The sequence below is a fragment of the Bradyrhizobium sp. Arg237L genome (assembly GCF_029990105.1).
In the GTDB taxonomy this organism is placed as follows: domain Bacteria; phylum Pseudomonadota; class Alphaproteobacteria; order Rhizobiales; family Xanthobacteraceae; genus Bradyrhizobium.
Map to the genome: position 1 here is coordinate 1 of NZ_JAQMIL010000079.1, position 48,400 is coordinate 48,400.

The window sequence follows — 48,400 nt, forward strand, 5'->3', positions numbered from 1 at the left end:
CAAGGGCAGCCGTTGCCGCCGCAGCTTCTGGCCGAAGTGAAGCGCGAGCATGCCCGGCTGATGCTGGTGCGTGACCAGCTCAAGGCGCTGGAGCAGGCCCAGGCCGCGGCGCAAGCCGCTGCGATGCCCGCACCGATGGCGAAGCGACGGGATCAGTTGCAGCAACTCAAGGCACTCGGCCCGGCGTTTGCCACCACGCTGGTGCACGAGGTGTTCTACAAGGACTTCCGCAACCGGCGCGAGGTCGCAAGCTATTGCGGCTTGGCGCCCAGTCCCTGGCAAAGCGGCGGCATCGACCGCGAGCAGGGGATTAGCAAGGCCGGCAACCGGCGCGCCCGCCACAAGACGATCGAACTGGCGTGGCTCTGGCTGCGCCATCAGCCGGACAGCGCGCTCAGCCGCTGGTTCCGCAGCCGCACGGAGAACGCCGGCAGGCGCGCCAAGCGCGTCGCCATCGTCGCCCTGGCGCGCAAGCTGATCGTGGCGCTGTGGCGCTATCTCACCAGCGGTCTTGTTCCGGAAGAGGCCGTGATGAAGGCATAGCACCAAACAAACCAACCAGGGCGAAGGCGGCCCGCGCCGCGCGCCCCGTACAGGATGGATGATGACCGTGCCACCCAGGGGCTTCACAAAGCCGTTTTGTAGATGGGTCTCATCCGCTCAGGCTTCCTCGCCGCAAGCATGCGGAAGGTGGGTACGGGTCAGCCGATCCGACCGGATATGAGGTGATGCAGTGAGCTGCAGAAATCTTCGGAAGCCAATCCTCGCCCGGGGCCCGGTCGTCGCGCTGCGCTACGCATGGCTCCGCGCGCCGCCCTCTCACCGCAAAAACCCAACCCAACCCTGTTCGTTGAGAGCCTTGACTCACAAAGCCCCATATGAGGGTGGGCAAAGGCGCGAAGCGCCGTGCCCACCATCGAGTGCTGTGCTCGCGATGGTGGGCACGCTGCGCTTTGCCCACCCTACGAAGTTAGCGTTTCTTCTTCGCGTTCAGCGCATTGGCGACGCGGCTCACCGGCGGGCGGCCGAGCAGGCGGCTGACTTCGTTCGTCGCGGCGAGCAACCTCTCCATGTCGACGCCGGTTTTGATGCCCATGCCTTCGAGCATGTAGACGACGTCCTCAGTTGCGACATTGCCGGTCGCGCCGGGGGCATAGGGGCAGCCGCCGAGACCGCCGGCGGCGGAATCGATGACGCGGACGCCCTCCTCCATGCCGGCGTAGAGGTTGGCGAGCGCCTGGCCGTAGGTGTCATGGAAATGCATCGCGAGATTTTGTGCCGGTACCTCGCCCGCGACCGCGCGCATCAGGTGCCGCGCCTTGACCGGCGTGCCGACGCCGATGGTGTCGCCTAGCGAGATCTCGTAGCAGCCGAGGTCCCACAACGTCCTGGCGACGTCGACAACCGCCTGCGGCTTGACCTCGCCGTCGAAGGGGCAGCCGAGCACGCAGGAGATATAGCCGCGCACCTTGATGCCATCGGCCTTCGCGCGCGCCAGCACCGGCTTGAACCGCTCGATCGATTCTGCGACCGAGCAATTGATGTTGGCGCGCGAGAAACCTTCGGAGGCCGAGGCAAACACCGCGATCACCTTGGCGCCGGCGGCTTGCGAGGCCTCATAGCCCTTCTCGTTCGGCACCAGCACGTGGAATTCGCCGGGAAGATGGCTCACGCCGCGCAGCACCTGGTCGGAGCCGACCATCTGCGGGACCGCCTTCGGCGACACGAAGGCGCCGACCTCGACGATCGGCAGGCCGGCACCGATCAGGCGCTCGATGAAAGCGATCCGATCGGCGACGCTGATCGGCGTCTTCTCATTCTGCAGCCCGTCGCGCGGACCGACCTCGACAATACGGACGCTGTCGCTCATCACGCGGCCACCGGTTCGACTTCGGCGAGCTCGACGCCCTCGCCGACGATATCGCCCACCTTGCACTTCAGCTTCTTCAGCACCCCGGCATACGGCGCGCGCAACGTCTGTTCCATCTTCATCACTTCCAGTGTCAGGATCGCCGCGCCCTTCTCCAACGTCGCGCCCTCCTCGGCGAGCAGGGCGACGACGGTGCCCGGCAGCGGCGCCACGATCTTGTCCTCGCCGACATGCTCCTCGGTCTCGCCGCCGAACGGATCGACCCAGTGCAGGTCGAAGCGGCCGTTGCGGGTGCGCAAGTAGAGCTCGTGACCTTCGATGACGGCGACGACACGGGATTTCGTGCCATCAAGCGTCAGGTCAAAGCCGCTGTCCGCCGCGGGCGCCAGTGCCAGCACGAACTCGCGATCGCCGACCAACACCGTCGACGGCCCGTTGCCATAGCGCAGCGTCACCTTCTGTTCCGCGCCCTGCCCCTGCCGGAACGAGAACACCCGCTGCCGTTGGCCAACCGGCATCCAGCCAAATGTCTGCCACGGCGAATGTGCTTCCTTCCGTGCAGCCTTCTGTTCCTCATTCAAGATCGCAGCGACTGCAGCGCACAGCTCGAACGCACCGGCGGCCCCACGTTCTTCCGTCAGGCTCTTCAGTTCGCGCTCGATGAAGCCGGTATCGATCGCGTTCGCGACCACGGCAGGATGCGTTACCAGCGCCGACAGGAACGGGATGTTGGTGACGATGCCGCGAACATCGGTCTCTTGGAGCCCGCGATTGAGCTTTTCGATCGCGACCTCGCGCGTCGGCGCCCACGCGATCACCTTGGCCAGCATCGCGTCATAGTATGGCGAGACGTTATCGCCGCTGCGATAGCCGGAGTCGATGCGCAAGCCGTCACCCTCTTGCGGCGTGCGCCAGGTCTTGATGCGTCCGACCGAGGGCATGAAATTCTTCTGCGGATTTTCCGCATAAACCCGCGCCTCGATGGCGTGACCGTTAAGTTTGATTTCGTTCTGGCTCAGCGGCAGCTTCTCGCCGAAAGCGACCCGGAGCTGCCATTCGACGAGATCGACACCGGTGATCAGTTCCGTGACGGGATGCTCGACCTGCAGGCGAGTGTTCATCTCGATGAAGAACACGTCCTTGCCATCGGAGACGAATTCGATGGTGCCGGCGCCGACGTAATTGACCGCCGCGGCCGCCTTCCGCGCGGCGGCGCAAACCGTCTCGCGCTGGGTCGCATTCAGCGTCGGCGACGGCGCTTCCTCGATCACCTTCTGGTGCCGCCGCTGCAGCGTGCATTCGCGCTCCCATAGCGAGAGCAGATTGCCATGGCTGTCGCCGATGATCTGCACCTCGATGTGGCGCGGGTTCTGGACGTATTTCTCGATCAGCATGCGGTCGTCGCCGAATGCCGCCTTGGCCTCGCGCTTGGCGCTGACGATCGCAGCCGACACCTCGGCCGCCGAATTCACCACGCGCATGCCGCGGCCGCCGCCGCCGGCGGAGGCCTTCACCAGCACGGGGAAACCGATGCGCTCGGCGGCGTTCGCCAGCGTCGCCTCGTCCTGGGCCTCGCCATGATAGCCCGGCACCAGCGGGACATCAGCCTTCTCCATCAGCGCCTTGGAGCCGGACTTCGAACCCATCGCATTCATCATCTCGGCGGTGGGGCCGACGAACACCAGCCCTGCCTCAAGGCAGGCCTGCGCGAATTCAGCGTTCTCGGACAAGAAGCCGTAGCCGGGATGAACAGCCTCGGCGCCGGTCTCGCGCGCCGCTTCGATCACGCGCTGGATGTTGAGATAGCTGTCGCGCGCCCGTGCCGGACCCAGCAGCACGGCCTCGTCGGCGAGCGCGACATGCAGAGCATCGCGGTCGGCTTCGGAATAGACCGCAACCGTGCGCAGGCCCATGGCCTTAGCGGTGCGGATCACGCGGGCTGCGATCTCGCCGCGGTTGGCGATCAGCAGGGTGCGAAAACGCCGGTACAGTTTTGAGCGGTCCATCGTCACATCCTGAACAGGCCGAATTTCGTCGGCTCGATCGGCGCATTGGCGGCGGCCGATAGCCCCAGGCCGAGCACAAGGCGCGTATCGGCGGGATCGATCACGCCGTCGTCCCAGAGCCGCGCGGTGGCGTAATAGGGATTGCCCTGGCTCTCATATTGCGCGCGGATGGGCGCCCGGAACTTCTCCTCTTCCTCCACCGACCAGGTGTCGCCCTTGGCCTCGATATTGTCGCGCCGGACCTGGCTCAGCACCATCGAGGCCTGCTCGCCGCCCATCACCGAGATGCGCGCATTCGGCCACAGCCAGAGGAAGCGCGGACTGTAGGCGCGCCCGCACATGCCGTAATTGCCGGCGCCATAGGAGCCACCGATCACGACGGTGAATTTCGGCACGCCGGCAGTCGCGACCGCAGTGACGAGCTTGGCGCCATCGCGCGCAATGCCGCCGGCCTCGTATTTCTTGCCGACCATGAATCCAGTGATGTTCTGCAGGAAGACCAGCGGGATGCCGCGCTGGCAGCACAGTTCGATGAAATGCGCGCCCTTGAGCGAGCTCTCGCTGAACAGGATGCCGTTATTGGCGATGATGCCGACCGGAAAGCCCCAGATATGGGCAAAGCCGCAGATCAGCGTCGTGCCATAGAGCCTCTTGAATTCGTCGAATTCGGAGCCGTCGACGATCCGCGCGATGATGTCGTGAACGTCGAACGGTTTGCGGCCGTCGGAGGACACCACGCCATAGATCTCCTCGGCCGGATAAAGCGGCTCCCGCGGCTCGCGCATATTGAGCGCGGCGCGCGCCGGCGGCTTCAACGTGGCGACGATACGCCGGGCAATGCCGATCGCGTGCGCATCGTTCTGCGCGTAATGGTCGGTGACGCCGGATTGCCGCGAATGCACGTCGGCGCCGCCGAGCTCCTCGGCGGTGACCACCTCGCCGGTGGCGGCCTTCACCAATGGCGGGCCGCCGAGGAAGATCGTGCCTTGATTGCGCACGATGATGCTCTCGTCCGACATTGCCGGCACATAGGCGCCGCCGGCGGTGCAGGAGCCCATGACGATCGCGACCTGCGGAATGCCCGCGGCCGACATCTGCGCCTGGTTGTAGAAGATGCGGCCGAAGTGGCGCTCGTCCGGGAATATCTCGTCCTGCATCGGCAGGAAGGCGCCGCCGGAATCGACCAGGTAGACGCAGGGCAGATTGTTCTGCCGCGCGATATCCTGGGCGCGCAGGTGCTTCTTCACCGTCATCGGATAATAGGTGCCGCCCTTGATGGTGGCATCATTGGCAACGATGATGCATTCGCGGCCCGCAATGCGCCCCACCCCGGTGATCACGCTCGCCGAATGCACGTCGCCGCCATAGAGGCCATTGGCCGCGAGCGGCGACAATTCCAGGAACGCGGTGCCGGGATCGACCAGGAGGTCGACACGGTCGCGCGCCAGCATCTTGCCGCGCGAGGTATGCCTGATACGGGACGCCTCGCCTCCCCCGCCCGCAACCTGGCTGAGCTTGTCGCGGAGCTCGGCCACCAGGCCGCGCATCACCTCGGCATTGCCGGAAAATTCCTGGGATTTGGGATCGATCGTGGAATGAAGCTGCATGTTGCGCTTTTCTGCCGCGTGTTTCGACAATCTTCAAACTAGAATATCGCGCTTTGTCGCGCGATAGGCTCCGCCGCCCAAGCCTGATGATCCCGTCTTGCGGAAATTGACCACCACCGCCGGGTTCGAGGCCATGAGTCCTCCCATCGTCTTGGGATTTTATAACGAACGATCATACGTTTTTTTATCGCCGTCTCAAGAGGCTCGATCTTGAGCAACCGCTTACGTTATACTACATTGTTTTCGCTTGGTTTTCCGACTATAAATATACGATCGTTCGCTTGTTTCCTGCACTTTTTCAACACCCCCTGCGAGGGTTCCGATGGCGCGCACGATCGGCTCACACGGCCCAACGACGCTGGAGGCGATCCGGAAAGCCGGAACGCGCCTGATCTTCGAGCATGGCTATGAGGCCATGAGCCTGCGTCAGCTCGCCGCCGAGGTCGGCATCCAGGCGGGATCGCTCTACAACCACATCAGCACCAAGCAGGAATTGCTGTTCGACCTGGTGCAGCACCATATCAACGAACTGCTGCGACAGCTCGATCTTGCGCTCGACGGCAAGACTGGGGCGGTGGAAAAACTCCGCGCCTTCGTCGCCTTCCACGTCAGCTATCACATGACGCGCAAGCGTGAGGTCTACATCGCCAATTCCGAGCTGCGCAGCCTGGAGCCGAAGAATTACGCGGCGGTGATCGCCTTGCGCGAGGCCTATGAGCGGCGCCTTGCCGACATCCTCGAAGAAGGCGTTGCGCAGGGCGTCTTCGACCTGGTGGACGTCCAGGTCGCGACCTTTGCGATCCTGGCGATGTTGACCGGGCCTTGCACCTGGTATCGTCCGGGCGGCCGGCTCTCGAAGGAAGCCATCATCGCCACCCATGAAAAGCTGGTGCTGTCGGGCATTGCGCCGCAGGCAGCCGCTCCCCCTGCCCGCCGCAAGGCCACCCGGCGCGTCGCCGCCGAATGACTCGCTCGTCAACGCACGAGGCATCCATGACAGAGCTCGACGAGATCGACCGGAAGATTTTGTCCGAGCTGCAGCGGGACGGCCGGCTGCGCTACAACGATTTGGCGCAACGGGTCGGCATCTCCGCGCCGGCCTGCCTGCGCCGCGTCCGCGCGCTGCGTAGCCGCGGCGTCATCAGGGACGTCCGCGCAAGCCTTGACGAGCGGACGCTCGGCTATGAGGTGGTGTCCTTTGTCTTGATTCAGTTGACCAGCCAGAACCAGGTTACGCTGGAGGCGTTCGAGGCATCGATCGCCCGCCTGCCGCTGGTGCAGCAGTGCTGGCGCATTTCGGGCGAAGCGGACTTCCTGCTCAAGTGCGTGGCAACCGGTGTGCAGGGCATGCACCAGCAGCTCCTGCAATTCTCGGCGATGGCTGAGGTGCGCACCATCAGGAGCTTTCCAGTGCTCGGCGTCTCCAAGGACGCACCGCTGCCGCTCCCCGACATTCCGACGGCGGCCGATCCGGCAGGGTCGCGCGACCGGTGACCGCGCCCTGGGCCGAGGCTGTCTGGGCTCCTTCCCCCTGAAAGGGGGAAGGCTGGGATGGGGGTCAGCCCCGGGCACCGGTGCCAATGGAGAGAGAATCCCCACCCGGTTTGCGCGTGTCACGCGCAAACCGACCTCCCCTTTTCAAGGGGAGGTGAAATGCAGCCAGAGCCCGCAGGACCCTGTTGCGGGCTTCAGTGCGTCCAGGGCTCGCCGCGCCGGAACGAGAAATTGTCGGCATAGGCGATCTGCCGGTGGAGGGATTCCTTCGGCTCGAGCACCTGGTAAGGGATGCCCTTGCGTTCGCAATAGGCGATCGCCTCTTCCTTGGTCTGGAAGCGCAGCGTGAGCTGCTGCTTCATGTCACCGGACGAGGTCCAGCCCATCAGGGGCTCGACCATCCGCGGCTGTTCCGGCTCGTAGTCGAGCTGCCATTCCCTGGTCTTGGCACGCCCCGATTGCATCGCGTTTTTGGCGGGCTTAAAAATGCGTGCTGTCGTCATGGATCGTCGAACCTTCGGGGATTGTGCGACATGGAGCGTGTGGAGGGAACGCCCGGGATAGTATAAAAACACCTTTCACGGATGTGATGGGTGATTCCTGAACCCGGATGTTACCTTTCCGTCTGGTATAGCCATTCTACCGCGCTGTGACAATCTGGCCGCGGATGGGCTCGAGTGCCTCGCGGCGCGGCCTTCTCGAAAGCATCACTTCGAAGCGGGACCCATGAAAATCAACGCCACCCTGCCCGAAAAGGGACGCGACCTCCGGCTCGACCTGTTTCGCGGGGTCGCGAACTGGGCGATCTATCTCGATCATATCCCCGACAATGTGGTGAATTGGATCACCACGCGGAACTACGGCTTCAGCGACGCCGCCGATCTCTTCGTCTTCATTTCCGGCTATACCGCCTCCTTCGTCTATGCCCGGATGATGCTGGAGCGCGGCTTCGTCGTCGGCGCGACCCGGCTGACCAAGCGCGTCTGGCAGCTCTACGTCGCCCATATCATCCTGTTCGTGATCTACATCGCCGCAATCAGCTACCTGGCGTTGCGCTTCGGCGATTCCAACCTCATCAACGAGTTCAACGTCGCCGGCCTCGTCGATAACGCGACCGAGACCCTGCGCCAGGGCCTGTTCCTCAAATTCAAGCCGGTCAACCTCGACGTGCTGCCGCTCTACATCGTGCTGATGGGCCTGTTCCCGCCGGTGCTCTGGTTCATGCTGCGGCAACCGAACCTGACCATGCTCGCCTCGATCGCGCTGTGGCTGGTATCGCGCCAGGTGGGATGGAACCTGCCGGCCTATCCGGCCGGCGTCTGGTATTTCAACCCGTTCTGCTGGCAGGTTCTGTTCGTGTTCGGCGCCTGGTGCGCGCTCGGCGGCGCGCGCAAGAATGCCGACATCATCAACTCGCCCTACACGCTCTGGTTCTGCATCGCCTATATGATCTTCGCGCTGATCATGACCATGGCCGGCCGCTTCCCGGATTTCGGCGCCATGTTCCCCGACTGGCTCTATTCGGCCTTCAACCCGAACGACAAGACCAACCTTGCGCCCTACCGCTTCATCCACTTCGCGGTCATCGTCATCCTCGTGATCCGCTTCATCCCGAAGGACTGGTCGGCGCTGGAGTGGAAGGTGTTCGATCCGCTGATCGTCTGCGGCCAGCAGTCGCTCGCGGTGTTCTGCGTCGGCGTGTTCCTGTCCTTTGTCGGGCATTTCGAGCTGTCGATGAGCTCGGGTTCGCTGCTCGCGCAGATCTTCGTCAGCGTCACCGGCATCGCGATCATGACGATCGTGGCCTACTACATCTCCTGGTCGAAACGGCAGGACAAGCCGCTGCCGAAAACGCCGCCGACGCCGGCGAAGGCAACGTAGCGCCATCCTCTCCCTCTCCCCGTTCTCCACGGGAAGAGGGTTGGGGTGAGGGGCCGCTTCCGCGAACACGGTAGCAGATGGATTCGCGGAGACTCCCCCTCACCCGGATTCAAGCTGCGCTTGAATTCCGACCTCTCGCCGCAAGCGGGGCGAGGTAGATCTCAGGCCGGCGGCGGGGCGGTCGAGGCGACGATGCTCGCGACATCGCCATAAGTCCTGACCAGCGGCGCGACGACCTTGTGCATCCGGCCCTTCGACACGATCGTGTCATGCAGGATCAGGTTGTCGACCCCGGTGGCGAGGAAGCAGTTCACGGCGTCCTCCGGCGTCTCGATGATCGGCTCACCCTTGACGTTGAAGGAGGTGTTGATCAGCACCGGCACCCCCGTCAGCGCCTCGAACTCCTTCAAGAGCCGGTAGAGCCTGGGATTGGTCGCCTCGCGCACGGTCTGCACGCGCGCCGTGCCGTCGACATGGACGATCGCCGGAATCTTGTCGCGCCACTCGGGACGGACGGGCTTGGCGATCAGCATGAACGGCGAATCCTCCTCGCCTTCGAAGATCTCCGTCATCCGCTCGGCCAGCACGAGCGGCGCAAACGGGCGGAACGCCTGCCGGTGTTTGACGCGGCTGTTGAGGATGTCCTTCATGTCAGCCCGGCGCGGATCGGCGATCAGACTCCGGTTGCCGAGCGCACGCGGCCCGAACTCGGACGGCCCCTGGAACCAGCCTATCACGCGCTGGTCGGCCAGCAGCTTGGCGGTATCGCGGCAGATATCGTCGCTGCGCCTGATGTCCACCTGCACGCGCACCAAAAACTTCTGCAGCGCGGCCGCGACCTCCGCCTCGCTATAGGGCCTGCCGACGTAAGCGTGCTCCATTACGAAGTTGCGCCGCTGCTTCAGGATCTCGAGCCAGCCGTAATAGGCGCAGCCGATCGCGGTGCCGTCGTCGCCGGCCGCGGGCTGGATCCACACATTTTCAAAACCGGCTTCCCGCGCAATCCGTCCGTTGGCCACGCAATTCAGTGCGACGCCGCCGGCGATACAAAGGTTCTTCGCGCCCGTGGTCTCGCGCAGCCAGCGCGCGCGGGCGAGCAGCACGTTCTCGGTGTCGTCCTGCACGCGCCAGGCGATGTCCTCCCAGTGACGCATCGCCGGGTTCTTCTCCCAACTGCCGCTGTCGAGCAGATAGGGTTCGTGGAATTCGCTCGTCCAGGGCGGCACATACAACTTGCCGTCGTTCATATCGAGGAGATGCTTGACCTGCTCGCGGCGGCCATAGGGCGCAAGGCCCATCAGTTCGCCGCACTTGTTCCAGTCACCGAATACGTAGGACGAGACGCGGCTGTAGAGCGCGCCGAGGCCCGGCATGTTGTAGAACTCGTCGCTGAGCATGCCGCGCGAAGGCTCCATGAAGACCTTCTTCAGGCATTCCAGCTTTTCGCCCGCGAAGTGGTAGTAGCTTTCGGATTCGCGCGCCAGCGGCGACGCCGCATCAGCATTCGGATATGTCTCCATGACGTCGGACTGATAGTTGCCGACGCCGTCGACCACCATCACCGCGCCCTCATCGAACGGCGACACCGCAAATGCGCTGTAGGCATGCGCCAGATGGTGGGAGACCGATCGCACCTTGCCCGAGGTCGAACGAAACAGCGGATGTTTGGACGCCTCCTGCCGCTCGGGATACGGAAGAAAGCCGGCCATGTCCTGATAGATCAGACGCTCTTCCAGCTCCGGCACCGGCAGGATGTAGCAATTGCTGACGACCAGATCGACGTCATCGAGCGTGATGCCCTCGGCCTTGAGGCAATAGTCGATCGCCTCCTTGTGGAATCCGGATGCGTGCTTCTCGCGCGTGATCCGCTCCTTGGCGATCGCAAAGGCGATCGCTCCGTCGCGCAACAGGCAGGCGCTGACGTCATGATCGTAGGTGTTGAGGCCGAGGACATAGGTGTGCTGCTTGGGCATGGGGACTCGTCAGGCGGGAATCATCGCGTGGCTTAGAAGCGCGATCGTGTCGACATCAAGTTCTCTGCGGGATTTTGTCGAAATCTTTTTCGTCTTGGTTCGGTAGCGCACAAATCACTGGGTACGACGAAGATGAACAAGATGAACGATGGATGAACAGCAGGACAAACGATGCATTTCTGCAAGCGGGACCATAACTTGACCTTACCCGACCCGCCCAATAGAGTTTTTGCGAAGCGCAAGAACGTTCGACAAAATTTTGTCTTAGTGCATCTGAACTAGTGGCTGTCTCAAACGTCTAAGCAAGACAGTTCGGATTGTTTGGATGTATGGAAGTGACCGGGAGATTACTGAATGGTTAAACGCTACAATTTCCTGACGCGCTGCCTTGCCGCGGTGGCATTGCTGTTCGTCTATGTCGCCAGCACGTCGGCGATTCTGGTCGGTGCGACCACCTCGTCGGCGCAGGCGCAGTGGCGCGGGCGCGGCGGAGGTTATCGTGGCGGATATCGAGGCGGCGGATGGGGTTATCGCGGCGGCGGCTATCGCCGTGGCTGGTATCCCCGTGGTGGCTACGGCTACTATGGTGGTCCACGCTGCTGGTGGACCCCGCGCGGCGTTCGCGTCTGCAGGTAGTACGTTAGTCCGACGTTACTGCACTGGATCGAAGGAAAAAATCAGGTGCGTCGGAAACGGCGCACCTGATTTTCTTTTGGCGAGGAAGCTCTGGATTCTTGTTTTGACGCGTTTTCTTCACGCGAACCGGTATCCACTTCGCTCGAAAACGCTTGCGCGCGGCTCAGCTATCGAGGATCGCGACCGCCCGCGTCCAGCCGGCCGAAGCGCGCTCGATCTTTACCGGGAAGCACGACACCATGAAGCCGGTCGAGGGCAACAGTTCGAGATTGTGCAGCTTCTCGAGGTGGCAATAGCCGATGTGGCGGCCGGCCTTGTGCCCTTCCCAGATCAGGCTGGCGTCCCTGGTCTCGGCATACTTCTTCGCGGTGTAGACGAACGGCGCGTCCCAGCTCCAGCCGTCGGTGCCGGTCAGCCGCACGCCGCGCTCCAACAGATACATCGTCGCCTCATAGCCCATGCCGCAGCCCGAGACGACGTAATCCGGCCGACCGAATTTCGCGCCGGCGCTGGTATTGACGACGACGATCTCGAGCGGCTGCAGCGTATGGTCGATCCGCTTGAGCTCCTCCTCGACGTCTTTGGCGGTCGCGACATAGCCGTCCGGCAGATGCCGGAAGTCCAGCTTGACGGCGGGCTGGAAGCACCATTCCAGCGGCACCTCGTCGATGGTCCAGGCGCGCTCGCCGCGATTCATCGTGGGATGGAAGTGCCAGGGCGCATCCAGATGCGTGCCGTTATGGGTGGAGAGGTTGACCTGCTCGACTGCCCAGCCCTGCCCGTCCGGCAGCTCTTCCGCTCGTAACCCCCGGAAGAATTCCAGCATGCGCGGCAGGCCCTGCTGGTGATCGATATACTGGATGGTCGGGTGGTTGCCCGGCGGATCGGCCGGCACGTCGTTCTGCAGGGGAACGGAGATGTCGATCAGTTTGCGTGCCATGGGGGCTCCTCGGTTTCTAGTGAGCAGTGAGTAGGGTGGGCAAAGCGACTTCTTGCACCGTCATTCAATCAAACACCGGCGGAAGCGTGCCCACCATCAACACTCCGCTCGTGATGGTGGGCACGCTTCGCTTTGCCCACCCTACGGCATTTACCAATGGTTAGCTTTACCGAAGCCGCCACAGGAACGTCATCGACCAGCCTTCATTGACGTGCACAGGACTGCGGATGAAGAACGAGTTCGACAAGATCGACCAGACGCTGGACGAAATGCTGGTGAACCTGGGCGCCATCGTGCTCAAGCTCGCTGCAGTGTCGAAGACAGCTCCGGAGCGGCGGGCGCTGGCGCAGTCCGTCCATCAATACACCGTGTGCGCCGAGCGATCGAGCGATCCCCGAGTCCAGCGCCTGCGGGTGGAACTCGAGGCGACCCTCCAGCCTCCGCTGAAACTGGTCTCCAGCCGGTAGCGCCGGCCGCACCGTACCGTTTGGCCGCACGCCCCCTGGTCAAAAGCGCGGCATCGCAGTTTCGTCAAACGCCGCCGCTATAATCTCACATTTCCTGCGCCGGAACGGCGCTGATCCGCGCCCGTTGTCATCGGACAGATGGCGCAGCAAGCGCATGCTCGAATGGCGCCGGGATCGAGGATGGCTTGGATGCGGTTGACCTGGGTCAATACCCGCACCGCTCGGGAATGGACAGTGGCGCGTCCGGCAAAGCCGTCACGATTGGCAACGTCGCCAAGAAACAACGAGGCGTTCAATGCAAGATGTAAGCAGCACGTCCGCCGTTCTCGATAGCGCCGAACTCGATCTGCTTGATCGGTACTGGCGCGCCGCCAACTACCTCTCGGTCGGCCAGATTTATCTGCTCGACAATCCCCTGCTCCGCGAGCCGCTTCACAAGGAACATATCAAGCCGCGCCTGCTCGGCCATTGGGGCACGACGCCCGGTTTGAATTTCGTCTATGCCCATCTCAATCGCGTGATCAAACACCGCGATCTCGACGTCATCTATGTCTGCGGCCCCGGCCATGGCGGGCCCGGCATGGTCGCCAATACCTATCTCGAAGGCACCTACACCGAGATCTATCCCAACATCACGCGGGACGTTGACGGTCTGCGCAAGCTGTTTCGGCAGTTCTCCTTTCCAGGAGGCATCCCGAGCCACGCCGCACCGGAGACACCGGGCTCGATCCATGAAGGCGGCGAACTCGGCTATGCGCTCGCCCATGCCTATGGCGCGGCATTCGACAATCCCGATCTCCTGGTTGCCTGCGTCATCGGCGACGGCGAAGCCGAGACCGGCCCGCTCGCCGCCTCCTGGCATTCGAACAAGTTTCTCAACCCCGCGCGCGACGGTGCGGTGCTCCCGATCCTGCATCTGAACGGCTACAAGATCGCCAACCCGACCGTGCTCGGACGGATGAGCGACGACGAAATCCGCCACCTGTTTCTGGGCTTTGGCCATGAGCCGATGTTCGTCGAGGGCGACGATCCCACGACGATGCACCGGCAGATGGCAGCCACCCTGGATGCGGCAACGGATCGTATTCGCGCCATCCAGCAGGCCGCGCGAGGCGCATCGCCGTCGCCGGAGCAGCCGCGATGGCCGATGATCGTGCTGCGCAGCCCAAAGGGCTGGACCGGCCCCAAGGAAGTCGACGGCCTCAAGGTCGAGGGATTCTGGCGCGCGCACCAGGTGCCGGTTGCCGAAGTCCGCAGCAATCCAAGCCATCTCGCGATACTGGAGCAATGGCTGCGCGGCTATCAGCCGGAGACGTTGTTCGACCAGCACGGCACGCTCGTTCCGGAGTTGCAGAAACTGGCGCCGGCAGGTGCGCGTCGGATGGGCGCCAATCCGCATGCCAATGGCGGGCTGTTGAAGCGTGAGCTGGAGCTGCCCGACTATCGCGCCTTCGCCATCGAGGTCGCCACGCCCGGCGGCGTGATGAATGAAGCGACGCGCACGATGGGAAAATTCCTGCGCGACGTCATGAGGCGCAACGAGAGCACCCGCAACTTCCGCATTATGGGTCCGGACGAGACCGCCTCAAACCGGCTCGATGCCGTGTTCGAAGTGACCGATCGCGTCTGGATGGAAGAGATCGAGCCGTACGACGTCCATTTGTCCCGGGACGGCCGGGTGATGGAGGTCCTGAGCGAGCATCTCTGCCAGGGATGGCTCGAGGGTTATCTGCTCACTGGGCGACATGGATTGTTCTCCTGTTACGAGGCATTCATCCACATCGTCGACTCCATGTTCAACCAGCACGCCAAATGGCTGAAGGTCTCCCGCGGCCTGCCCTGGCGGCGCCCGATCGCCTCGCTGAACTACCTGCTCACCTCTCACGTCTGGCGGCAGGATCACAACGGCTTCAGCCACCAGGATCCGGGCTTCGTCGATCTCGTTGCCAACAAGAAGGCGGACGTCGTCCGCGTCTATTTCCCGCCGGATGCCAACTCGCTGCTCTGGATCACCGACCACTGCCTGCGCACCTACGACCGCATCAACGTCATCGTGGCCGGCAAGCAGCCCGCGCCGCAATGGCTGACAATCAAGGAGGCCGCGGTTCATTGCGAGGCCGGGATCGGCGCGTGGTCATGGGCCGGAACGGAAACACCCGGCAGCGACGTCGACGTGGTGATGGCCTGCGCCGGCGACGTGCCGACGCTGGAGACGCTCGCCGCCGTCGACATGCTCCGGAAGCAGATCCCCAAGCTCAAGATCAGGGTCGTCAACGTCGTCGACCTCATGGCCCTGCAACCGCGCGAACAGCATCCGCATGGACTGACCGACCGCGAGTTCGACACCTTGTTCACCCGCGACAAGCCGGTGATCTTCGCCTATCACGGCTATCCCTATCTGATTCACCGCCTCACCTATGCACGCACCAACCACGCCGGCATGCATGTGCGCGGCTTCAAGGAAGAGGGAACGACGACGACGCCGTTCGACATGGTCGTGCTCAACGAGCTCGACCGCTTCCATCTGGCGATCGAGGTCATCAACCGCGTCCCGGGACTTGCGGCGTCCGCGGCCGCCGTCAAGCAGCACTGCCTGGACCGGCTGATCGAGCACGGCAAATATGTCCGCGCGCACGGCGAGGACATGCCCGATATCCGCGACTGGTCCTGGCCATATGGCACGGCCGCGAACGCCGGCGATTAATGCCCGATCACAAGCGTTGAGGCTGAAGAAGATGCCGAACGCCCTCCTCGTCCTCAACGCAGGATCGTCCTCGATCAAGCTGGCGCTGTTTGCGAGCGGCGGCTCAGGCGATCCCGCGCTGCTGTGCAAGGGCATGCTCGACCATCATCAGCATCAGCCGCAGATGGTCGTGAAGGACCTGCAGGGCAACGTGCTGTTCGAGCGGCACGCCGCGGCGGAAGCGGACGACGAGAGCTTCTTCTCGGATCTGTTGCACTGGATCGACGAATTCCTCACGGGTGGAACTCTCGTCGCGGTCGGCCACCGCGTCGTCCATGGCGGCCTGAAGTTCTTCGAACCGGTGAAGGTGACGCCGGCCATTCTCCAGGTGCTGCGCGAGCTCACGCCGCTCGCGCCATTGCATCAGCCAGCCAGCCTCGCGCCGATCGAGGCGATGCAGAAGCTGCGGCCGGACCTGCCGCAGGTCGCCTGCTTCGATACCGCCTTCCACCATAGCCTCGCGCCGCCCATGAGCCGCTTTGCGCTGCCGCGGCATTTCGAACAGGAGGGCGTGCGCCGCTACGGCTTTCACGGGCTGTCCTACGAGTTCATCGCCCGCCGCTTGCGAGAGATCGCGCCGGATCTGGCTTTGGGACGGATCGTGACGGCCCATCTCGGCAGCGGCGCCAGCCTGTGCGCGATGCGCAACGGGCGCAGCATCGACACGACGATGAGCTTCACCACGCTGGACGGGCTGATGATGGGCACGCGCTGCGGCGCGATCGATCCTGGCCTGCCGCTCTACCTGCAACAGCAGCGCGGGCTTTCGGCCGACGAGATCGAGCACGTGCTGTATTACGAATCCGGATTGCTCGGCGTGTCCGGGATCAGCGCCGACGTGCGCGTGCTCACCAACAGCAACGATCCCCGTGCCGCCGAGGCACTCGAACTGTTCGCCTTCCGCGCCGGCGCGGCGATCGCCGCGATGGTCCACAGCCTGGGCGGCCTGGACGCGATCGTCTTCACCGCCGGGATCGGCGAGAACAGCCCCGAGGTGCGGAAGCAGATCTGCACCGGCCTTGGCTGGCTCGGCGTGGAGATCGATGACCCCGCCAACAGCGCCAATGAACTCTGGATCGGCGCAAAGACAGCGCGTGTCGCAACCCTGGTGGTCCCCACCGATGAGGAAGCGGCCATCGCCGCCCACAGCCAGGCCTTGATTACAAATCGTTGAGAATAATGAACGGGATCGCCGTCACTCGCGCAGCCGCGATCCGGCAGCAAGCTTCGCGCCAAAGGATTTGATGGGCGGGACCGCATTGCGCGAGACCGCAATGCCTACATCCTGTTTGTGCTGGCGCCGGCCGAACGTCTGGCCCAGCCGTCTCGCGAAGACAGGAGTCTCGCCATGAAGAAACTATCCCTCCTCTGCCTCGCCCTCGCCGTCGGCCTTTCGACCACCGCAGCATTCGCACGCGGCGGCGGAGGCGGCATGGGGCACGGTATGGGAGCCATGGGAATGCACGGAGGCATGCCCATGAGCAGCGGCCTACCCACGAGCGGCGGCCTGCCGGTGACCGGCGGCGCTTTTGGAACCAACCCCGCCACACCAGGCACCAACTCGCTCGGAACCGCGCTTTCGTCCTCAGGCATTGCCAACGGTCCCCAGAAGGGGCCGCTGCTTGGCACCGATCCCTCGCTCGATCCCGAAGAGGCCAAGGTCGAGAAGATGATCGGATCGATCTGCCGCGGATGCTGAAGCGCCACGGAACGCTGCGATCGTCCTGAACCAGACGGCCGGCTCCGGCTTCGGCCGCCGCACGGACGTTAAGGTTGATCGGTTAGGTTAAGATCAGGCTTGTCTTGAGCACGGTGGCCGCGATGGTAAAGCGAGCTCACCGTACCAGATCTCCGGCCTATGACCCAACCGGGCTAAATAGAGCTTTCTTTCCAAAAGCCAGGATCGCAGGTGACATCATGTGGAACGGCCGCAAGAACGCAATCATCGGGCTCAGCGCGCTGTTCGCATTCATCCTGCTCGAATTGTGCGCGGCAATCGCTGCGATCGGTGCAGTGCTCGAATTGGCCATCGGCATCGACGTGCCAATTCTGCCGTTCCTCACATCGAACGACTAAGGTACCTGCGCGCTCGCCTGAAGGGAGTGCGCTGCACCCTCGGAGCTTCGCCGCCACCAGCATGCGGGCGCAAGCGCCCATCCGAAAAATTCCAACGGCCTTACGGTGGCGATATCATCGGGACCGATGATTTGACGTGCGATTTGGCAACCACAACCGTTGCTCGCAAACCCAGGCGCCACCTACTATGCTCCGACGCTGCAAGCCCCGCCGCGATTCCTAAATTCTTTTCTTTGGAGCCATGAATGTTCAGAACGTCCTTGATAATTCTGTCAGCCCTCGCCTCAATGATTGCTTCTGCGGCCGCCCAGCCTGCCTCCCTCACCTGCAGCGGCTCCCTGTTCGATCCAACTGGATCCGCGCCCTCGGCAAAAACCGCGACGCTTGCCCTCGGTCCGCCGGTTTCGATCGATACCGGGAATGGCCCGCAGCGCGCTTCGGTCGTCAGCAACAACAGGATTCAACTCAGATTCAGAACCAAGGACTTCACGGGTGAGTATTTCCACTACACCAGTGATCTTTTCCTGATCTACCGATCAGGACATCTCGCGCGGTTGATGTGTCAGCGTTGAGCAAGGAGCGTGGCCCCGGGTGTCATTGAAAGGACCTCATGCCCAGGATCGATTTCGCCGCCGTGCCGAAACGCAAGGGCTCCGGCTACCCGCCGCCATTCGACGCCCCCTGTGCCGAACGCGTGCGGCAGCGGTTGGGCAACGCCGGCGGCCTCACCGACTTCGGGGTCAATCTCATGCACCTGCCGCCGGGCAACTGGTCGAGCCAGCGCCACTGGCATTCGGCCGAAGACGAATTCGTCTATGTGCTCGAAGGCGAACTGACGCTGATTGAAGATGGCGGCGAGACGGTGCTGCGCGCAGGCGATTGCGCGGCGTTTCCGAAAGGCTCCGGCAACCGCCATCACCTCGTCAACAAATCCGACGCGATGGCGGTTTATCTCGAAGTCGGCTCGCGCTCACCAGCCGACGTCACCATCTGCTCGGACGTCGACATGATGAGCTCCAACGCCGACGGCCGGTTCGTGCACAGGGATGGCACGCCCTATCCCGAGCGGTAGAGTGCAATTGGGGTGGCCCCACCCCATAGCAATTTCAGAGTTTCGCTAGTCTCGTGCAGGGATCAGGCTTTGATCATCACACGGGAAAGACCAATGGCTCGCCCCAAATCCGCCGCTCACTTTCTTGAATGAAGCTATTGAGTTACCGAAGCCTCTCACAATTTGGAGACGTAGCGGACCGGCAAAATTGAATCCACCGGCTACATCCGAAAATTCGCCGTCAATTATGTCGCCACGTAGCGTGCCTCGAAAAACGTTGGCAAAATTCCGCTCTTTACTCTGTCCAAACCACCAAACAGTATTTCCGCGTTGCGCGACAAAGTAGGTACCTGTGTCGTTCCCCTTCCAGGTTCCCTTCATAGTCCTCGGCCCTGTGCACGATGCATGTGCGTTTACTGAGACCGACAACGTCAGGATAAATCCAACAATAGCAATGCTGATATCCGAGCGCATTTTTTTGCTTCCTACCTATTGACGCAGCAGTCGTTCGTATTCGACGTCGTAAGAGTAAGCCGCCTCCTCCGCGTGGATCGTCACCGATTCCGTACGCACTACAGAACGAACGAAGTTGTTTCATAGGTTGGGCAGTGGCGCATCGGACGTTCGTCCGACGTACAGACGCTTGCGACTGTGCAGCGCATCCACGAGGCAACCGCCTCCTCCCATAGCCCTGTACGAAGACATGGAGCGCGCTCGCCAGATCGCGTGTCATGGAAGCCCCTCGACCAGCTCTCTCTCCTGCTGACGCCGAGATTGTCGCCAAGGCAATCGTCGAGGGCATTCCGCGTGGGCGCAGGCACGGATGGGAGATGGGGCAGCAAATGCCCCCGAAGCATAAGCTTCTCAGCGGTGACCGATATACCCCCGACAGCCGACAGCGACCGGGACGCGACAGGCCTCTCAAATACCTGATTTCACTAATCTTTTGGTCGGGGCAGCTGGATTCGAACCAACGACCTGCAGTACCCAAAACTGCCGCGCTACCAGGCTGCGCTATACCCCGAGCAATCCGCAGGCGATGTCGATACACGGTTAGAGGGGCGCCAGCAAGGCGCTCGCGGGGGCGCCGGATGATGATCCGATCAGGCTGGCCGGATCATCATCCGCTCCTTAGTGGAGCATGATCTTTTCGGAAAACCGGTGCCCACTTTTCCGGATCATGCTCTATTTGCCGTTGAACAGCGGGTGCGCCACCCGGTCGCCGGGCTGGATGCCGTATTTCTGTGCCGTGCCCGCGACCACCTCCAGCACGCCCTTGGCAAGTCCGCCGGAGGAGATGATCTTGGTCGACATCGGCTCGGTATTCTCCGCGATCCGCAGGATGCGGCCGTCGGCGCGGATGAAGATCATGTCCAGCGAGACATAGGTGTTCTTCATCCACATCGACACCTGCTGCTCCGGCGAGAAGTCGAACAGCATGCCTTTGCCGTCGGGCAGTTCCTTCCGGTACATCAGCCCCGTCGTCTTCTCCTCCTCTGTCGTCGCGAGCTCGACGGAGAAGACGTGCACTCCGTTCTTGGTGACGATCTCGAGCGGCTGGACCGTCGCGGCCCTTGCGGCCGGGCCGGCGATCACTCCGAGCAGAAGGACGAACGACGCAAACAGGCCAACGAGCAGGCGATGCCCGGCGACACGATCGAAAATCATGGCAACAGCACTCACGGCAAGATCAAACCGCGGGGAACCTAACCCGGCGACGGCGGCAATGACCAGAGGGCAAAGACCCGCCACGCGCCACCCGGCTCACGTTTGCGTTAGAGATCGAATAGGAGATCAGTGCGACGACAGCGCCGACGGGCCGGTCTCCGGGTGAATCTCCGCGGCCATCATGCCCTTGGAGCCGGGCCCGAACCGCACCAGCACATATTGGCCGGGGCGCAGTTCGGTCATGCCGAAGCGGCGCAGCGTTTCCATGTGCACGAAGATGTCGGGCGTCCCTTCACCGCAGGTCAGGAAGCCGAAGCCGCGCAGCCGGTTGAACCACTTGACCTGCGCCCGCTCCAACCCGCTGGTCGGGGTGACCGTGACATGGGTCCTGGGCGGCAGCATCTGCGCCGGATGGATCGCCGTCGTTTCATCCATCGAGAGGATGCGGAACGCCTGATAGCCCTTCGCGCGCTGCACGCATTCAACCACTACGCGAGCGCCCTCGTAGGCCGTCTGGTAGCCGTCGCGCCTGAGCACGGTGACGTGCAGAAGCACGTCTGGCGAGCCATTGTCGGGGACGACGAAGCCGTAGCCTTTCGAGGCATCGAACCATTTGATGACGCCGGAAATCTCGACGAGGTTGGCGGCGGCATCGCCCAGGCCGGAGAATGCATCCGCGGCTGGATCGCGCGGTGCTCTCTCCGAGTATTCACCCGGCGCAAGCCTACCCTGCCCGGCGCCACCCGATGGCGGAGCGCCGAGCTTCTTGGACTCAAATCCGTCCGACCCCATGACCCCGGACCCCGCACATCATCTGCAACCCGTCTCTCTGCGACGGTACCTACCGGTGCGTTGTTGCACGACCGCTCATGAACAACGCACGCGAATCTCGAATCAAAAGATAACACTCCCGCTTGCGTCGCATAGACAAAAAACGAATCCAGCGGGAACTATGAACAGGCTTGCACAATCGCGAATCAATTGAGCATCAATTGCCTACAAACGGCCCAAGGGTCTCGCCGATGTCGTGGCGGATCACGAGATCCGCAATATCGTCCTGCTCGGTCGGCTCGTTGTTGATGATCACAAGCTTGGCACCACAGTTCTTGGCCATCATCGGAAATCCCGCCGCGGGCCACACCACCAGCGAAGATCCGATCGCAAGAAACAGATCGCAGTGCTGCGCAAGTTCCGTCGCCCGTCGCATCGCATCCTCCGGCATCGCCTGGCCGAACGAGATGGTTGCGGTCTTGATGGGATCGCCGCAGTCGGTGCAATCGGGCGCACTGCCGTTCTCGTCAAAGCGCTGCTTGACCCACATCAATTCGTACGCCCTGCCGCAACCGATGCAGCGCGCATAGGTTGTGTTGCCATGCAACTCGACCACATGATCCGATTTGAAGCCGCTCATCTGATGCAGATTGTCGATGTTCTGGGTAACGATCGACGGAATCTTCCCCGCGCGATAGAGCGAGGCGAGCGCGCGATGCCCGCGCCCGGGCTTCGCCGCCGCAAAGGTCGGCTCCATCGCAAAGCGCCGACGCCACGCTTCATCGCGCGCGTCGGCACTTGCAACGAATTCGTCGAAGGGAATTGGCCGGTTGCGCGTCCACAGCCCGCCGGGCGAGCGGAAGTCGGGAATCCCGCTCTCGGTTGAAATGCCGGCACCGGTGAAGGGAACGATGGTGGAGGCCTCGGCGATGAAATTGCCGAGGGCCTCGACGCCACTGCGCAGATCTTTTGCAATCACGTGAGAAACCCGAGTTGACCGCGCGCACTATAGCACGGCCAACTGGAGCGAGGGATCGCACCTGTCATGCGGCTCTCACGCCGCCGTGTTTGTCACGCCGCTTTGGCGACCAGCTCCTTCGCCTCATTCGGCTCCTTCACCTCGTCGCTCTTTTTCGCCTTCGCGACCGGCGCGGCATCGGCCTTCTTCACAGGCTTGCCGTATTGCGCAAGCTTCTCCAATTCCGCTTCGAGTTCGGCGCGGCGCGCCGCGACCTTTTCAAACAGCTTGTCGGTCGCGTGCTCGCGCAAGCTTGCGAGTTCTTCGATGCTCAGTGAATCCAGATCGATCTTTGCCATGAATTGGCCTCCCCAGTTTCCCTTTTTGGCTAGCGGGGCCGCGGAGAAGCGACAAGCAGCGTACGCGCCTTATCCACCGCCTTCGCTGCTCATCATCTCACCACAATCCTGCACCGGCTCCTCCCCATTGGCGCCCCATTGGGGAGGCGAATTCGGCCGGATGACATTACGATTACAGGGATGGGCCATGATCGAAGCCATGACCGAAGACGCCATGACCGAGAAGGAAGAGCGGCTCGCACGTGAACGCGAAGAGATCGCCGCTCGCATCGCCAACTTCAAGGCGACCCAGCAAAAGTTCGAACGCGAGCGTCAGGAGTATTACGCCAACACGCTCGGCAGCGCTTGGCACGGCTACCAGCGGGAGCCAGTTGAGACCGATTAGGTATTCGCACCATCGGCCGAGTCAAAAAGCCCGGGGCGCGTCGCCCCGGGCTTTCTGTTACCAATAAGAGCCCCAGTAGGCGCGCCGATAATAGGGGCCGCCCCCGTAGGCGTAAGGATCACCGCCGTAGTAGCGTCGATACCCGTAGCCGCCATAATAGGCCGGGTAGCCGCCGTAGTAGCCCGGGCCGTAAGCGTAGCCCGGGTAGCCGCCGTAATAGCCGCCGTAGCCGTAGCCCGGACCGTAGTAGTAGGGACTCGACGCTGCAGCGGCGCCCGCAATCAGCGCGCCCGCGGCCAACCCGAATGCCAGGCCCGGACCCGCGCCCCGCCAGCCCCAACCGCCGCCGCGCCAGTACGCCTCCGCCGGCGTGCTCATCGCGGTCGCGCCGACAGTGGCGACCATAGCCAAAACTGCGAGTGTCTTTTTCATCCTCGCCTCCTCACGGATTCATCCGCGGCTCCAACGCAGAAATTCCCGATTGGTTGCATCGGGAACCCGCAGGCATGTTGCCACAAAGGGCCGCCTTTGCAGCGCTTGGACGGGGCCCCTCTCCCTTCGAGCTATGCAACCCGGCCGGGCCACCCATGGATTGGGCGCAGGAACAAACCACGACCTCCGCGCGTATGAAGGGGTATGGCCATGCCGGTCTGGCTGGAAATTCTGATCAACATCATCGGCTATGGCGGGTTCATCGCCATCGCGATGTATCATCGCTCCTCCAGCGAGAAAATGCCGGGACAGGATCCGCGCTAGGATTCTTGTTTTGACGCGTTTCGTCGCGCGAACCGGTGCCTACCCTCGGATCAAGTCTGAGGGTATGCTTTGCTCGAAAACGCTCTAATTCGCCTTGTGCGGTTCGCCCGCGGTGCGCACCAGGCGGTCGGCCTTCACCAGCACGCGTCCATTGTCCACCTGCGGCCGCAGCGAAAAGCTGATGGCGACGAAGGCAAGACAAAACAATAGCCCCACCACCATCACGCGCCGGTGAGTTCGCCTGTCTGCATTGTGAAACGAAGGGATCATCATGGCTCGGGTTCCGCAACTGATCCCTATGCGCAACCTCCGGTGATCGCAACGCGATCCTGCCCTTAACCTAACTGAATAGCGTTATCGGCTGCCTCGAAAGGGATCGTTAGGAGACGGCGCCGCGCAGGCACCATCTGTATACCTCTCGTCCCCAGGTTATCCGCAGCAAATCCACAGGCCGCCGGATCGGCCTTTACCAAGCGATTTCGTGATCTTGCTGCGCAGCGATCCACATCCGCCCCCACCCTGCTCGCGATCGGAGCTCCCGGACGTTCGGACAACCGAATTCATCCGCATTAACCGCACCTCTTTAGAAAGCGTAAATGCGGACATGAGAATTTTGGGCAGGAGGTTGCCGTCATGGTCATCTACCCCGTCCCCGCCGCGGTGACGCAGGCGAAGGTTCAACTCGTCATCGACGAGACTGCCAAAGCGCCGCCGCACCAGATCAATGCCGACGTGCAGAACGTCATCGACGCCCAGGCCCAGGCCGAACGCGAGGCGCTGCTGGACCGCAAGGCGTGACACCGAGCGCCGCCGCGTTCTCCTGGCGTGAATGCCGAATGGCGCGCTCGCGCTCAGTCGTTGGATTTCGGCCCGCCATGATAGCGGTGGGCGTCGGCATCGCTCATTTGCGGTGCCACCTGCTGATCGAACGCGTTGAACGCATCGTACGCCCGCTGATCGACCGCCGTTTCCTGCCGCGCGATTGAGGCGCCTGAACGCGCGAACGCCTGTCCGGAAGCTGCGGCCAGTGCCACGACCGCCGTGGCCAGAATGATGCTTCTCATGAATTTACTCCTCGCTGAATGCGTCGCCTCGATCCCGACATGCGCTCGGCGGCATAGGAATGCGATGCAGGCTCAAACGCTTGTGTAAAAAGGTGAGATCAGAACATCAGGCCATTGCGGCATGCCGCGCGCGGCCTTGACCACCCGTGACAGCGCTTCGCGGGAACGCTTTTGATCGTCACGAATTGAATGAGCATCAGGAAGTGCCGGTAGGAACACTCCCCCTGCCGCCTACCGGCTAAGAAGCCCCGCGATGCCCCCGTCGCGGGGTTTTCTTTTGAACCTATTTGCACGCCGACAGACATAGTGGAACTGGGGATTTCAGGGCCCAGTATTTCGCGGCAGCGTCGCCTGGAGAACATACTCCTCTAGGCGGCGCTGTTGCTTTTTGAAAATTCAACCTTAAGTTAACGATTGAAGCTGGCGGCTCGCGCCCTGAATCCCCAGACCGTCAGCCCGAAAGCCCCGTGCCCCCACGCGCGGGGTTTTCTTTTTCTGACCAGCCACGCGACAAACGCGATGCGTTTGCGCGGAGGTAATTCACCGGCGCCGCTCACGACAGCGTGGCAACGATCGTCTGCACTTGGTCAGACGCTGACGCGACGAGGCCATCGAAGGACGTTTGGCCGTGGGCTGCCGCCTTCAGAATACGTTCGGCCACCGCCGCCTTGACGCCGAACACGGATTGATCGGCGGGAATTTTCGACATGACCGCCTCCAACGCGGCCCGCATGGTCTCGATGAGTTCAGGACTGTATGGCATCGCGTCCTCCCGCGCGGCAACATAATCGGAGCGCTGTTGCCTGCCACTCACAAGCCCGAGACTCACGACCATGTGTCGTTGCGAGGTTTTGATGACGTCGGCCGAGGTCGTGAGAGGGCTGCCCCCTCATACAATTTGCTGCTATTTTCTGCCCCGTCGTGCCGGAACGGGCGGAAATTCTCACAAGTCTGAGAGGGACAAGAAAATGCGTTATCTCCACACCATGCTGCGCGTGCGCAATCTCGACACCGCGATGAAATTCTACCAGGACGCGCTGGGGCTGAAGGAAGTGCGCCGGATCGACAACGAGAAGGGTCGCTTCACGCTGGTGTTCCTGTGCGCGCCCGAGGATGTCGACCAGTTGAAGAAGCTACCGAGCACGCGCGGCGCGCCGCTGGTCGAGCTCACCTACAACTGGGACGAGGAGAAATACGGCGAGGACCGCCATTTCGGCCATCTCGCCTATGAGGTCGACGACATCTACGCGACCTGCGATCGGCTGATGAAGCTCGGCATCACCATCAACCGCCCGCCGCGCGACGGCAACATGGCGTTCGTGCGCTCGCCGGATCTGCACTCGATCGAGCTGTTGCAGAAGGGCGATCCGAAGCCGCCGGCCGAGCCGTGGCTGTCGATGCCGAACACCGGCCACTGGTAGGCCTCGCACAGCGCGCACAGCATGAGCGCCGCGATCCATAACGGAACGAGCCGATGGATCGCGCGTTTCCTCACCGATACGAAATGGAGGAGGAAACGATGGCAAGAGGACTCTTGCTGTGGCTGCTTGGCGTGCCAATCCCGGTGATCATCCTGTTGTGGCTGTTCTTCGGACATTAGAGCTTGACGCGTTTTCTTTACGCGAACCGGTATCCACTTCGCTCGAAAACGCTCTGATCACACGCAACCTACGCAGCCCGTGACAACAAAATCAGGTGCCGCTCAGCGGGCCTGATTTTTGTTTGAAGCGGGATGATCGGGATCGCGGTTTCTGCTATTCCGCCGTCAACGCAAGCAGCAAGGGATGGGAGAGAGACGCGTGGCGGAAAAATATCAACTCACGGTTTGGGGCCGGGCCAACTCGGTCAACGTGAAGAAAGTGCTGTGGTGCCTCAGCGAGCTCGAGCTGCCCTATCACCGCATCGATGCTGGCATGCAGTTCGGCAGGAACGACCAGCCCGACTATCTCGCAATGAACCCCAACGGCCGCGTGCCGACGCTGGTCGACGGCAGCTACACGCTGTGGGAATCCAATTCGATCATGCGCTATCTCTGCCTCGCCTATGGTGAGGGCTCACCGATCTATCCGGCCGCGCCACGCCAGCGCGCCGGCGTCGACCGCTGGCTGGACTGGACGCTGTCGACGCTGCAGCCGGTCGACCGTCCGGTGTTCTGGGCGCTGGTGCGCACGCCGCCGGAGAAGCGCGACATGGCCGCAATCCAGAAGGACGCCGATGCCGAAGCTGAGGTGTGGCGGATCGCCGATGCGCAGTTGGCGAGTCGGCGCTTCATCGAAGGCGACGGGTTCACCATCGCCGACATCGCGATCGGCGCCTTTGCGCGGCGCTGGTTCGGCGTCGAGGGCATCACCAAGCCGAGCCTGTCCAATCTCGAGCGCTGGTTTGCCGAGATTTCCACGCGCCCGGGCTTCGTCCAATTCCTGGCGCCGCCGATGTCGTGAAGCTATAGAGCGTTTTCGAGCGAAGCATGCCCTCGGACTTGATCCGAGGGTGGGCACCGGTTCGCGTGAAGAAAACGCGTCAAACAAAGAATCTAGAGCTTCGTTTTCGATTCAATCAGAACCGAAGTTCTAACGTCCGCCGATCGAGACGCCGCCGCCAATGTCGATGGCGCCGCCGATCTTGATGCAGGTGTCGGAGCCTTCGATCTTGACGAAGCCCGCACCGTACTCTGCGCACGCATTGGGCCGCGCGACTCTCTTCAGCGGGAGCGACTTTGCTGAAGCCGTTGCTTTGCCGGATTTGGTTCGATGAGGCTGCTCCGCGCGCGCGATTGCCGGCAGCAGCGCGAGGATGAGGACCAGCGTCTTTCGCATCCGGCCTTCTATCGCGCGAAGGCGGGAACTGCTAGCTAGCTCACGAACTTGACGCCCAGGGTCCTGCCGCGACGCCACACCACCTCGCAAGGCCGTCCAGTGCGCGTGTCGCGCGACAACGCCAGACGCAATTTTCCAGGCAGCGTGTTGGGATCGTCGATCGTGATTTTGGCGCCGGTGGACGACATGTCCTGCACCACGCAGGGCCGCGCGGCGAATCCGCCCTCCAGCGTGATCCAGCCGGGCTGATGCATCGATTTGCGCGCGTCGCGCTTCTTGCTGCTGAACGCCATGCGGGACGCCTACGGCATCAGGCTTTACAAAGCGTTGCGAGACCCCCGCGGTTTTTCGGGTATCGGGCCCCGCGCGAAGCCGTCGGGGGATCGCTGCAAAAAGCGCCATCCTGCGGCTTGCCCCCCCACCCAATCACCACTATACGTTCGCTCCGTCGCCGCCAGTAACCGTCGGCGGCCGATCTGGCATATCCCGCGGCTAACGCATTGATTTGCCGATTGTTTTGCTCCCTTCGTCTATCGGTCAGGACGCCACCCTTTCACGGTGGAGAGAGCGGTTCGATTCCGCTAGGGAGCGCCATAGCGCTCCGACGCAAAAAATAGCGCCGCTAAATCAATCGCTTAGAAGATACCCAGAAAATGTGTTGGACAGTTTGTTGGACAGTCTAATGGGGCTTTGTTCTTCAGCTGTTCACCGGCCTAGTGTGGGCTCAATGACTGCCGCCGGCTTCATTTGCCAGCCGCTTTCCGGGAGCCAGCGCCGGCACAATGCGCAAGAGCGGCGCACCGGTCCTTAGTCGTTTCCGAGCGACGCACCGCAAGCCCTAGCAGCTTGCCGCGGTGTCCCACACGACGCGTTTTCAGGTCATGGGCACCAAGTCACGCGAGAGTATCTTTGGCGCGTCCGTAGGCGCCGCTGCCGAGCAGGCGGCTGAAGCTCGGAAGGCCGCCGATCGGCTCGCCTGCCAAGCCTGGAACAAGCGCATGCTAGCGTTTCAGGGACCGGCGCAGCCCTCGCCCGCGCTCGGCGACGCGCTCAATGCCGGCTACACCTATCTTGAGGTGAAGTGCCTCGGCTGCGAAACGCACTAGACTAGACGGTCGCGCTCGACATCGTGCGCCGGCCGAAGTCGACGCCGATCCACGAGCTCGAGCGCTATATGCGCTGCAAGCTGTGCTCGGAGCAGCGCGGCTGTTCCTATAAGCGCAGCCACCTCGTCGCCCTGCGGCCCACGAAGATTTCCGCGCAAGATCCGCCATCGACGTGGTGGCCGGGCGAACGCTAAGGACCCCTGATGTGCAATCTCTATTCGATCTCGACCAACCAGGAAGCGATCCGTGCGCTGTTCCGCGTCGTCAACCGCTATGTCGGCAACCTGCCGCCGATGCCCGGTGTGTTTCCTGACTATCCGGCGCCAGTGGTGCGCAACGCTGCGGAGGGCCGCGAAATGGTGCTGATGCGCTGGGGCATGCCGCCACCGCCGCGCAACGGTGGCCCGCCTGTGACGAATATCCGCAACACCAGTTCGCCGCACTGGCGCGGCTGGCTGAAGCCGGAGAACCGTTGCCTGGTCCCCTTCAACAGCTTCGCTGAATACGCGCCGGAGCCGAACGCCGCGACGAATAAGAAGGACGTGGTCTGGTTCGCGCTGAACGAAGACAGACCACTCACGGCCTTTGCCGGCATCTGGACCGAGTTCAAGGGCGACCGCGGCACCAAGTCGAAGCCGGTCCCCGGCCCTCACCTTGTCTACGGTTTCCTGACCACCGAGCCGAACGTTGTCGTCGCGCCGATCCATCCGAAGGCAATGCCGGTCATCTTGACGACGGACGAGGAGCGCGACGTTTGGCTGCGCGCGCCCTGGGACGAAGCGAAGGCGCTGCAACGGCCACTGTCCGACGATGCCTTGAAGATCGTCATGCGCGGCCCCGACAAGGAAGATAAGTTAGCCGCATGAAATACGCCGAAAGCCGCCCCTACGCCGACACGGAAAAGGCCGCCCGCCGCATCATGGAGCTGGCGCACGCCGTGGAGCCCGTCCAGGACGGGCGCATCTACGTCGAAAAAATCAACTACCCGTTCATCTTCCAAGACAACGGCTCGCCGGCCGAGGCGCTGGACGAGAACTGGCGATCGAGCGCGGCTGGCTTTGGATGCACGAGAGCGGCACCTAGGTGAAGATCACGCCGGAAAGCGCCGAGCTGTTTGCTTGACTAGCATCAATTCATCAATTCGCTGATGTGGCTGGCCGGTGACATGGCCACCGACGTGCTTCACCGCGCATTAGAGGAATGAAGCAGTCGCTAGAGCGTACTTCTGGGATGGGCGAAGATTCCGCAAGCGGGGTGATAAATCTCGTAACACCGGAAAATTTCGTGGGAGACCATCCATGGCTGACGAACCGCTCACGGTAGACCCAGGCAATATTCCAGAAGCGCTTTGCATAGGAAAAATCAATCTGGCGTCGGGGCCTGGGCCGCTCATGACACTCACATTTACAAACGTTCGCCCAAAGGCGGGTCCGCTATTCGATTCGGATCGGATTGAGCATGAAAACGTCGTTCGTGCTCGCATTGTGATGACGTTGGACAATTTGATTGCATTGCGCGATCTATTGAACAGTTCGATACGGCAAACGCCAGCTCCTTGCGCCAGCAGCAGGGCCGCCAAGGTCCATTAGCGGCGCGCTCGGTATGCTGCCTTGCGAAGCGGCGACGATTTCAGCGTCGGCAACGAATTTTCGAAGCGAAAGCAAATCCGACATCTTTTGTGCCAGCACATCGGTATCTGACGCGAGTTGCTCGCAAAGCTCTTTGGCACTGCGTGTTGAAGCGCGCATACCAGCCGCCCTCCTTCTTTGGAAAGGAAGTAACCTGATATGACCGTGAAAGTTCGGTAATTAATTTTTTAATATATCATTTAATTTCACATTAAATGTCGATCGGCAATAGAGGAGAAGGCAATGAAGGTCGGTTTTGGCATAGCCGCCGCGATTTTGGCCCTCGCTCTGACGACAATCACCCCGCCTGCGCAAGCCTGCAATGACAGGGGAAATTGCGAGAACGCGCCCGGTCAGAACAAAAACGTCAGCGGAGCCCCCGGGCCGATCGCTGGTGCAGGTCTTCCGATCCTTGCCATTGGCTACCCATTGGCTACGGCGTCTACTGGCTGATCAGGCGCCGCAGGAAGCAGAGCTGACATTTTCCCTTGATGCCAGGGCATGCTCAAATAGGAGGGAACGCCGGTCTCTCCGCACGCAAGATCACTGCAGCAGCAGGCACGTCGGCGTTTCTTGACGATCGATAATGCGTAAACGCTTGGCTAGTCGCCAGCAACACCGCGGCAAAGACAACAACCAAGACAAGTTGAAGCATATCTTCCATCGCCATCGCACCGGATTCGCCTGGCGATAGAACGAAATCAGCAATGCCTCCGTTCCCGCATGTCGGGAAAAAGATGCAATCGAGTTCGACTTGGGACGCTCGTGCCTCGTGTAAGAAGGGTCTCAGCAAAGTGGAAGCTGAGGCCCAGAGGTCGACGGCTGGCTGGGCCGTTCGAATTGGCGCGGTTAGGACGCGCTCGTAAGGCACTGTACGCCGGGCCGTTCCTATCTCTTGCGCGCGAGCCGCTTCTCCACCCGCTTGCGGCTGTTGCCAACCTTCTTCACTGCCTTCTTCACGGCGGCGGCCGATTTACGGGTCTTCTTGGATTCGTAGTTGACTTCGTGCCGCTGTCGGCCGGCGATCCATCGCAAGGCGATGCCGGTGATCCTGACGACGGACGAGGAGCGCGACGTCTGGCTGCGCGCGCCAAGGGATGTGGCCAAGGCGCTCCAACGGCCGCTGCCTGACGACGCCCTGAAGATCATCATGCGCGGCCCCGATAAGGAAGACAGGCTGGCCGCATGAAGTACGTCGACGAGCCCCTACGCCGACCCGGAGGAAGCGAACTGGCGCATGCTATCGAGCCGGTGCAGGAGCACCTACATGAAGATCACGCCTGAAGGCGCCGAGCTGTTTGCCTAATCGGCATAGGAACGAAAGCCCCGCTGGGGGCGTTCACGCGTTCATCATGCCGCGCTACTTCTTTCATATTTCGAACGGCCATCCCTTCCGAGACCCGAAAGGTGAGGAACTGCGGGATGACAACGCTGCTTGGGAGCAGGCGCTAAGAACCGTGCGTGATATCGAGTCGTCGCTCGACCTTGATGGATCGCCCGAGTGGTCGATTGAGGTCAAAAGGGGCCATAGTTCAATCTTTCGAATCGATGTGTCCGCTAGAAGGATTGAATCCAATCAGCCCTAGAGGCCCGGGCGTTGATGCAGGTAGGTGCCATCGAACCCCGCCAAAGCCTCCAGCTTTTCGGGTTGGAGAAGGCGAAAGTTCGCTCGATCGACTGTCAGAAGCCCATCCCCCCGAAGCTCCTGCAGCACTCGGTTGACATGCACCGTCGACAAGCCGAGGCAGTCGCTAAGCACTGACTGCGTGACCGGTAGTTCAAATCCACCATCCTTGGCTCGGCCTACGGCTTCGAGCCTTCGGTAAAGCTCGATAAAAAGGTGCGTCATCCGGGCAGTTGCCGATCTGCGCCCGACATTGACGATCCATTCCCGGAAAATGGCCGCATCAATCAACGTTTCCCGCCAAAGAGCCGCTGCCACCTTCGGACGCTCCTTGCTCATTTGCCACATCGCGTCATGCGAGATGAATCCAAGGGTGCACGGCGTTAGCGCCACCAAGTCATGGTCCATGATCCCGAGGTGGAGGCTTTGCAGGTCGGGAATTTCGCCTGGGATGTGCAACGAAAGAATCTGCCGCTGCCCGTCGAAGGTCGTCTTCGAACGAAAGCCAAAACCCTCGGCGAGGAGGCAGCATTCTGTCGGACGAGCACCATCGGCCACGATCACCTCGAGCGCGCGGAGACTTTTGCTTCGGATTGGCAAATGCTGGATTGCCTGGATGTCGTCTCCATCCAAGGAGTTCGACATCGTCAATTTTGTGATGAGAGCAGTCGTCAAAATTCCCGTCATCGGCATCTCCAGACACGCCGGAACGGGCAGTTAAATACTGCTCCGGCCGAAACAGCGGGAGCGCTACACTCTCAGTCACCAGCGCCCTACGATCGTTGCCGGTGATGCAAGTTAACGCGGGCTAATAAATTGGTTCCCAGAATAAACAACTTAGTGCTCGCAAGGCCTGGAACGGGGAGCCTCCGGGATAGCCCGGGGTCGGTGCCGCTCCGCAGCAACGTGGTCGAGCGGGCGCCTCATTCGAAACGCCTCCTGTTCATAATGACAAGGCAGCTACCACAATGATGGCATTCACTAGATGCGAATAGCTTCACCGACTACGATCCGGCGGACCACGCACGCCAATGCCGGACGCGATCGCACTCGCTATGGCGTCCTGAAATTCGTTCGGCCCAACGGCCAGCCATCCCTTTTCTTTTGGGAAACCTATTAGTAGCCGCTGGATGGCACGTTCCGCATTGGACACCTTTTCTCGAAGTGCAAGCAGCTCTGCTCTCTTCTGTTCCAGCCTATCAACGGAGATGAGCAAGGATTGAAAATTATTCATCGACCCGGTTTTGTTGAAAACAACCATATGCGCCTCCCTTCTGGGAATAAATAGCATCTCGCACTTTGAGGAGTGATTCCTTTACCTGTGTTAGATGAACGCGAGACTCCCTGCCCGTCGTTCGCCGGCGCATCGAAGTGCGGGAAAGCTCGGCAGCTTTTAGGAACGATCAGGCTTGGCCGAGGTCAACTCGCACCGAGGGGGCAAAGGCTTCTGGCTGAATGCATAGCCCCGAGGAGGGTTAGTTTACCTGCCTACCCGATGGCGCATCCATGACCATTCACCGAATACATCTGATGACCAGCCTAAAGGAGCCGCTGAATGCAACGAGGGGCGTTGTGGGTGCCAAAAACTCGGGCCTATATTGCGAAAACGAAGACTGCAGAGAATTTATTTCATTGGCGGTCGGTACTGCCCCACGAGGAGACAAGATCGAGGTCGTTGCTGAGCCACCCGGAAGTCAGCAGCTTTTCGTCTGTCCGGCGTGCTCGCATAGGCAGTGGCGTTTTCTGCACGAACTCGTCTATGTCCGCTTGACGAGAGTGCGCAGGCGCAAGCGTCCGCGGAACCAAGTCAGTTAGCAAACGTCTAAATGACGGACGAGGAGCGCGACGTCTGGCTGCGCGCGCCCTGGGACGAAGCAAATCGCTCAAGCGTACTTCAGCTTTAGCTCGTGATGCGCGAAGATTCCGCAAGCTGTGGTGGAGGACTTTCGTCAACGACCACTAGGACCGGAAGATTTTTTTGGGAGACCATCCATGACCGAGGAGCCACTCACGGTAGACCCAGGCAATATTCCAGAAGCGCTTTGCATAGGAAAAATCAACCTCTCGTCGGGGCCTGGGTCACTCATGACACTCACATTTACAAACGTTCGGCCAAAGGCAGGTCCGCTATTCGATTCGAATAAGATTGAGCATGAAAGCATCGTTCGCGCTCGCATTGTTACGACGTTGGACAATTTGATTGCATTGCGGGATCTATTGAACAGTTCGATACAGCAAACGCCAGCTCCTTCCGCCAGCAGCGGGGCCGTCAAGGTCCATTGATGTGTTGTTGGCAGGACGGATTTTCGGAACATCAAGGATGGAGGCGAGTTTAAATACGGCCGTAATCTAGGCGGAGGCCCGAGACAAAGAAGGGCCGAACCATGACAACGTTCCGAACCGATCAAGTTGACGACAATAGGGTGAACATCAAGCGCGCCCCGAACATGCTGGCTGGGTCGATCGCCCGGGTCGACGATCACTGGCACGTCGAGATCGTGTGGGGCGGCCCTGGCGGCGCCATCACCTACGAGGCACCATCACTGCCCCGCGCGTTGGCGTTCATGGACGGGGTCGACGCGGCATTCGAGCGGGTGATAATGCTCGGTGAGCGCTAAAGCCGCAGGCCGACAGAGCATATGGCAGCCAAGGCGCCAGAAGTGCCGGCTCACAGCGCGTTATTCGCGGCGGAGAGTTGAGGTGGAACGCGCAACTTCCAGCCAAGTTCTCCAGGATGGCCTTTAAGAAGATTCGAGCGTGGCTGACGCAGCTCGGCGTGCTAACCGCGCGCCCCCGCGGCGTTTGCGCTTTTCGCCATGTACGGCATCGCCTGGATTGCCTTAGGCAACGGTTTGGAGTGGCACTCCCTAGCCACGCTCGCGACCTGGGGCATGACGTTGGTAATTCAGCGCGCCGAACACCGAGACACCGAGGCCATTCACGCCAAATTGGACGAGCTTCTTAAAGCAAGCCGCCGGGCGAGCAATGAGCTAATGGACATCGACGACAAGGATGCGGAGGAAGTCGAGCGGGAACGCGAGGAGGTTCGCGCTGAGAAGTCGGGATAGCTCAATCTGCGGGAGCCCAACACGGCGCGTCGAAACCCTGGATACCGTGTTCTCGCGCATTCTCTGCCTGCCATCCTAAAACGCGCGGTTGAGAAAGATCGGCAGCCCCCGCTTGTTGGAATAGAGAGGACGGTAGCGCTCCGTGTTGTATGTGCTGGCGACGTCCAGCTTGCGCGGTCCGAGCCTGGCGTCAGGGATGGGCACGAGGTCATAGCGGCCCTCGACCAGCGCCGACATGAGGCCGGTCTTGCCTTCCAGGATGGCATCGTAGGCCATGTTTCCAAAAGTCAGGGCGACCAGCTTGTCGATGAAGTCGGGATCGCCCGATCGCAGGTCGTAGGTGAGATCAGAGACGATGGTCTCCTCGCCGGCGCGCCGCTTGATCTCGTCGGCAAGCGCTTCGGCCACGCTTGCCTTCTTGCGGTGACCGTAGGCATCCGGTTCGCCGTATTCCTGCGCTTTGTAGCCCTCCCATTCGGCGCCTTCGCTCAACACGATCAGCGCATAGTTGCTCGGGTTGCCGCGCTTGTCCTCGAGCAGCAACTGGATCAGCTTGTCGAGATTGACCTTGTACTCCGGTATCGCGCATCGGATCGAGGTCGCGTATGCGGTATAGAGTGCTGTAAAGCCGGCATCGCGGCCAAAGATGCGGAAAATGCCAACGCGCTCGTGCGAGCCGACTGTGGTGCGCTGCCGCTGGATCGCATCGCTGGCGCGGGTGATCGCCGTCGAGAAGCCGATGCAGTACTCGGTGTTGCGGACGTCGTTGTCCATCGTCTTCGGGATGGCGATGATCTTGACGCCGAGTCCGTTCAGCTTGTCCGCATAGCTGAGCGTGTCATCGCCGCCGATGGCGATCAAATGTTCGATGCCGAGCCCCGACAGGTTCGCCAAGACCTGGTCGGTGAGCTCCCAGGTCTTGGTTGCGATCCCGCCCCTGGTGCTCTCCGAGACCGGAACGTCGCTGCCGACAAGATGATCGGGCAGCTTTTTCATCTTGGAGGGATTGGTGCGGCTCGAGTGCAGCACGGTGCCGCCGCGTCGGTCGATGATGCGCGTGTTTTCACGGTTGAGCGGAATGAGGTAGTGCGATTTGCTGGCGGGGTCGTCGAGGTTCAGGTGCGTGAGGGCCTCCCAACCGCGGCGGAGACCGACGACCTCGATGTCGTCCTCGCTGCCGCGATAGGTCACAGTCTTGATGATTGCGTTGAGGCCGGGAACGTCGCCACCGCCCGTGAGAACGCCGATGCGCTTTTTCGCCACGCTCGCCTCCTTCCACTGCTGCCGGCCTGCAGCGTTCCCTACTCGGCCGCTTCCGGCTTACGCTCCTCGCGCAGCCGAAAACGCTTCAGCAATGCGGACACGGTATCGCGGAAGCCGCCATACTCCAACTCGGAATAGGGCAGCATCGCAGCGCCGGACCAGCCTTGGCTGCGCATCTCGATTGCCTTGCGTTGTGCGCTCCGGCGTACCTCGTCCCACGCCGGATTGTCAAAGAAATCGGTGTAGGACTCTGAAAAGCGGCCCTCCTTGTCGATCGAAAAGCCGGCGCAGGAAACGATCGGCAGGCAGTACATGCCAGTCACCGGTGTATTAAGCGGCACGGGCATGAGCGGCATCACATGCGAGCCGCGCGCATCGCCACCCACGAAGTGTGCCTTGGCGAAGGGAGAGACGATTTCCTCAGGCGCCGGGAAAATTCCCTGGTTCCTGATGATCGCGACCGGATCATCCTTGCCGGTGTACTTGCCTGCGATCGCGTGAAGACGCTGCGCCGACACGGCGGCGGCGACCTCGCCATGTGTTTGAGAAACGATGCGATCAATGCCAAAGCGCTCGTTGTCGCGCAGCAGCGCGGCAATGTGGTAGTTGTCCGCGGGCGCGTTGAGTTCGATCACGCTGTCGCCGGCTGTGTTGTCCATGTCGATGATATGGAAACGGAATCCCTTGATCATCTGGGGCAGCATCAGCCCCGCGCAATACATTGGATCAGCAAAGGCAAGGTAGAGCGGCAGGTTGTAGGCGCCGGGGCCGCATTTGTCGGCGGCGAACACCATGAATGACTCCGCGGGTCTCGGACCCGAGAGGCTGTGGTCGAAGCTGAGCTCGGCGACGCCCGGGCCGGCACCGCGAATGTTTCCGGAAGGCGCGTCTGCGAGAAGATCCTGGCCGGCGCCGTAGAGACCGGACGTCTTCGCAACCGAAGTGGCGGCGAGAAACGCCTTCCAGGCGAGTTGATGGATCTCAGGGCTCCCCTCGCCCCGTGTGTGCGTCATGATGATCGCGATGTCGTCGCCGGTGTGGCAGATGAAGGCATCGATCAAAACGCCATTGCAGATCGCCTTGGCGACCTCGCCCTCGACCGTTGCGATCATGCGTGAAGACGGTTTCGTATGCCCGCCTACGGAACCAATGTCAGCCTTGATGACCGAAAGAGTAAGTCTCATGAGCATCCCTCCCAACAGCACAGCACAGCTCAGCGCCTCGGCCACGACGCCTGCTGCGCCGGGGCGACGGCGCTGCTCATCCGCGGGAACGAACGTCTGATGTTGCGATTGGGTTCCAGCCGGAGGTTTATTAGCGTCCGCACTGAGTGAGCGACCCGCCCTTTGGTGCAGACAAGTTTGCCAAGGCGGAAATAAGCGGTGCATGGAGGCATGCCCCCTCCGCAGCGATCTCACACGTCGCCATCTCGCAAGCTCAGCGCACCAAGGCTTCGCTGGCGAACCGCCGCGTCGTCCTGGAGATCAATGAGCCTTTCGTCTGCCGCGAGAGGGGGCGTGCCGTTCGACCGAGGCGCGGACCTCGCGTGTGCGGCGCGTTGCTGCCAACTCCGCATCCGCGACACGTTTGCGAAGCGCAAACAGGGCCGTCACTTCGCGCTGAAGATCGAACAGGCTGGTTGTGTTGAGATAAAAATGTGCCTCCGACATAAGAGGCCCGCATGGTCGTCGCATTGGCTACGCCTCCGCTGCGAAATGCTCCTGCTTTTCCCATGAGGCAGGGCCATTTGCAAATAACCCATGTGATTCCAGATTTCCGGAGATCGCATCCTTTAAGCGCGTATCGTACGGCGCGCAGAACGCCCGGTGTGTGCACTTTTGAACACAAGCGATACGGGAGTGAGTTGGCTTGCCGCGATCGAGGGGCACGCTCAACTCGGTTCTTGCGGCGGTTGCACCCGACCTCTAGCGCTAGAGCGTTTTCGAGCGCGTCATTGTTGTGGCGGGACCGCTGCCACGCCGGATCCGCAAGTCTTCAGTCGCGAGGCTGATACGGAAAATCGTCGTGCCGTCTTCGACGACGTCCAGCGACCAGCTTTCACCCGGTTGCAGCGATCCCTCGATATCGCGCACCAGTCGCAGGGCTTCCGCCCAGGCGGTTTCAGCATCCGGCAGTTCCATGCCCTCCCGGTCATGGAAAGGCCTGAGCCCGGCAATGTGAAACTGATAGATATGCATTTTGCGCCAACGCGAGGCAGCTCCCTCTCGTTCCGCAAAGCTTCATTGCTGATGCAGATAGGTATCGTTGAACCCTCCGATCTCCACGAGCTTCTCGATGTCGCTCAGCTTCACCATGTTCTTCTGAATGTCGAGCACGCCCTCGGCACGAAAGGACTGGAGCACCCGGTTGACATGTACCGCGCTTAGCCCCAGCGCCTCCGCCAGCCTCGACTGGGTGATCGGAAATTCGAACTCGTCATCCGCGGCCAGCCCCATTGCGGTCAGCCGCTGGCGGAGTTCGGCAATGAGATGGGCCATGCGTCCCGCGGCCGTCCGCGTGCCCAGGCTCACGATCCACTCCCTGAAGACAGCCGCGTCCACCAGCGTTTCACGCCAGAGCGCCTGCGCGATCGATGGCCGCACTTCGACGAGCTGATGGATGGAACGATGCTCGATGAAGCCGATCCGAGCGCGCGACAGCGTCACCAGATCGTGGTCCATTCGGTCAAGGAAAAGACCCTGCAGGTCCGGCATGTCGCCTGCGGGGTGGAACGACAGGATCTGTCGCTTGCCGTTCTCCGCCACCTTGGCGCGATAGGCAAAGCCACTCAGGATCACGCAGCAATGCGTCGCGTGTTCGCCTTCGCGAACGACGACCGTTTCTTCCGGAAATTCCTTGACCTGAACACGCAAGGAGCGGAGCGCGGAAACATCATCGTCGCTCAATTTGGAATTGACCCGCAGCCTGCGGATCATCATTTCGCTGGGCATTTGTCCAAACCAAAGGCAGGTGCAATTGCAATAACGCGCGAGAGCTGTCGCCCTTTTGCCGCTCAGCGGTAAGACGAAAACCCTACCCCTCCTCGCCGGGGTTAGCTAGTCATTGTTCCCGACCTGCAGGGATTCGGTTGCGCTGCCGCGAATCCGCGCGCTATACTTGCCGTTTCAAGGGCTGAGGCTGCGAGGCGAGCGATCACCTAATGATCGGCCGATTCCTCGTTGCGGACAGGCTGGTGCTCGACGGCCAGTGTTCGGTAATGCGCAGCCATCTCGCGGTAATGCGCCCGCGAGATCGGATCCTTCGCCTCCTCGGCGCGCCGCTCGAACATTTCCGCTCGCTTCCGAAGTTCCATAGCGTCGGCCATCGATCCTCCGCCATTCGCCTCATTGGACCTGATCGAAATATGGTCGCGACGTGCGGCCAATACCAGAGAGACAAGGATTACAGTCGGTTCACAATTAGCGCGATTTGCTTGCCTGAGGCTGCGGCGTGCCGCCGCGACCTGCGCCCGGAACGGCTCGGTCCGAGCGATCTGAAGCCGCCGTAAGCAGCACCTGTCCATAATTCTCGTAGAGGGGAACGCCGGGCTGGTAGAGCCGCCCGGCAGGCGCTGCCGGCGGCGGCGCACCACCGGACGGCGATGCAGGCGGATTGATGAGACTTGAACGCAGATACCGGTCGCCATCCGTCGGCATTAGCGACTGGCGACGCGCGATCCGTCAGGCCGCTCTGCGGTCTCCTGCGGCTTGATGCAGCCTTTGCAGATCACGAGCTTGCTGGCGAGCTTGCGATCGGCATCTTCGTCAGAAACCTGCTCCCGCTCATCCGCGGATGGCTCGGTCGCCTGAGCCACCTTCGCTGAGTGTCTGGGCGTTCGCCGCGGCGCGTTCGGATCCTCTCCCGCCCCGTCCCAGGCAAACGTTCTCGGCCCGGTCGAAGCCGTATTCGTCACGCCATATTGCGCGCAGGCACCAAGCGCGAGCGGAAGAAGCAGGATGACGATCCGGCAGGCCGGGTTCCGAACATGACGCATGGCGATACTCTGATACAACTGATGCTGTGAGCTAAGTGCAGAATGGCTAACAAATCGTTTTAGCTAGATGCCCATTGATCAGAGCGAAAAGATGGCCGAAGCGGCGATGGAGATCGCGAGAAGGAAGAATGCGTAAGTCAGTGGGGAGCAGCTTTTGAGTCCCCTGCTCTTCCTACCGACGGCGCACGATCTCCGCAGTCGAAACAACGAACTCGGTCAGCACACCGTCCCGGCTCATCGGCATCAAGCGCACCTCGACATCGCGCAGCATCGGCTCGACCTTCTCGCCCAAGACGGCCGGCGAGGAAGACGAGAAGGTCAACATGCGTTGCGCCAGGTCAGCCACGCTGGTTTCCTTCACGCTCTCGACCCGGATCATCTCAGCGGCCTGAAATGCGGTGCCTTGCAGCAGGGAGGAAAGCTCGCGATGCACGCGCCTCCCCGAACGTGACTCGGACCATAGTTCTTTGTCCGACCAGGTACGCCGCGCTGCGGTGTATTCCTCAAGCCACGCATTGCGCCCGTCGGGCGCGGAGGCGGACGCGCATATGGCGACGACGCCACCCGGCGCCACCAGCCGTTCGAACAGCGGGCCCAAGGTGCTCTCGTCCAGCCAGTGGAGCGCTCGTCCGATGGTAACGAGATCGAAGCGCCCGATGCTTTCCGGCAAGTCCTCCGCCCTGCTCTCGACCAGCGTCACCTCCCGTCCGGCCTGCTTGGCCGCCTGCCGTGCGGCCGCCAGCATGTTCGGCTCGGGATCGACGGCGACAATGCGTCCGACATAGTCCGCAAAGCCGAGCGCGAGCAGGCCGGGCCCGGTGCCGAGATCGATCAGCGCATGCTGCTTCGTGAGCGCCAGGCGCTGGGCGACCTCACGGAAGAACGTGGGCGGATAAGGCGGCCGGAATTGCTCATAGAGGTCAACTGTCGTTGCAAAACGTCCCATTCCGCACGCCCAATCATCGAGGTCATCGAAGTGTGTACAGCGAAAGTAACCCGCTGCACCGGCGCGTCACCTTAAATCTGGATCACATTTTTACGCGCACCCCGTTGTTGCCCGAAGCGTTCTGGCGTGGCCGCCTACCCTTCCGGAATGGCTGCTTTGGCCATGAGCCGACAGCGGCGATGGGTCGCTCTCAGGTTCTTCGGGAGGTGGGCATCGAGGAGCTCGATTCCGCCGCCTCTTGATCGATCAGTGAACGGCCGTCATGGCCTTGGCCAATTGCTCGTGAAGTCGGCGTTGTTCGTCGTCGCTAAGCTTCTGCGGTTCGAGCACGACGACAAATCGTTTGAGCGTTCCGGTAAAGCGGAACGGCATCTTGTCGGCATATTCCTCCAGTACCGGCGTTCCCGTGTCTTGACCGACGTCGAAGGTTTCATCGAGCGAGAACCGACAAGGCAGGGTTTGTGGAATCCGTCCCTGTGCGACCTGCTTTTCGTCTACCAGCAAGGTGGCTATCGCCCCCTTGCCGATGCCGCCACCTTCGTACTCGAATTTGACGCGGAGGATATGATTGCCAGCCGGGAGCGACTGATCGGATGCCACTTTGAACTTGTGGTCCGGCTGGTTCGAAAGCGCGTAGGCGAAGACGGGCTTGCCGTCCATCGCCAGCAGTGCCCAGCCGCCGAAACGGCCTCCGATCGTGGCCAAGACGCCGTTCGCACCACCCTGCGGGATGGCTACTTCGGCAGCGATCGTCCACGACTTGTTCTTGAAGTCCGGCGCCGATCCCTCCGGGATCCGGATCATCCCCGGAAAGTAGGTGAACTCACTCCGGCCGCGGGTCAGGCTCGGCCGAATTGCCGGATCAACCCGGGATGCGAAGCTGGAGTCGAGCGGATAGACATTGTATTTCCTTGCTTCCGCATCGAACGCATCCTGCAGCTCTTTGAGCTTCGCGGGGGACTTTGCCGCCAGATCGTTCGACTGGCTGAAGTCTTCACTGATGTTGTAAAGCTCCCATTTGAAGTCATCGGGGTTGGGCTCGTATCCGCTGGTCACCCAGGGCAGGCGAAGCGGCGTCGTGCTCGCCATCCAGCCATCCCTGTAGATGGCCCGGTTCCCCAACATCTCGAAATATTGGGTGGTGTGTTGTGTCGGCGCCGTGGCGCTGTCGAAGGTGTAGACGAGGCTAGTGCCATCCAGTGGCTTCTGCTTCACACCGTCCATGATATCCGGAGGCGTGACCTTCGCGGCCTCATAGATGGTCGGCACGATATCGATCACGTGACAGAACTGGGTTCGCAAGCCGCCCTTGTCCTTGATGCGTGCCGGCCACGATATCACCATGCCGTTGCGGGTGCCGCCGAAGTGCGATGCGATCTGCTTCGTCCATTGCATCGGGGTGTCCATCGCGTGCGCCCAACCGACCGGATAGTGGTTGTAGGTCAGCGGGCCGCCCAGCTCGTCGATCATCGAGAGCAGAAACGGGAGGCTCTCCGTCACGCCATTGGCGGCGGTAGCGACCTCGTTGGTCGTGCCCTGCAGGCTGCCCTCGGCACTCGCGCCATTATCACCCATCATGAAAACGACGAGCGTGTTATCCATCTGGCCTGATTGTTCGACAGCGTCGAGCAGACGACCGATGTTGTAGTCAGCGTGTGACAAGGCGCCCGCGTACACTTCCATCATCCGCGCATACAGGCGCTTCTGGTCCGCCGACAAGGAATCCCACGCTGGGATCTGTTCCGGGCGGGCGGTCAGCTTGGTATTGGGCGGCACAACTCCCAGCTTGATCTGCCTGGCGAGCGTCTCCTCGCGCAGCCTGTCCCACCCCTGATCGAACTGCCCCTTGTATTTCGCGATCCAGTCTTTCGGCGCGTGATGTGGTGCATGCGCAGTGCCGGTCGCGTAGTAGAGCAGCCACGGCTCGTTGGGCGCGAGCGCGTGCTGCATCCGCATCCAGGCAATCGCCTTGTCGGCGAGATCGCGATCCAGGATATAAGCAGGGTCGCCCAAATAGGGCTCGATTGGCGTCGTATTCTCGTAGAGTGCCGGGTGCCATTGGTCGCTATCACCGCCAATGAACCCATAGAAATACTCAAAGCCCAGGCCATTCGGCCACAGATCGAACGGGCCCGCCTGACTGGACATCCAGTCCGGCACATTGTGCATCTTGCCGAACCACGATGTATTGTAGCCATTCTCCCTGAGAACGGCCCCCACAGAGCCGGCGCTCTTCGGCACCAGCGAATTGTAGCCGGGATAACCGGTCGCGAACTCGGTGATGACCCCGCTCGCCACCGAATGATGGTTGCGTCCGGTGATCAGTGCTGCCCTGGTAGGAGAACACAGCGCGGTGGTGTGATAACTGTTGTAGCGAAGCCCGTTGTCCGCGAGCCGCTGGAAGTTGGGGGTCTGGATGGGCCCTCCAAACGTGCTGGTCGCGCCGAAGCCCACATCGTCAGTCAAGATCAGGAGGACGTTCGGTGCCCCCGCCGGGGCCTCGACCCCTTTTGGAAAGTCGGAGTCCGAACCCTTCACTGTGCGCTCGATCTTCCCTGAGAAGGGCGGCTCCGGCCTCGGCAGTACCGTGTCTGTCGCGGCAGATGCCGTGCGCGGGAGCGCAGTCGACGTAATCACTGATGCAGCAAGGAGTGAGGTGGAGCCGAGCAGACGGCGTCGACTGATCTCGATCCTTTTCGCGGGGGAAGAACGATTGGACTTGTTGCCTTGTTCGTCGTCGCGCATGGTTGCCTCCTACGATACCGGCATGTCTCCGAAGTTGCGGACATCCATCGTCTCTGGCGACATCTGTCTCCGTGCGATCTGTTACTTGCTGGTCATCGGGCAGTATGTTGGGTGAATGGCAACACCCGTTGGAACTCGGGCCCATTGCGGCTGCTATGCAGCCCCCGACCAACATCCCATTCGCGGCTGGGACAGCGCCACAGGTCCGCTTGGAGTCCAAAATCGCGGATGCGACACAGCTCTTCTTGATCTAAATCAATCGATTTGTGCCTTGGGTCAGCTCACACCCTAGCCTTTCTCCTCCGTGAGCAGATAGGACCGGAATGCTCCGGGAGCCTCGCCTCGTAAAGGAAGCTTCGGAACATGAGCGACCGCTGTCGGCAAAGGGATGTACGCGCACGGTCTTTGAGCAACGGGCTAATCAGCCGCAATTCCAGATCGGCCCGATCGGCGTCCGCGTCCAGCAAGGACCGAAGCTGCCGCCATTGTAGCGACCGCCGTAGAAGCCAGGCCGACCGAAATAATGCCAGTCGCCATCCCACCCGTAATAACGTGGGACTGGATCGATGTACCAATGGCGCCGGTCGCGACGCGCCATGCGCGAAGCCAAAGTTTTCTGCTTGTAAAGTGGAAGGCTGTTGTTCGGTGGCTGCTGATAGCCCGGAAGGAAACCGTAGCCGTGCCAGCGTGGCGGCGCTCGTTTATGAACCGGCGCAGCCGGCGCTACGACCGGCAGCAGTGACAGGACGACGGCAATCGACAGACACATCAGGCGCGACATGAGCACAACATAGACGTCCAGCTGCTCGGAAGCGACTCAAATCCCAGTGCATGGTTGCTCCCGACTTTCTCTCATCGATTCGATACGGTAAATCGACCCGTCATATTTTCAGGGGTTCAAATTCTGAGGACGGGTGAGCCATGGGAATACCAGCCGATAGATTGCCAACCGGCGGCTTTGCTCGCCTCGTCCCCGAGTTGGACGTGTTTGACCTGGAAACGAGCAAGACATTCTGGTGCAAGATACTTGGTTTCCAGATTGCCTATCAGCGCCCCGAAAATCGCTTCATGTACCTCGAGCTGCAAGGAGCTCAGGTCATGCTGAAGCAACAAAATGGTAACTGGGAAACTGGGGCTCTGGAACGACCGTTGGGACGCGGGATCAACTTTCAGATCTTCGTCGACTCCGTCGCACCTCTTCTCGATGCACTGAAGCATGAGAAATGGCCCCTCTTCAGAGAGTGTCATGACGCCTGGTATCGGATTGCAGGAGAGGAGCGCGGCAACAGGCAATTCCTGGTGCAGGACCCTGACGGCTACCTCCTGCGTTTCGCACAGGATTTGGGAAGCAGGTAATTCCCTCGAACGGCACCAGTCGGACCAGCCATGTTGAACGAATTCGCTCACGAGATCTGGACTGCGGATGGACCCGACGTCGCGGTAGCCGGATTTCATTATCCCACCCGGATGGCCGTCATCAGACTGTCGGACGGAGGCCTCTTCATCTGGTCGCCGATAGAACTCACCGATAGCCTGCGGGCGGAGGTCGATGCCGCAGGTCCGGTGCGGCACATCATTGCTCCCAATTCACTTCATCACCTGTTCCTTCCACACTGGAAGCGCGCCTACCCTGGCGCCAAGCTCTACGCCCCGCCGGGATTGCGCAGGAAACGCGAGGACATCGTCTTTGACGCTGATCTCGGAAGTGTGCCGAGCCCGGATTGGATCGAGGAGATCGATCAGGTCCTGATGCAGGGCAACCTGATCACGACGGAGGTGGTGTTTTTTCACATCAAGAGCGGGACCGTGCTGTTTACCGATCTGCTCCAGCAGATTCCGGCCGACCGCAACTCCGGCTGGCGGGCCATGGTGGCGAAGCTGGACCTCATGGTAGGGCCCGAGCCATCGGTGCCGCGCAAGTTTCGTGTCGCCTTCACCAACCGCCGCGCTGCGCGAAAGTCTCTGGACTACATTCTCGCATGGCCAGCTCAGAAGGTGCTGATGGCCCACGGGACACCGGTGGAAAAGGACGCGCGAGTATACCTGCGCCGTGCGTTTGGGTGGCTGACCGCGTGATTTAGAGCGTCGGAGCCGCGAAGACACTTACATGCAAATTGCAGGAAGGTTCGCGTGTTAGCTGCGCAATAGGTCGCTTCTGACGACCCCTACAACACTATTCAAAACAGAAGAAAGGTCCCGATCAGGATGCCTGCAGCAAAGGACCAAAGTCCCAAGGTGCAGGCTGAAACAACGCGGACAAGGTTACGAAGCTGCTCCTCGTGCTCCTCCTCTGCTGTCTTAGGGAGATGAGCCGTCATTGGCGCTGTCTTGCCTATGCTTTTGCTCGGCATTGGCAAGATTTACGCCCCCAAATCATGGTGAAGGCGGGGCAATTTGGGCGCTGCAGCGATGCCGATTTTGTGATCAGGCGTGGGGCCGAGCCGCAGCGGGAGCGGCGTCGAGGTCTTGCTTCAGCGGGCCAAGAAGGTCGGCTTGGGGTCATGACAACCGCCCAATAGATCGTCCGGTACATTGCCGAACGCGCGCAGCACGGTGGTCGTCGATTCCGGATAGCCGACGCGGACGAACGCGACGGCTCCGGCATGGCCCAGGACCTGCCAAAAACCTTTGGCGCGCTCGATCGCCGCCGCAGGGCTCGCGCATTTGAAAGGCTCGCCGGCGACGAGACCATCATCGGTCAGGTCGAATGGCATGGCGACAAAGAGAGTGATCTCGCCCATGGCCGTCTCCCCGATTATTTCGCTGCCCGTCTGATGGGGCTGATCGCGCATTGAAAGCAAGTTTGGCTCGTCCTGGCTTGCGCCAAATCAATATGGCTTCACCGATCCGTCATTTATGCTGTTTGGTCCGCGCAGACCAGAGGTCTGTCCCGACCGAAGGCGTACCCCCGGCAAAGCCCGCTTTCCCTGGCGCGCGGCGTATGCGAGCCTGGACGGAAGAAACCATCAACGGTGCATCCGCCATGCCCGATCCAGACCTGTCTGTCGACGGCGCCCGCGTTCTCGCCGATCTCAATGCGCTCCGCGCCATCGGCGCCTACAAGACCGGCGTGCACAAGCCGACGTTTTCGGAGCCGCATATGCGCTCGATCGAGTGGCTTGCCGCGAAGCTTCCGGAAGCCGGCCTCGCTCCCACGATCGACGGCATCGGCAACGTTCTCGGCACCAGCGCAAAACCTGGCTTGAGGCTCCTGGCCGGCTCGCATCTCGAAAGCCAGAATTTCGCCGGCTGGCTCGATGGACCGCTCGGCGTCGTCTATGCGCTCGAAGCCGCCCGCGTCATCAATCCCGACGCGAACCTTAAAGGTGCAGTCGAGGTCGCCGCCTGGTGCGACGAGGAAGGGCATTTCGGCCATTTCCTCGGCAGCCGCTCCTACGTTGGCGCCGTGACCGAAGCGGAGATCGATGCCGCGCGCGACCGCAGCAATGGCCGCCCCATGCGTGAAGCGCTGGCGAGTGTCGGGCTCGCCGGCCGCCCGCGCGTCACCGCCGAACGCGGACGGCACGTCGGATATCTCGAGGCCCATATCGAGCAAGGCCGGACGCTCGAAGACAGCGGCCTCAAGATCGGCGTCGTCACCTCCATCGTCGGCATCTGGCAATATCGCATCACGTTCACCGGCGAGCAGAACCACGCCGGCACCACACAGATGGCGATCCGCCGCGATGCTGGCCTTGCGCTCGCCAAATTCTGCGTCGCGATCGACGACAGCTTCCCTGCCCTGTGCGGACCGCGCACGGTATGGACCACCGGCCGCATCACGCTCGACCCCGGCGCGCCCAGCATCATTCCCGGCCGCGCCGAAATGCTGTTCCAGATGCGCGACGACGATCCGGGCGTGATCGAACGCCTGGAGGCGCATTTGCGCCGCATGGCCGCCGAGGTCACGGCGGAAGGCCGCTGCAGCGTCGAGGTCGAGCGCATCCGCACCGGCACGCCGGCGATGATGGACGCCGCGTTCCAGGACGCGATCGAAGCCGCCAGCGCGCGCTTTGCCGACGGCAAGTCGATCCGGATGCCAAGCGGCGCCGGCCATGACGCCCAGGTCCTCGTCACCATCATGCCATCAGGCATGCTGTTCGTGCCCTCGATCGCCGGCATCAGCCATCACTGGAGCGAGAACACCGACGACGCCGACATCGTCACCGGGGCAAAGGTGTTTGTCGATGCATGCCGGCGACTGCTCGTGCGGTGAGAGCGCGCCACGGGCTTCCCACTCTCCGTCATTCCGGGGCGCGCGCAGCGCGAACCCGGAATCCATTAGGCCGCAGGCGCAAGCGTGGAAATGGATTCCGGGCTCGATGCTTCGCATCGCCCCGGAATGACAGCGTGTATTGCGGCTCGAACTGCGACATAACAACCCGACGGGCAAATCAGCCAAAAGTCTGTCCAGACTATCAGCGAAAAATAAATCGCTTAACCCGTCGGGCAAATCAGTGATTTAACTCCGCGCGTCTCACGGCGGATGAGGGGCGGCTCGCGAT

At 61.7% G+C, this 48,400-nt stretch carries 55 protein-coding genes, 2 tRNA genes and 1 pseudogene; 28 read left to right on the top strand and 30 right to left on the bottom strand.

Annotation, left to right across the window (positions count from 1 at the left end):
* Positions 1 to 543 (top strand): transposase (locus OZ411_RS34940; RefSeq protein ID WP_282531576.1); only part of this gene is annotated, 543 nt, incomplete at its 5' end.
* 427 nt (positions 544 to 970) lie between these two features.
* On the opposite strand, the gene OZ411_RS34945 is transcribed toward OZ411_RS34940, so the two are convergent.
* Genes OZ411_RS34945 through OZ411_RS34955 form a run of 3 tightly spaced genes read right to left on the bottom strand, consistent with a single transcriptional unit; the run spans position 971 to position 5,483 of the window.
* Entirely contained in the window at positions 971 to 1,870 is a 900-nt protein-coding gene (locus tag OZ411_RS34945; protein WP_282531577.1) for a hydroxymethylglutaryl-CoA lyase, read from the bottom strand.
* Positions 1,870 to 3,876 (bottom strand): acetyl/propionyl/methylcrotonyl-CoA carboxylase subunit alpha, encoded by a 2,007-nt coding sequence (locus OZ411_RS34950; RefSeq protein ID WP_282531578.1) that lies wholly within the window; start codon positions 3,874 to 3,876, stop codon positions 1,870 to 1,872. Before OZ411_RS34950 ends, OZ411_RS34945 begins: the two co-directional genes overlap by 1 nt.
* Positions 3,877 to 3,878: 2 nt before the next feature.
* Positions 3,879 to 5,483, bottom strand: a complete 1,605-nt coding sequence (locus tag OZ411_RS34955) for a carboxyl transferase domain-containing protein (protein WP_282531579.1) — start codon at positions 5,481 to 5,483, stop codon at positions 3,879 to 3,881.
* A gap of 322 nt (positions 5,484 to 5,805) precedes the next feature.
* Here OZ411_RS34955 and OZ411_RS34960 point away from each other — a divergent pair, with 322 nt between their 5' ends.
* Positions 5,806 to 6,450 carry a TetR/AcrR family transcriptional regulator gene (locus OZ411_RS34960; RefSeq protein ID WP_282531580.1) on the top strand — a complete coding sequence of 215 codons (645 nt, stop codon included), beginning with the start codon at positions 5,806 to 5,808 and terminating at the stop codon, positions 6,448 to 6,450.
* Positions 6,451 to 6,476: 26 nt separating this feature from the next.
* Positions 6,477 to 6,977 (top strand): Lrp/AsnC family transcriptional regulator, encoded by a 501-nt coding sequence (locus OZ411_RS34965; RefSeq protein ID WP_282531581.1) that lies wholly within the window; start codon positions 6,477 to 6,479, stop codon positions 6,975 to 6,977.
* Positions 6,978 to 7,171: 194 nt separating this feature from the next.
* Here the strand turns inward: OZ411_RS34965 and OZ411_RS34970 are convergent, their stop codons facing one another.
* Positions 7,172 to 7,480, bottom strand: coding sequence for an ETC complex I subunit (locus OZ411_RS34970; RefSeq protein WP_035691450.1), 309 nt, complete (start codon positions 7,478 to 7,480; stop codon positions 7,172 to 7,174).
* Positions 7,481 to 7,703: 223 nt separating this feature from the next.
* Between OZ411_RS34970 and OZ411_RS34975 the strand changes: the two genes are divergently transcribed.
* Positions 7,704 to 8,858: an OpgC domain-containing protein gene (locus OZ411_RS34975; RefSeq protein ID WP_282531582.1), complete on the top strand. Its 1,155-nt coding sequence runs from the start codon at positions 7,704 to 7,706 to the stop codon at positions 8,856 to 8,858.
* 161 nt (positions 8,859 to 9,019) lie between these two features.
* Here OZ411_RS34975 and OZ411_RS34980 read toward each other — a convergent pair whose 3' ends face one another.
* The gene (locus OZ411_RS34980; protein ID WP_282531583.1) at positions 9,020 to 10,831 is read right to left on the bottom strand and encodes a carbamoyltransferase C-terminal domain-containing protein; all 1,812 of its coding nucleotides are present in this window, start codon (positions 10,829 to 10,831) and stop codon (positions 9,020 to 9,022) included.
* A gap of 354 nt (positions 10,832 to 11,185) precedes the next feature.
* On the opposite strand from OZ411_RS34980, the gene OZ411_RS34985 reads away from it, so the two are divergent.
* On the top strand, positions 11,186 to 11,467 hold the full coding sequence (locus OZ411_RS34985; protein ID WP_130581761.1) for a hypothetical protein: 282 nt from the start codon (positions 11,186 to 11,188) through the stop codon (positions 11,465 to 11,467).
* Positions 11,468 to 11,630: 163 nt separating this feature from the next.
* On the opposite strand, the gene OZ411_RS34990 is transcribed toward OZ411_RS34985, so the two are convergent.
* On the bottom strand, positions 11,631 to 12,407 hold the full coding sequence (locus OZ411_RS34990) for a cyclase family protein (protein ID WP_282531584.1): 777 nt from the start codon (positions 12,405 to 12,407) through the stop codon (positions 11,631 to 11,633).
* A 227-nt stretch (positions 12,408 to 12,634) separates the two neighbouring features.
* Between OZ411_RS34990 and OZ411_RS34995 the strand changes: the two genes are divergently transcribed.
* The 7 genes from OZ411_RS34995 to OZ411_RS35025 all read left to right on the top strand — a co-directional run bounded on the left by OZ411_RS34995 (position 12,635) and on the right by OZ411_RS35025 (position 18,765).
* The gene (locus OZ411_RS34995; protein ID WP_282531585.1) at positions 12,635 to 12,874 is read left to right on the top strand and encodes a hypothetical protein; all 240 of its coding nucleotides are present in this window, start codon (positions 12,635 to 12,637) and stop codon (positions 12,872 to 12,874) included.
* A gap of 295 nt (positions 12,875 to 13,169) precedes the next feature.
* On the top strand, positions 13,170 to 15,578 hold the full coding sequence (locus OZ411_RS35000; RefSeq protein ID WP_282531586.1) for a phosphoketolase family protein: 2,409 nt from the start codon (positions 13,170 to 13,172) through the stop codon (positions 15,576 to 15,578).
* A 31-nt stretch (positions 15,579 to 15,609) separates the two neighbouring features.
* On the top strand, positions 15,610 to 16,791 hold the full coding sequence (locus OZ411_RS35005) for an acetate/propionate family kinase (protein WP_282531587.1): 1,182 nt from the start codon (positions 15,610 to 15,612) through the stop codon (positions 16,789 to 16,791).
* A gap of 174 nt (positions 16,792 to 16,965) precedes the next feature.
* Positions 16,966 to 17,316 carry a hypothetical protein gene (locus OZ411_RS35010; RefSeq protein WP_130581766.1) on the top strand — a complete coding sequence of 117 codons (351 nt, stop codon included), beginning with the start codon at positions 16,966 to 16,968 and terminating at the stop codon, positions 17,314 to 17,316.
* Positions 17,317 to 17,534: 218 nt separating this feature from the next.
* Positions 17,535 to 17,693 (top strand): hypothetical protein, encoded by a 159-nt coding sequence (locus OZ411_RS35015; RefSeq protein WP_282531588.1) that lies wholly within the window; start codon positions 17,535 to 17,537, stop codon positions 17,691 to 17,693.
* 245 nt (positions 17,694 to 17,938) lie between these two features.
* Complete coding sequence (locus OZ411_RS35020; RefSeq protein ID WP_282531589.1) at positions 17,939 to 18,265, top strand: hypothetical protein; 327 nt, start codon at positions 17,939 to 17,941, stop codon at positions 18,263 to 18,265.
* Positions 18,266 to 18,303: 38 nt separating this feature from the next.
* Entirely contained in the window at positions 18,304 to 18,765 is a 462-nt protein-coding gene (locus OZ411_RS35025; protein WP_282531590.1) for a cupin domain-containing protein, read from the top strand.
* A 926-nt stretch (positions 18,766 to 19,691) separates the two neighbouring features.
* On the opposite strand, the gene OZ411_RS35030 is transcribed toward OZ411_RS35025, so the two are convergent.
* The 5 genes from OZ411_RS35030 to OZ411_RS35050 form a co-directional block, all read right to left on the bottom strand.
* Positions 19,692 to 19,768, bottom strand: a tRNA-Pro gene (locus OZ411_RS35030).
* Between the two features lie 161 nt (positions 19,769 to 19,929).
* Positions 19,930 to 20,412 (bottom strand): DUF192 domain-containing protein, encoded by a 483-nt coding sequence (locus OZ411_RS35035; protein WP_282531591.1) that lies wholly within the window; start codon positions 20,410 to 20,412, stop codon positions 19,930 to 19,932.
* A gap of 126 nt (positions 20,413 to 20,538) precedes the next feature.
* Positions 20,539 to 21,204: a cold-shock protein gene (locus OZ411_RS35040; protein WP_130581771.1), complete on the bottom strand. Its 666-nt coding sequence runs from the start codon at positions 21,202 to 21,204 to the stop codon at positions 20,539 to 20,541.
* A gap of 196 nt (positions 21,205 to 21,400) precedes the next feature.
* Positions 21,401 to 22,162: a Sir2 family NAD-dependent protein deacetylase gene (locus OZ411_RS35045; RefSeq protein ID WP_130581772.1), complete on the bottom strand. Its 762-nt coding sequence runs from the start codon at positions 22,160 to 22,162 to the stop codon at positions 21,401 to 21,403.
* 92 nt (positions 22,163 to 22,254) lie between these two features.
* Complete coding sequence (locus OZ411_RS35050) at positions 22,255 to 22,500, bottom strand: hypothetical protein (protein ID WP_130581773.1); 246 nt, start codon at positions 22,498 to 22,500, stop codon at positions 22,255 to 22,257.
* Between the two features lie 187 nt (positions 22,501 to 22,687).
* Between OZ411_RS35050 and OZ411_RS35055 the strand changes: the two genes are divergently transcribed.
* The gene (locus OZ411_RS35055) at positions 22,688 to 22,885 is read left to right on the top strand and encodes a hypothetical protein (RefSeq protein WP_282531592.1); all 198 of its coding nucleotides are present in this window, start codon (positions 22,688 to 22,690) and stop codon (positions 22,883 to 22,885) included.
* Positions 22,886 to 22,942: 57 nt separating this feature from the next.
* Here OZ411_RS35055 and OZ411_RS35060 read toward each other — a convergent pair whose 3' ends face one another.
* Together OZ411_RS35060 and OZ411_RS35065 are read right to left on the bottom strand one after the other, a co-directional pair.
* Positions 22,943 to 23,317, bottom strand: a complete 375-nt coding sequence (locus tag OZ411_RS35060; protein WP_282531593.1) for a hypothetical protein — start codon at positions 23,315 to 23,317, stop codon at positions 22,943 to 22,945.
* 408 nt (positions 23,318 to 23,725) lie between these two features.
* Positions 23,726 to 23,914 carry a hypothetical protein gene (locus OZ411_RS35065; protein ID WP_130583996.1) on the bottom strand — a complete coding sequence of 63 codons (189 nt, stop codon included), beginning with the start codon at positions 23,912 to 23,914 and terminating at the stop codon, positions 23,726 to 23,728.
* Positions 23,915 to 24,274: 360 nt separating this feature from the next.
* On the opposite strand from OZ411_RS35065, the gene OZ411_RS35070 reads away from it, so the two are divergent.
* The gene (locus OZ411_RS35070; RefSeq protein WP_165421548.1) at positions 24,275 to 24,439 is read left to right on the top strand and encodes a hypothetical protein; all 165 of its coding nucleotides are present in this window, start codon (positions 24,275 to 24,277) and stop codon (positions 24,437 to 24,439) included.
* Between the two features lie 53 nt (positions 24,440 to 24,492).
* Here the strand turns inward: OZ411_RS35070 and OZ411_RS35075 are convergent, their stop codons facing one another.
* Together OZ411_RS35075 and OZ411_RS35080 are read right to left on the bottom strand one after the other, a co-directional pair.
* Complete coding sequence (locus tag OZ411_RS35075) at positions 24,493 to 24,705, bottom strand: hypothetical protein (protein ID WP_282531594.1); 213 nt, start codon at positions 24,703 to 24,705, stop codon at positions 24,493 to 24,495.
* Positions 24,706 to 25,258: 553 nt separating this feature from the next.
* Positions 25,259 to 25,468, bottom strand: coding sequence for a hypothetical protein (locus tag OZ411_RS35080; RefSeq protein ID WP_130583994.1), 210 nt, complete (start codon positions 25,466 to 25,468; stop codon positions 25,259 to 25,261).
* A gap of 205 nt (positions 25,469 to 25,673) precedes the next feature.
* Here OZ411_RS35080 and OZ411_RS35085 point away from each other — a divergent pair, with 205 nt between their 5' ends.
* Together OZ411_RS35085 and OZ411_RS35090 are read left to right on the top strand one after the other, a co-directional pair.
* On the top strand, positions 25,674 to 26,126 hold the full coding sequence (locus OZ411_RS35085; protein ID WP_130583993.1) for a VOC family protein: 453 nt from the start codon (positions 25,674 to 25,676) through the stop codon (positions 26,124 to 26,126).
* 363 nt (positions 26,127 to 26,489) lie between these two features.
* On the top strand, positions 26,490 to 27,146 hold the full coding sequence (locus OZ411_RS35090) for a glutathione S-transferase (RefSeq protein ID WP_282531595.1): 657 nt from the start codon (positions 26,490 to 26,492) through the stop codon (positions 27,144 to 27,146).
* Positions 27,147 to 27,275: 129 nt separating this feature from the next.
* Here OZ411_RS35090 and OZ411_RS35095 read toward each other — a convergent pair whose 3' ends face one another.
* Positions 27,276 to 27,521, bottom strand: a complete 246-nt coding sequence (locus OZ411_RS35095) for a porin (protein WP_282531596.1) — start codon at positions 27,519 to 27,521, stop codon at positions 27,276 to 27,278.
* A gap of 35 nt (positions 27,522 to 27,556) precedes the next feature.
* Positions 27,557 to 27,814 carry a PilZ domain-containing protein gene (locus tag OZ411_RS35100; protein ID WP_130580598.1) on the bottom strand — a complete coding sequence of 86 codons (258 nt, stop codon included), beginning with the start codon at positions 27,812 to 27,814 and terminating at the stop codon, positions 27,557 to 27,559.
* A gap of 226 nt (positions 27,815 to 28,040) precedes the next feature.
* Here OZ411_RS35100 and OZ411_RS35105 point away from each other — a divergent pair.
* The 6 genes and pseudogenes from OZ411_RS35105 (at position 28,041) to OZ411_RS35130 (ending at position 30,708) form a co-directional block, all read left to right on the top strand.
* Positions 28,041 to 28,115: transfer RNA gene (locus OZ411_RS35105), tRNA-Glu, on the top strand.
* Positions 28,116 to 28,402: 287 nt separating this feature from the next.
* Positions 28,403 to 28,821, top strand: a pseudogene (locus tag OZ411_RS35110) (hypothetical protein).
* A gap of 9 nt (positions 28,822 to 28,830) precedes the next feature.
* Positions 28,831 to 29,493 (top strand): SOS response-associated peptidase family protein, encoded by a 663-nt coding sequence (locus OZ411_RS35115; RefSeq protein WP_130580599.1) that lies wholly within the window; start codon positions 28,831 to 28,833, stop codon positions 29,491 to 29,493.
* The gene (locus OZ411_RS35120; RefSeq protein ID WP_349017066.1) at positions 29,490 to 29,714 is read left to right on the top strand and encodes a hypothetical protein; all 225 of its coding nucleotides are present in this window, start codon (positions 29,490 to 29,492) and stop codon (positions 29,712 to 29,714) included. The genes OZ411_RS35115 and OZ411_RS35120 overlap by 4 nt, the downstream gene beginning before the upstream one ends.
* Before the next feature lie 211 nt (positions 29,715 to 29,925).
* Positions 29,926 to 30,216 (top strand): hypothetical protein, encoded by a 291-nt coding sequence (locus OZ411_RS35125; RefSeq protein WP_130580601.1) that lies wholly within the window; start codon positions 29,926 to 29,928, stop codon positions 30,214 to 30,216.
* 282 nt (positions 30,217 to 30,498) lie between these two features.
* Entirely contained in the window at positions 30,499 to 30,708 is a 210-nt protein-coding gene (locus tag OZ411_RS35130) for a hypothetical protein (protein WP_282531597.1), read from the top strand.
* A gap of 435 nt (positions 30,709 to 31,143) precedes the next feature.
* Here the strand turns inward: OZ411_RS35130 and OZ411_RS35135 are convergent, their stop codons facing one another.
* The 3 genes from OZ411_RS35135 to OZ411_RS35145 all read right to left on the bottom strand — a co-directional run bounded on the left by OZ411_RS35135 (position 31,144) and on the right by OZ411_RS35145 (position 33,140).
* Positions 31,144 to 31,305, bottom strand: a complete 162-nt coding sequence (locus OZ411_RS35135) for a DUF3606 domain-containing protein (protein WP_282531612.1) — start codon at positions 31,303 to 31,305, stop codon at positions 31,144 to 31,146.
* 532 nt (positions 31,306 to 31,837) lie between these two features.
* Positions 31,838 to 32,566: a Crp/Fnr family transcriptional regulator gene (locus OZ411_RS35140; RefSeq protein ID WP_282531598.1), complete on the bottom strand. Its 729-nt coding sequence runs from the start codon at positions 32,564 to 32,566 to the stop codon at positions 31,838 to 31,840.
* A gap of 310 nt (positions 32,567 to 32,876) precedes the next feature.
* A complete protein-coding gene (locus OZ411_RS35145; protein ID WP_282531599.1) occupies positions 32,877 to 33,140 on the bottom strand; it encodes a hypothetical protein in 264 nt (87 codons plus the stop codon).
* Between the two features lie 731 nt (positions 33,141 to 33,871).
* Between OZ411_RS35145 and OZ411_RS35150 the strand changes: the two genes are divergently transcribed.
* The 3 genes from OZ411_RS35150 (at position 33,872) to OZ411_RS35160 (ending at position 34,947) form a co-directional block, all read left to right on the top strand.
* Positions 33,872 to 34,162: a hypothetical protein gene (locus tag OZ411_RS35150; RefSeq protein WP_282531600.1), complete on the top strand. Its 291-nt coding sequence runs from the start codon at positions 33,872 to 33,874 to the stop codon at positions 34,160 to 34,162.
* A 101-nt stretch (positions 34,163 to 34,263) separates the two neighbouring features.
* On the top strand, positions 34,264 to 34,497 hold the full coding sequence (locus tag OZ411_RS35155) for a hypothetical protein (protein ID WP_130580607.1): 234 nt from the start codon (positions 34,264 to 34,266) through the stop codon (positions 34,495 to 34,497).
* Between the two features lie 198 nt (positions 34,498 to 34,695).
* Positions 34,696 to 34,947, top strand: a complete 252-nt coding sequence (locus OZ411_RS35160; protein ID WP_282531601.1) for a low affinity iron permease family protein — start codon at positions 34,696 to 34,698, stop codon at positions 34,945 to 34,947.
* 75 nt (positions 34,948 to 35,022) lie between these two features.
* Here the strand turns inward: OZ411_RS35160 and OZ411_RS35165 are convergent, their stop codons facing one another.
* The 9 genes from OZ411_RS35165 to OZ411_RS35205 form a co-directional block, all read right to left on the bottom strand.
* A complete protein-coding gene (locus OZ411_RS35165) occupies positions 35,023 to 36,210 on the bottom strand; it encodes a 6-phosphofructokinase (protein WP_282531602.1) in 1,188 nt (395 codons plus the stop codon).
* A gap of 38 nt (positions 36,211 to 36,248) precedes the next feature.
* On the bottom strand, positions 36,249 to 37,439 hold the full coding sequence (locus OZ411_RS35170) for a fructose-1,6-bisphosphatase (protein ID WP_282531603.1): 1,191 nt from the start codon (positions 37,437 to 37,439) through the stop codon (positions 36,249 to 36,251).
* 702 nt (positions 37,440 to 38,141) lie between these two features.
* On the bottom strand, positions 38,142 to 38,408 hold the full coding sequence (locus OZ411_RS35175) for a tRNA 5-methylaminomethyl-2-thiouridine synthase (RefSeq protein WP_130580611.1): 267 nt from the start codon (positions 38,406 to 38,408) through the stop codon (positions 38,142 to 38,144).
* Positions 38,409 to 38,450: 42 nt separating this feature from the next.
* Positions 38,451 to 39,161 carry a Crp/Fnr family transcriptional regulator gene (locus OZ411_RS35180; protein WP_282531604.1) on the bottom strand — a complete coding sequence of 237 codons (711 nt, stop codon included), beginning with the start codon at positions 39,159 to 39,161 and terminating at the stop codon, positions 38,451 to 38,453.
* Positions 39,162 to 39,367: 206 nt separating this feature from the next.
* Positions 39,368 to 39,535 carry a hypothetical protein gene (locus OZ411_RS35185; protein WP_155255580.1) on the bottom strand — a complete coding sequence of 56 codons (168 nt, stop codon included), beginning with the start codon at positions 39,533 to 39,535 and terminating at the stop codon, positions 39,368 to 39,370.
* A 330-nt stretch (positions 39,536 to 39,865) separates the two neighbouring features.
* Positions 39,866 to 40,204 (bottom strand): hypothetical protein, encoded by a 339-nt coding sequence (locus tag OZ411_RS35190; RefSeq protein WP_282531605.1) that lies wholly within the window; start codon positions 40,202 to 40,204, stop codon positions 39,866 to 39,868.
* A gap of 172 nt (positions 40,205 to 40,376) precedes the next feature.
* On the bottom strand, positions 40,377 to 41,150 hold the full coding sequence (locus OZ411_RS35195) for a class I SAM-dependent methyltransferase (protein ID WP_282531606.1): 774 nt from the start codon (positions 41,148 to 41,150) through the stop codon (positions 40,377 to 40,379).
* Between the two features lie 246 nt (positions 41,151 to 41,396).
* Positions 41,397 to 43,895, bottom strand: coding sequence for an arylsulfatase (locus OZ411_RS35200; protein ID WP_282531607.1), 2,499 nt, complete (start codon positions 43,893 to 43,895; stop codon positions 41,397 to 41,399).
* A gap of 421 nt (positions 43,896 to 44,316) precedes the next feature.
* On the bottom strand, positions 44,317 to 44,676 hold the full coding sequence (locus OZ411_RS35205) for a hypothetical protein (RefSeq protein ID WP_282531608.1): 360 nt from the start codon (positions 44,674 to 44,676) through the stop codon (positions 44,317 to 44,319).
* A gap of 140 nt (positions 44,677 to 44,816) precedes the next feature.
* On the opposite strand from OZ411_RS35205, the gene OZ411_RS35210 reads away from it, so the two are divergent.
* Positions 44,817 to 45,251: a VOC family protein gene (locus tag OZ411_RS35210; protein WP_282531609.1), complete on the top strand. Its 435-nt coding sequence runs from the start codon at positions 44,817 to 44,819 to the stop codon at positions 45,249 to 45,251.
* Positions 45,252 to 45,281: 30 nt separating this feature from the next.
* The gene (locus OZ411_RS35215; protein WP_282531610.1) at positions 45,282 to 45,971 is read left to right on the top strand and encodes a DUF4336 domain-containing protein; all 690 of its coding nucleotides are present in this window, start codon (positions 45,282 to 45,284) and stop codon (positions 45,969 to 45,971) included.
* 395 nt (positions 45,972 to 46,366) lie between these two features.
* Here the strand turns inward: OZ411_RS35215 and OZ411_RS35220 are convergent, their stop codons facing one another.
* Complete coding sequence (locus OZ411_RS35220) at positions 46,367 to 46,687, bottom strand: hypothetical protein (protein ID WP_349017067.1); 321 nt, start codon at positions 46,685 to 46,687, stop codon at positions 46,367 to 46,369.
* 191 nt (positions 46,688 to 46,878) lie between these two features.
* On the opposite strand from OZ411_RS35220, the gene OZ411_RS35225 reads away from it, so the two are divergent.
* Positions 46,879 to 48,111 carry a Zn-dependent hydrolase gene (locus OZ411_RS35225; RefSeq protein WP_282531611.1) on the top strand — a complete coding sequence of 411 codons (1,233 nt, stop codon included), beginning with the start codon at positions 46,879 to 46,881 and terminating at the stop codon, positions 48,109 to 48,111.
* Positions 48,112 to 48,400: the final 289 nt, after the last annotated feature.

Coding starts and splice junctions, on each gene's coding strand:
- OZ411_RS35065 (WP_130583996.1), bottom strand. CDS start 23,914: ATGATGATCCCTTCGTTTCACAATGCAGACAGGCGAACTCACCGGCGC.
- OZ411_RS35185 (WP_155255580.1), bottom strand. CDS start 39,535: ATGGCCGACGCTATGGAACTTCGGAAGCGAGCGGAAATGTTCGAGCGG.
- OZ411_RS35125 (WP_130580601.1), top strand. CDS start 29,926: ATGGCTGACGAACCGCTCACGGTAGACCCAGGCAATATTCCAGAAGCG.
- OZ411_RS34955 (WP_282531579.1), bottom strand. CDS start 5,483: ATGCAGCTTCATTCCACGATCGATCCCAAATCCCAGGAATTTTCCGGC.
- OZ411_RS34995 (WP_282531585.1), top strand. CDS start 12,635: ATGAAGAACGAGTTCGACAAGATCGACCAGACGCTGGACGAAATGCTG.
- OZ411_RS34950 (WP_282531578.1), bottom strand. CDS start 3,876: ATGGACCGCTCAAAACTGTACCGGCGTTTTCGCACCCTGCTGATCGCC.
- OZ411_RS35195 (WP_282531606.1), bottom strand. CDS start 41,150: ATGGGACGTTTTGCAACGACAGTTGACCTCTATGAGCAATTCCGGCCG.
- OZ411_RS35130 (WP_282531597.1), top strand. CDS start 30,499: ATGAAGGTCGGTTTTGGCATAGCCGCCGCGATTTTGGCCCTCGCTCTG.
- OZ411_RS35060 (WP_282531593.1), bottom strand. CDS start 23,317: ATGAAAAAGACACTCGCAGTTTTGGCTATGGTCGCCACTGTCGGCGCG.
- OZ411_RS35000 (WP_282531586.1), top strand. CDS start 13,170: ATGCAAGATGTAAGCAGCACGTCCGCCGTTCTCGATAGCGCCGAACTC.
- OZ411_RS34945 (WP_282531577.1), bottom strand. CDS start 1,870: ATGAGCGACAGCGTCCGTATTGTCGAGGTCGGTCCGCGCGACGGGCTG.
- OZ411_RS34960 (WP_282531580.1), top strand. CDS start 5,806: ATGGCGCGCACGATCGGCTCACACGGCCCAACGACGCTGGAGGCGATC.
- OZ411_RS35010 (WP_130581766.1), top strand. CDS start 16,966: ATGAAGAAACTATCCCTCCTCTGCCTCGCCCTCGCCGTCGGCCTTTCG.
- OZ411_RS35100 (WP_130580598.1), bottom strand. CDS start 27,814: ATGGCGTTCAGCAGCAAGAAGCGCGACGCGCGCAAATCGATGCATCAG.
- OZ411_RS35035 (WP_282531591.1), bottom strand. CDS start 20,412: ATGATTTTCGATCGTGTCGCCGGGCATCGCCTGCTCGTTGGCCTGTTT.
- OZ411_RS35080 (WP_130583994.1), bottom strand. CDS start 25,468: ATGCCATACAGTCCTGAACTCATCGAGACCATGCGGGCCGCGTTGGAG.
- OZ411_RS34965 (WP_282531581.1), top strand. CDS start 6,477: ATGACAGAGCTCGACGAGATCGACCGGAAGATTTTGTCCGAGCTGCAG.
- OZ411_RS34970 (WP_035691450.1), bottom strand. CDS start 7,480: ATGACGACAGCACGCATTTTTAAGCCCGCCAAAAACGCGATGCAATCG.
- OZ411_RS35150 (WP_282531600.1), top strand. CDS start 33,872: ATGACCGAGGAGCCACTCACGGTAGACCCAGGCAATATTCCAGAAGCG.
- OZ411_RS35180 (WP_282531604.1), bottom strand. CDS start 39,161: ATGCCCAGCGAAATGATGATCCGCAGGCTGCGGGTCAATTCCAAATTG.
- OZ411_RS35120 (WP_349017066.1), top strand. CDS start 29,490: ATGAAATACGCCGAAAGCCGCCCCTACGCCGACACGGAAAAGGCCGCC.
- OZ411_RS35210 (WP_282531609.1), top strand. CDS start 44,817: ATGGGAATACCAGCCGATAGATTGCCAACCGGCGGCTTTGCTCGCCTC.
- OZ411_RS35075 (WP_282531594.1), bottom strand. CDS start 24,705: ATGAGAAGCATCATTCTGGCCACGGCGGTCGTGGCACTGGCCGCAGCT.
- OZ411_RS35225 (WP_282531611.1), top strand. CDS start 46,879: ATGCCCGATCCAGACCTGTCTGTCGACGGCGCCCGCGTTCTCGCCGAT.
- OZ411_RS34975 (WP_282531582.1), top strand. CDS start 7,704: ATGAAAATCAACGCCACCCTGCCCGAAAAGGGACGCGACCTCCGGCTC.
- OZ411_RS35085 (WP_130583993.1), top strand. CDS start 25,674: ATGCGTTATCTCCACACCATGCTGCGCGTGCGCAATCTCGACACCGCG.
- OZ411_RS35175 (WP_130580611.1), bottom strand. CDS start 38,408: ATGCATATCTATCAGTTTCACATTGCCGGGCTCAGGCCTTTCCATGAC.
- OZ411_RS35005 (WP_282531587.1), top strand. CDS start 15,610: ATGCCGAACGCCCTCCTCGTCCTCAACGCAGGATCGTCCTCGATCAAG.
- OZ411_RS35050 (WP_130581773.1), bottom strand. CDS start 22,500: ATGGCAAAGATCGATCTGGATTCACTGAGCATCGAAGAACTCGCAAGC.
- OZ411_RS34980 (WP_282531583.1), bottom strand. CDS start 10,831: ATGCCCAAGCAGCACACCTATGTCCTCGGCCTCAACACCTACGATCAT.
- OZ411_RS35145 (WP_282531599.1), bottom strand. CDS start 33,140: ATGGTTGTTTTCAACAAAACCGGGTCGATGAATAATTTTCAATCCTTG.
- OZ411_RS35205 (WP_282531608.1), bottom strand. CDS start 44,676: ATGTCGCGCCTGATGTGTCTGTCGATTGCCGTCGTCCTGTCACTGCTG.
- OZ411_RS35020 (WP_282531589.1), top strand. CDS start 17,939: ATGTTCAGAACGTCCTTGATAATTCTGTCAGCCCTCGCCTCAATGATT.
- OZ411_RS34990 (WP_282531584.1), bottom strand. CDS start 12,407: ATGGCACGCAAACTGATCGACATCTCCGTTCCCCTGCAGAACGACGTG.
- OZ411_RS35200 (WP_282531607.1), bottom strand. CDS start 43,895: ATGCGCGACGACGAACAAGGCAACAAGTCCAATCGTTCTTCCCCCGCG.
- OZ411_RS35040 (WP_130581771.1), bottom strand. CDS start 21,204: ATGGGGTCGGACGGATTTGAGTCCAAGAAGCTCGGCGCTCCGCCATCG.
- OZ411_RS35155 (WP_130580607.1), top strand. CDS start 34,264: ATGACAACGTTCCGAACCGATCAAGTTGACGACAATAGGGTGAACATC.
- OZ411_RS35095 (WP_282531596.1), bottom strand. CDS start 27,521: ATGCGAAAGACGCTGGTCCTCATCCTCGCGCTGCTGCCGGCAATCGCG.
- OZ411_RS35015 (WP_282531588.1), top strand. CDS start 17,535: ATGTGGAACGGCCGCAAGAACGCAATCATCGGGCTCAGCGCGCTGTTC.
- OZ411_RS35160 (WP_282531601.1), top strand. CDS start 34,696: ATGTACGGCATCGCCTGGATTGCCTTAGGCAACGGTTTGGAGTGGCAC.
- OZ411_RS35090 (WP_282531595.1), top strand. CDS start 26,490: ATGGGAGAGAGACGCGTGGCGGAAAAATATCAACTCACGGTTTGGGGC.
- OZ411_RS35215 (WP_282531610.1), top strand. CDS start 45,282: ATGTTGAACGAATTCGCTCACGAGATCTGGACTGCGGATGGACCCGAC.
- OZ411_RS35140 (WP_282531598.1), bottom strand. CDS start 32,566: ATGACGGGAATTTTGACGACTGCTCTCATCACAAAATTGACGATGTCG.
- OZ411_RS35115 (WP_130580599.1), top strand. CDS start 28,831: ATGTGCAATCTCTATTCGATCTCGACCAACCAGGAAGCGATCCGTGCG.
- OZ411_RS34985 (WP_130581761.1), top strand. CDS start 11,186: ATGGTTAAACGCTACAATTTCCTGACGCGCTGCCTTGCCGCGGTGGCA.
- OZ411_RS35190 (WP_282531605.1), bottom strand. CDS start 40,204: ATGCGTCATGTTCGGAACCCGGCCTGCCGGATCGTCATCCTGCTTCTT.
- OZ411_RS35025 (WP_282531590.1), top strand. CDS start 18,304: ATGCCCAGGATCGATTTCGCCGCCGTGCCGAAACGCAAGGGCTCCGGC.
- OZ411_RS35070 (WP_165421548.1), top strand. CDS start 24,275: ATGGTCATCTACCCCGTCCCCGCCGCGGTGACGCAGGCGAAGGTTCAA.
- OZ411_RS35220 (WP_349017067.1), bottom strand. CDS start 46,687: ATGCGCGATCAGCCCCATCAGACGGGCAGCGAAATAATCGGGGAGACG.
- OZ411_RS35055 (WP_282531592.1), top strand. CDS start 22,688: ATGATCGAAGCCATGACCGAAGACGCCATGACCGAGAAGGAAGAGCGG.